Annotated in this window: 53 protein-coding genes and 1 pseudogene (2 of these 54 only partly in view); 17 read left to right on the top strand and 37 right to left on the bottom strand. The window is 66.5% G+C overall.

Going from position 1 to position 57099, the window contains the following annotated elements:
- The 4 genes in view from N825_RS07705 to N825_RS07690 are tightly spaced (each overlapping or abutting the next) and all read right to left on the bottom strand, a layout consistent with a single transcriptional unit that may run on beyond the window.
- Nucleotides 1–5, bottom strand: the start of a protein-coding gene (locus N825_RS07705; protein WP_037449213.1) for a Na+/H+ antiporter subunit D. 1504 nt of this gene lie to the left of the window's left edge; the window shows 5 of its 1509 coding nt (coding positions 1–5); the start codon lies at nt 3–5; its stop codon lies off the left edge, out of view.
- A complete protein-coding gene (locus N825_RS07700) occupies nt 2–472 on the bottom strand; it encodes a Na+/H+ antiporter subunit C (protein WP_063833667.1) in 471 nt (156 codons plus the stop codon). Before N825_RS07700 ends, N825_RS07705 begins: the two co-directional genes overlap by 4 nt.
- Nucleotides 473–892 carry a Na+/H+ antiporter subunit B gene (locus tag N825_RS07695; RefSeq protein WP_037449211.1) on the bottom strand — a complete coding sequence of 140 codons (420 nt, stop codon included), beginning with the start codon at nt 890–892 and terminating at the stop codon, nt 473–475.
- Entirely contained in the window at nt 889–3297 is a 2409-nt protein-coding gene (locus tag N825_RS07690) for a putative monovalent cation/H+ antiporter subunit A (RefSeq protein WP_037449209.1), read from the bottom strand. Before N825_RS07690 ends, N825_RS07695 begins: the two co-directional genes overlap by 4 nt.
- A gap of 234 nt (nt 3298–3531) precedes the next feature.
- On the opposite strand from N825_RS07690, the gene N825_RS07685 reads away from it, so the two are divergent.
- On the top strand, nt 3532–3729 hold the full coding sequence (locus N825_RS07685; RefSeq protein ID WP_037449206.1) for a hypothetical protein: 198 nt from the start codon (nt 3532–3534) through the stop codon (nt 3727–3729).
- A 499-nt stretch (nt 3730–4228) separates the two neighbouring features.
- Entirely contained in the window at nt 4229–4615 is a 387-nt protein-coding gene (locus tag N825_RS07680) for a hypothetical protein (RefSeq protein WP_037449202.1), read from the top strand.
- Between the two features lie 83 nt (nt 4616–4698).
- Here N825_RS07680 and N825_RS39685 read toward each other — a convergent pair whose 3' ends face one another.
- Complete coding sequence (locus N825_RS39685) at nt 4699–4944, bottom strand: hypothetical protein (protein ID WP_198038230.1); 246 nt, start codon at nt 4942–4944, stop codon at nt 4699–4701.
- On the opposite strand from N825_RS39685, the pseudogene N825_RS40965 reads away from it, so the two are divergent.
- Together N825_RS40965 and N825_RS07675 are read left to right on the top strand one after the other, a co-directional pair.
- Nucleotides 4867–5097 (top strand): annotated as a pseudogene (locus N825_RS40965) (HD domain-containing protein); the annotation flags it as partial. The gene N825_RS39685 and the pseudogene N825_RS40965 overlap by 78 nt on opposite strands.
- Nucleotides 5098–5199: 102 nt before the next feature.
- Complete coding sequence (locus N825_RS07675) at nt 5200–7395, top strand: phosphoribosyltransferase-like protein (protein WP_245613044.1); 2196 nt, start codon at nt 5200–5202, stop codon at nt 7393–7395.
- Between the two features lie 34 nt (nt 7396–7429).
- On the opposite strand, the gene N825_RS07670 is transcribed toward N825_RS07675, so the two are convergent.
- The 7 genes from N825_RS07670 to N825_RS36295 all read right to left on the bottom strand — a co-directional run bounded on the left by N825_RS07670 (nt 7430) and on the right by N825_RS36295 (nt 18918).
- A complete protein-coding gene (locus tag N825_RS07670; protein ID WP_084164490.1) occupies nt 7430–12328 on the bottom strand; it encodes an alpha-2-macroglobulin family protein in 4899 nt (1632 codons plus the stop codon).
- A gap of 110 nt (nt 12329–12438) precedes the next feature.
- Complete coding sequence (locus tag N825_RS07665) at nt 12439–13614, bottom strand: aminotransferase (RefSeq protein ID WP_051511701.1); 1176 nt, start codon at nt 13612–13614, stop codon at nt 12439–12441.
- A 90-nt stretch (nt 13615–13704) separates the two neighbouring features.
- The gene (locus N825_RS07660) at nt 13705–14154 is read right to left on the bottom strand and encodes a (deoxy)nucleoside triphosphate pyrophosphohydrolase (RefSeq protein ID WP_051511700.1); all 450 of its coding nucleotides are present in this window, start codon (nt 14152–14154) and stop codon (nt 13705–13707) included.
- Nucleotides 14155–14185: 31 nt separating this feature from the next.
- Entirely contained in the window at nt 14186–15418 is a 1233-nt protein-coding gene (gene argJ, locus N825_RS07655) for a bifunctional glutamate N-acetyltransferase/amino-acid acetyltransferase ArgJ (protein WP_037449193.1), read from the bottom strand.
- Nucleotides 15419–15480: 62 nt separating this feature from the next.
- A complete protein-coding gene (locus N825_RS07650; RefSeq protein ID WP_037449190.1) occupies nt 15481–16419 on the bottom strand; it encodes a peptidylprolyl isomerase in 939 nt (312 codons plus the stop codon).
- A gap of 186 nt (nt 16420–16605) precedes the next feature.
- Entirely contained in the window at nt 16606–17943 is a 1338-nt protein-coding gene (locus N825_RS07645) for an esterase-like activity of phytase family protein (protein WP_037449188.1), read from the bottom strand.
- A 141-nt stretch (nt 17944–18084) separates the two neighbouring features.
- On the bottom strand, nt 18085–18918 hold the full coding sequence (locus N825_RS36295) for a hypothetical protein (protein WP_157619046.1): 834 nt from the start codon (nt 18916–18918) through the stop codon (nt 18085–18087).
- 40 nt (nt 18919–18958) lie between these two features.
- Here N825_RS36295 and N825_RS07635 point away from each other — a divergent pair, with 40 nt between their 5' ends.
- From N825_RS07635 to N825_RS07620, 4 genes are all read left to right on the top strand, one after another.
- Nucleotides 18959–19186 carry a hypothetical protein gene (locus tag N825_RS07635; RefSeq protein WP_037449185.1) on the top strand — a complete coding sequence of 76 codons (228 nt, stop codon included), beginning with the start codon at nt 18959–18961 and terminating at the stop codon, nt 19184–19186.
- 352 nt (nt 19187–19538) lie between these two features.
- Nucleotides 19539–22253, top strand: coding sequence for a preprotein translocase subunit SecA (secA, locus tag N825_RS07630; protein WP_037449183.1), 2715 nt, complete (start codon nt 19539–19541; stop codon nt 22251–22253).
- A gap of 194 nt (nt 22254–22447) precedes the next feature.
- A complete protein-coding gene (locus N825_RS07625; protein WP_037449180.1) occupies nt 22448–22852 on the top strand; it encodes a hypothetical protein in 405 nt (134 codons plus the stop codon).
- A 79-nt stretch (nt 22853–22931) separates the two neighbouring features.
- Nucleotides 22932–23432 carry a pyridoxamine 5'-phosphate oxidase family protein gene (locus tag N825_RS07620; RefSeq protein WP_037449177.1) on the top strand — a complete coding sequence of 167 codons (501 nt, stop codon included), beginning with the start codon at nt 22932–22934 and terminating at the stop codon, nt 23430–23432.
- 137 nt (nt 23433–23569) lie between these two features.
- Here the strand turns inward: N825_RS07620 and N825_RS07615 are convergent, their stop codons facing one another.
- From N825_RS07615 to N825_RS07595, 5 genes are all read right to left on the bottom strand, one after another.
- Nucleotides 23570–24274, bottom strand: a complete 705-nt coding sequence (locus N825_RS07615) for a haloacid dehalogenase type II (protein ID WP_084164488.1) — start codon at nt 24272–24274, stop codon at nt 23570–23572.
- 71 nt (nt 24275–24345) lie between these two features.
- Nucleotides 24346–24855: an OsmC family protein gene (locus N825_RS07610; RefSeq protein ID WP_037449551.1), complete on the bottom strand. Its 510-nt coding sequence runs from the start codon at nt 24853–24855 to the stop codon at nt 24346–24348.
- Between the two features lie 53 nt (nt 24856–24908).
- Entirely contained in the window at nt 24909–25430 is a 522-nt protein-coding gene (locus N825_RS07605) for an MAPEG family protein (protein WP_037449174.1), read from the bottom strand.
- A gap of 4 nt (nt 25431–25434) precedes the next feature.
- Nucleotides 25435–26391 carry an acetyl-CoA carboxylase carboxyltransferase subunit alpha gene (locus N825_RS07600; protein WP_037449171.1) on the bottom strand — a complete coding sequence of 319 codons (957 nt, stop codon included), beginning with the start codon at nt 26389–26391 and terminating at the stop codon, nt 25435–25437.
- A 192-nt stretch (nt 26392–26583) separates the two neighbouring features.
- On the bottom strand, nt 26584–27561 hold the full coding sequence (locus N825_RS07595) for an HpcH/HpaI aldolase/citrate lyase family protein (RefSeq protein ID WP_037449168.1): 978 nt from the start codon (nt 27559–27561) through the stop codon (nt 26584–26586).
- Nucleotides 27562–27696: 135 nt separating this feature from the next.
- Between N825_RS07595 and N825_RS07590 the strand changes: the two genes are divergently transcribed.
- Nucleotides 27697–28221 (top strand): hypothetical protein, encoded by a 525-nt coding sequence (locus N825_RS07590; RefSeq protein ID WP_157619045.1) that lies wholly within the window; start codon nt 27697–27699, stop codon nt 28219–28221.
- Nucleotides 28218–29840, top strand: a complete 1623-nt coding sequence (locus N825_RS07585; RefSeq protein ID WP_051511697.1) for a 5-guanidino-2-oxopentanoate decarboxylase — start codon at nt 28218–28220, stop codon at nt 29838–29840. The genes N825_RS07590 and N825_RS07585 overlap by 4 nt, the downstream gene beginning before the upstream one ends.
- 60 nt (nt 29841–29900) lie before the next feature.
- Here the strand turns inward: N825_RS07585 and N825_RS07580 are convergent, their stop codons facing one another.
- The 8 genes from N825_RS07580 to N825_RS07545 form a co-directional block, all read right to left on the bottom strand.
- Nucleotides 29901–30929 carry a formate dehydrogenase subunit gamma gene (locus tag N825_RS07580; protein ID WP_037449163.1) on the bottom strand — a complete coding sequence of 343 codons (1029 nt, stop codon included), beginning with the start codon at nt 30927–30929 and terminating at the stop codon, nt 29901–29903.
- A gap of 23 nt (nt 30930–30952) precedes the next feature.
- Complete coding sequence (gene fdh3B, locus N825_RS07575) at nt 30953–31549, bottom strand: formate dehydrogenase FDH3 subunit beta (protein ID WP_037449160.1); 597 nt, start codon at nt 31547–31549, stop codon at nt 30953–30955.
- 16 nt (nt 31550–31565) lie between these two features.
- Nucleotides 31566–34460 (bottom strand): formate dehydrogenase subunit alpha, encoded by a 2895-nt coding sequence (locus tag N825_RS07570; RefSeq protein WP_037449156.1) that lies wholly within the window; start codon nt 34458–34460, stop codon nt 31566–31568.
- A 15-nt stretch (nt 34461–34475) separates the two neighbouring features.
- A complete protein-coding gene (locus N825_RS07565) occupies nt 34476–34688 on the bottom strand; it encodes a twin-arginine translocation signal domain-containing protein (RefSeq protein ID WP_037449154.1) in 213 nt (70 codons plus the stop codon).
- A gap of 66 nt (nt 34689–34754) precedes the next feature.
- Nucleotides 34755–35357: a TorD/DmsD family molecular chaperone gene (locus N825_RS07560; RefSeq protein WP_037449152.1), complete on the bottom strand. Its 603-nt coding sequence runs from the start codon at nt 35355–35357 to the stop codon at nt 34755–34757.
- Nucleotides 35358–35527: 170 nt separating this feature from the next.
- Nucleotides 35528–36154: a DUF3306 domain-containing protein gene (locus N825_RS36290; protein ID WP_051511696.1), complete on the bottom strand. Its 627-nt coding sequence runs from the start codon at nt 36152–36154 to the stop codon at nt 35528–35530.
- Complete coding sequence (locus N825_RS07550) at nt 36144–36719, bottom strand: DUF3305 domain-containing protein (protein WP_245613043.1); 576 nt, start codon at nt 36717–36719, stop codon at nt 36144–36146. Before N825_RS07550 ends, N825_RS36290 begins: the two co-directional genes overlap by 11 nt.
- A complete protein-coding gene (locus N825_RS07545) occupies nt 36716–37744 on the bottom strand; it encodes a DUF6352 family protein (protein ID WP_037449149.1) in 1029 nt (342 codons plus the stop codon). Before N825_RS07545 ends, N825_RS07550 begins: the two co-directional genes overlap by 4 nt.
- Nucleotides 37745–37940: 196 nt before the next feature.
- On the opposite strand from N825_RS07545, the gene N825_RS07540 reads away from it, so the two are divergent.
- The gene (locus N825_RS07540) at nt 37941–38240 is read left to right on the top strand and encodes a hypothetical protein (protein WP_037449146.1); all 300 of its coding nucleotides are present in this window, start codon (nt 37941–37943) and stop codon (nt 38238–38240) included.
- Nucleotides 38241–38266: 26 nt separating this feature from the next.
- On the opposite strand, the gene N825_RS07535 is transcribed toward N825_RS07540, so the two are convergent.
- The 7 genes from N825_RS07535 to N825_RS07505 form a co-directional block, all read right to left on the bottom strand.
- On the bottom strand, nt 38267–39460 hold the full coding sequence (locus N825_RS07535; protein WP_037449143.1) for an ABC transporter ATP-binding protein: 1194 nt from the start codon (nt 39458–39460) through the stop codon (nt 38267–38269).
- Between the two features lie 17 nt (nt 39461–39477).
- On the bottom strand, nt 39478–40311 hold the full coding sequence (locus tag N825_RS07530) for a carbohydrate ABC transporter permease (protein WP_037449140.1): 834 nt from the start codon (nt 40309–40311) through the stop codon (nt 39478–39480).
- Complete coding sequence (locus N825_RS07525; RefSeq protein WP_037449137.1) at nt 40308–41225, bottom strand: carbohydrate ABC transporter permease; 918 nt, start codon at nt 41223–41225, stop codon at nt 40308–40310. Before N825_RS07525 ends, N825_RS07530 begins: the two co-directional genes overlap by 4 nt.
- A 58-nt stretch (nt 41226–41283) precedes the next feature.
- Entirely contained in the window at nt 41284–42531 is a 1248-nt protein-coding gene (locus tag N825_RS07520; protein ID WP_051511695.1) for an ABC transporter substrate-binding protein, read from the bottom strand.
- A 118-nt stretch (nt 42532–42649) separates the two neighbouring features.
- Complete coding sequence (locus N825_RS07515) at nt 42650–43681, bottom strand: L-idonate 5-dehydrogenase (protein ID WP_037449134.1); 1032 nt, start codon at nt 43679–43681, stop codon at nt 42650–42652.
- Between the two features lie 41 nt (nt 43682–43722).
- Complete coding sequence (locus N825_RS07510) at nt 43723–44490, bottom strand: SDR family oxidoreductase (protein WP_037449131.1); 768 nt, start codon at nt 44488–44490, stop codon at nt 43723–43725.
- A gap of 10 nt (nt 44491–44500) precedes the next feature.
- Nucleotides 44501–45700 carry a mandelate racemase/muconate lactonizing enzyme family protein gene (locus N825_RS07505; RefSeq protein ID WP_037449128.1) on the bottom strand — a complete coding sequence of 400 codons (1200 nt, stop codon included), beginning with the start codon at nt 45698–45700 and terminating at the stop codon, nt 44501–44503.
- A gap of 261 nt (nt 45701–45961) precedes the next feature.
- Between N825_RS07505 and N825_RS07500 the strand changes: the two genes are divergently transcribed.
- The gene (locus tag N825_RS07500; protein ID WP_037449125.1) at nt 45962–46744 is read left to right on the top strand and encodes a GntR family transcriptional regulator; all 783 of its coding nucleotides are present in this window, start codon (nt 45962–45964) and stop codon (nt 46742–46744) included.
- 2 nt (nt 46745–46746) lie between these two features.
- Nucleotides 46747–47727: a 2-hydroxyacid dehydrogenase gene (locus N825_RS07495; RefSeq protein ID WP_198038219.1), complete on the top strand. Its 981-nt coding sequence runs from the start codon at nt 46747–46749 to the stop codon at nt 47725–47727.
- A gap of 9 nt (nt 47728–47736) precedes the next feature.
- Here the strand turns inward: N825_RS07495 and N825_RS07490 are convergent, their stop codons facing one another.
- On the bottom strand, nt 47737–48234 hold the full coding sequence (locus tag N825_RS07490) for a DUF6505 family protein (protein ID WP_245613042.1): 498 nt from the start codon (nt 48232–48234) through the stop codon (nt 47737–47739).
- Nucleotides 48231–49028: a biotin/lipoate--protein ligase family protein gene (locus tag N825_RS07485; RefSeq protein ID WP_245613041.1), complete on the bottom strand. Its 798-nt coding sequence runs from the start codon at nt 49026–49028 to the stop codon at nt 48231–48233. Before N825_RS07485 ends, N825_RS07490 begins: the two co-directional genes overlap by 4 nt.
- Nucleotides 49029–49132: 104 nt before the next feature.
- On the opposite strand from N825_RS07485, the gene N825_RS07480 reads away from it, so the two are divergent.
- Nucleotides 49133–51133 carry a 4Fe-4S binding protein gene (locus tag N825_RS07480; protein WP_037449120.1) on the top strand — a complete coding sequence of 667 codons (2001 nt, stop codon included), beginning with the start codon at nt 49133–49135 and terminating at the stop codon, nt 51131–51133.
- Nucleotides 51134–51228: 95 nt separating this feature from the next.
- Nucleotides 51229–52443: an NAD(P)/FAD-dependent oxidoreductase gene (locus N825_RS07475; protein WP_084164484.1), complete on the top strand. Its 1215-nt coding sequence runs from the start codon at nt 51229–51231 to the stop codon at nt 52441–52443.
- A 111-nt stretch (nt 52444–52554) separates the two neighbouring features.
- On the opposite strand, the gene N825_RS07470 is transcribed toward N825_RS07475, so the two are convergent.
- The gene (locus N825_RS07470) at nt 52555–52959 is read right to left on the bottom strand and encodes an HIT domain-containing protein (protein ID WP_037449117.1); all 405 of its coding nucleotides are present in this window, start codon (nt 52957–52959) and stop codon (nt 52555–52557) included.
- Nucleotides 52960–53057: 98 nt separating this feature from the next.
- Between N825_RS07470 and N825_RS07465 the strand changes: the two genes are divergently transcribed.
- On the top strand, nt 53058–53939 hold the full coding sequence (locus tag N825_RS07465; RefSeq protein WP_157619044.1) for a glycoside hydrolase family 17 protein: 882 nt from the start codon (nt 53058–53060) through the stop codon (nt 53937–53939).
- Nucleotides 53940–53948: 9 nt separating this feature from the next.
- Here the strand turns inward: N825_RS07465 and rfbD are convergent, their stop codons facing one another.
- Both rfbD and rfbB read right to left on the bottom strand, forming a co-directional pair.
- The gene (gene rfbD / locus N825_RS07460) at nt 53949–54899 is read right to left on the bottom strand and encodes a dTDP-4-dehydrorhamnose reductase (RefSeq protein ID WP_245613040.1); all 951 of its coding nucleotides are present in this window, start codon (nt 54897–54899) and stop codon (nt 53949–53951) included.
- Nucleotides 54896–55981, bottom strand: coding sequence for a dTDP-glucose 4,6-dehydratase (gene rfbB, locus N825_RS07455; RefSeq protein ID WP_051511693.1), 1086 nt, complete (start codon nt 55979–55981; stop codon nt 54896–54898). The genes rfbD and rfbB overlap by 4 nt, the downstream gene beginning before the upstream one ends.
- Before the next feature lie 446 nt (nt 55982–56427).
- Here rfbB and N825_RS07450 point away from each other — a divergent pair, with 446 nt between their 5' ends.
- On the top strand, nt 56428–57099 hold the 5' portion of the coding sequence (locus N825_RS07450) for a glycosyltransferase family 2 protein (RefSeq protein WP_198038218.1). Its footprint extends 396 nt past the window's final position; only the first 672 of its 1068 coding nucleotides appear in the window; its start codon is at nt 56428–56430; its stop codon lies off the right edge, out of view.

Raw genomic sequence — 57099 nt, 5'->3', positions numbered from 1 at the left:
CTCATGCGGGGTCGCTCCCGTTGGCGCTCATCCGGTTGTCGACGCGGTTGCCAACCCGGCGGGCGGCGTCGCGGACGTGGATCCGATGCGGGTTTTCCGGCTCCGGGATGTCCTGGTCGTCATAGGGCGGCTCGGCCAGCCGCATGCGGTCGCTGTCGATCGTTCCCAACTCCTGATATGTCCGGTAGACCAGAACCAGCGCGAAGGCGAGCAGGCCGAAACTGATGACGATCGCCGTCAGGATGAGGGCCTGCGGCAAGGGGTTGGCGTGGACGCCAGCGAGATCCCTGGCGCCCTTGGCGATCAGCGGCGGCGCCCCCTCGACCATGCCGCCCGCCGAGAAGATCACGAAATTGGCGGCGTTGCTGAGCAGGATCAGGCCGAACAGCACCCGGACCAGATTGTGGCTGAGCAGCAGGTAGACGCTGCCCGCCGCCATGGCGCCCACGGTGAAGGCCATCAGGGTTTCCACCTAGACGTCCTCCTCTTCCAGGGCCAGGACGATGGTCAGCACCGCCCCGATCACGACGAGGAAGACGCCGATGTCGAACAGCAGCGGCGTGCCGACGTGGAACGTCGCCTCCCCCTCGCCCCAATGCAACCATTGGGCTCGCATGAAGGCGTCGCCGAACAGGGCGGCCGGGAGGCCCGCCGCCACGGCGCACAGGACTCCGGCGGCGGCGAGCGCCTTGGGGTCGATGACCATCAGCTGGCGGGCCGCCGCCGGTCCGAAGGCGATGGAGTGGAGCGCGAAGGCGCTGGCGGCGATCAGGCCGCCGATGAACCCGCCTCCGGGCTCGTTGTGGCCGCGCAGCAGGATGAAGATCGAGAACAGCAGCATCAGGCTGAGCAGGAGCCGGGTGGCGGTCCGCAGGATCAGGCTTTCCGTCACGGACGGTCTCCATTCTGTTCGATCACGGACGGTTTGCCGTCCTGTTGGGATGAGGTGGCGTCGGCGTCCTCGGGAGACTCGCGGCGCGCGCGTTTGGGCCGCGCCTTCAGCAGGCTGAAGGCGCCGAGCCCGGCGGTCGTCACGACGAGGACCTCGCCCAGCGTGTCGACCGCCCGGAAATCGACCAGGATCACGTTGACCACATTCCGCCCGAATCCTTCGGTGAGGCTGCGGCTGGCGAAGAAATCACTGAGGTCCAGCGGGATCGGCAGGTCGATGACCGACAGCATCAGCGCCGTGACGACCGCGCCGAACGCGATCGAGATGACGGCGTCGCGAAGCGCGCTGCGCCGGTTGGGCCGCGCGAAGGCGGTCAGGCGCGGCAGCCGGGCGAGGACGAGCGCCACGATGATGACGACCAGCGTCTCGACCATGAACTGGGTGATCGCCACGTCGGGAGCGCCGTAGAGCAGGAAGATCAGGGCGATGACGACACCGACCACGCCGAGCGACAGGATCGCAACCAGCCTGGACGTCGCCAGCACCGCCGCCGCCGTCGCCGTCAGCACGATCAAGGCCAGCGCCCAGGCGGTGTATGGGGCGTCCAACTCCATCAGCGAGGGAGCGGTCAAGGCGTCGAAGGCCACCATCGTCGCGGCGATCGCCACCGTGGTGAACGTGATGGTGAACATGACGTAGTGACGGAGATAGCCGGATTGGATCACGCGCGTCTGCGCGGCGGCGAGCTTGACCAGCCCCTTCAGGAAGCCATCCCATCCCCTGTCCGAGTCGTAGCGGAGCGCCGCCGCCACGCCGTCGAACCCGGCCTTGACGCGCGGCCAACCAAGGTAGAGGACGATGCCCAGGGCCACCGTGGCGACGCTGAGCCAGAGCGGCGGCGTCAACCCTCCCCATAGGTAGATGTGGACCTCCATCGGCCGCCCGGCCAGCGAGGCCGCGACCGGCGCCACCAGCAGGCGCTCCAGCTCGCCATGGAACACGCCCAGACCAAGACCGGCGGCGGCGAGGACGATGGGTCCGAGCCACAGGCCGATGGGCGCCTCGTGGGCCGCTTTGGGAGTTTCGGTCCGCGCGCCCAGGAAGGGCTTGATGAAGACCAGACCGGCGGTGACCATCATCAACGCGTTGGAGACGACCATCGCGGCGGTGACGACCCAACCGAGCGCCGGCATGCCGCCATCCTCCGCCAGACCCAGCGTGCTGGAGTACATGAACTCCTTGCCGATGAAGCCCAGGAAGGGTGGCAGGCCGGCGTTGGACAGGGCCGCCAAGCCTATCGCGGCGGCGGTCACCGGCATCAGCCGGAGCAGACCGCCCAACTCGCCGACCTGCCGCGTGCCGGTCTCGTGATCGACCGCGCCGACACCCATGAACAGCGCGCCCTTGTAGCAGGCGTGGGCCAGCAGATAGACGGTGAAGGTCTCCAGCGCGTAGGTCCCGCCGATTCCGATCAGCATGGTCAGCTGGCCCAGGGCGGTGATCGTGGTGTAGGCGAGGATGCGCTTGAGGTCCGTCTGTCGGACCGCCAGCACGGCGCCCAGCACCGCCGTGATGGAGCCGACCGTCACGAGGGTGAGCGTCCAGGCTTCCGTCCCGCCCAGCGTCGGGGCGAGCCTCGCCATCAGGTAGATGCCCGCCTTGACCATGGTGGCGGAATGCAGGTACGCGCTGACCGGGGTCGGCGCGTCCATCGCGTTGGGCAACCAGAAGTGGAAGGGGAACTGCGCCGACTTGGTGAAGGCACCGGCCAGGATCAGGAAGAGGATCGCGGTATAGTATGGATGTTCCCGCAGGAACCCGCCGCGGTCGGCCAGTTCGGACAGTTCGAAACCGCCTCCGACGATCCCCAGCAGGATCAGCCCGGCCATCATGATCAGACCGCCCAGCGAGGTCACCAGCAGGGCCTGCAAGGCGGAGCGGCGCGACTGGGGACTGTCGTGCAGGTAGCCGATCAGCAGGAACGAGGTGACGCTGGTCAGCTCCCAGAACACGATCAGGGCGATGACGTTGTCCGCCAGCACCACTCCCAGCATCGAGCCCATGAAGGCCAGGATGAACAGGAAGAAGCGCGGCAGCATGGCGTCGCCACGCAGGTAGCCGCCGGAATAGACGACGATCAGGGCGCCGATGCCGCAGATCATCAGCGCGAAGGTGACGCTCAGCCCATCAAGGTAAAAGGACAGGTTGACGCCGAGCCCTGGTATCCAGGGCGTCACCTCGCGCACGGCCTCGCCCGCCGCGATCCCCGGGACGAAGGAGGCGAACCAGACCGTCAGGAATGCTGGCGGGATCGCGAGGACCCATCCGGCGTGACGAGGCCATCGGCGTGCGACAATTGGTGCGATCACCGCCCACGCGAAGATGCCGAGAATGGCACTCAGCATCGGCGAAACTTCGCCGTGAGTTCCATGGTTCCCCCTGCCGACTGGTCGACTGTTGATTTTGCTCGAAAAGACGGGGGCTATATGGGGAACGACCGACCTGTTTCAACATGAATGGTTTTATTTGAATTTTATTATATTCGCTCGGGAAAGCTGGCAGCGACAGCTTGCCGCGCGTGTCTTGGTTGGCGCGCGCTTATAGTCGAGGCAAGGGAGACAAAGTTGCAGGGGTGTTAGATGTCCGACCGCGCTATCGTGGCGCTGGGAGTGTGGCTCCTATTGCTCGTGCTCATGGGCACCGCCACGATCGGGATCGCCATAGCGTTCTACATCGCCCTGGGACTGGTGATGCTGCTGCTGGCCGCGATCCTTTTCGTCACGTCCCGCCGACGGACCAGCGCCCGCCAAGCGGGAACCGGCGCCGGGAGAGCGTGAGAGCGGCCGGCGGCGGTCGCCATCGCTCGCGGATTTGGGCCGGGCGGATTGCCGACGTCCAGGTATCGCGTGCCGAGATCGCGAGGCGCTCCTTGAAAGACGCCGAGTCGACCCACTGAAGATCGAGGAGCTTTCGTCTCCTGCCGTGGCATGGCCCTCGGACGAGGCCCCGCTCAAGCGAAGCCGCCACTCATGGCGCGATGATCACGCGTGAGCGGGCGAACCGTTCGATCTAACCATAAAAGGCGGATATGCCGCCGCGTGTTCCGCCCAAACAGGACCCCGCCACGGGTGCCTTGATGTAAGTTATTGATCCGGTGAGGATCATGGCGTGTGGGACAGCGCCAAACCGTCGCGGGTAATGTCACTTGGATGGCTCTGGACGACAAGCCGCGGCACCAGCCTCTCAAGCCATCGCGATAGATCGTGTACCATGCCCCGCACTTCGCTATACCTTGTACGCAAGGACCATGAAACACCAAAAGGTTGAAGATAGTTCATGCTTCAGATCCTTACTTCCGATCAGTTCGTCGCCGGAGTCATCTCGGTTCTCGCGCTGCAAAATCGCAGGAACTTCGTGCTGACCGATACTGAACTGGATGAACGGTTCCAAAGGGCTTTCGAAGATTTGGTCACCCACGAGCAAGACCTGGAGGTGACACCCAATTTCACCTTCTACGTCGATAAGTTCCACGGAGACTCGGTTTGCCTTCGCGACACCCTGCTCGCCGCGAAGGAAAAGGAGTTGATCGCGCTCAACAACCCGACCTTCAGAACATTCGAAATCAAACTTGATCAGCCCAGAGCCGAACGCTACCTCGGAAAAATACCTCTTCCTCGCGCGTTTTTGGAAAAAATAGTTGAAAAACACTTTGCCGACCTATAGCAGAAGGAGAGATTTCTTTCTGTTTTTTGGCAGGCCGAATGTTTTCCTTGAAGGAAGTCGAAGCGCTCGCCGGACGTTTCGCGTCATCGCTGTTGGACGATTATGTCGCCGAGATCAGGGACGCGGATCAAACCTTCACCCGGAAAGAGATCAATGACGCCGTTTGAGGAACGATCAGCCTGACACCTGTCGAGGTGGCGATCCTCGACTCGCCGCTTCTTCAAAGACTCCGTTCGATACGACAACTGGGCGTGGTACATTGGGTTTATCCACGAGCCATTCACACGCGCTTCGAGCACACGCTGGGAGTGCTCTTTCAAGTCCAGCATCTTACCTCCGCGATCAATACTCTCGGAACTCAAAATAAGATCTCCTGCCTGATCGGCAAGGACCAAGTAAACCTGCTTCGGTTATGCGCGCTGTTCCATGACGTCGGGCATGCCGCTTTTTCCCACGTATCCGAAATGGCACTTGAAAGCCTGCCCGACGTCAAGCCACTCAGCGCTGAGTTCTCAAGACTACATCGGATCGAAGGCAGGCAGTTATCGGAGATATTCGCCTTTTACGTGATGCACTCGAAGGCCGTGAGCTCGCTCCTGGAGGTCTTGCTCGATGACAATCACGACTTCATCTGTTTCGACGACAATCGGAGGAGAAACGTCAAGCTGATCGTCGACAAGATAGCGCTGGCCATAGTTGGCCAAACGATCGACGACCGATTGCCGCTCTTGCACGAAATCATCTCCGGACCCTTCGACGCCGACAAGCTGGACTACTTCGTGCGTGACGCGCGCATGGCGGGAACGCCGTCGGTGCTCGACATCTCGCGCCTTGTCCAGAAGATCTCGATCCGGAGACTTGAAAGCTCCAAACTGCCGGAGGAGATTGCCCGCAAGGTTGGCCGGAGCGACGAACATCATTACCTGTTCGGCATGAAATGGTCGGGCGTGCCGGTTCTCGATGAACTGCACCTCGCCCGCGTCCTGCTCTACGCCAAGATCTACCGGCATCCCAAGGTCGTCGCGATCGAGCAGATGCTGAGAGCGGCCATCCTCGCGATGGCGAAGGTCGTGCCGGTCGAGCGCGTGCTCGAACTGGTTTACACATACGATGATGACGCCCTGCTCTCCATGACGGTCGGATCCCTCCACGAGGCCCTGCGAGTGGCTCCGGACGGGCTGGATGCCGAAGCGCGCGAGCGGCTCGAACAGGCCATCGGAACGCTGAAAGCGATCAAGGCCCGGAAACTGACCGTGCTGGCGTTCCAGATCCAACGCCGCTATCCGGCGGACCCTTTGGAAAAGAACGATATCCAGAAGTCCGGCTTGACCAGCTTTCTCGAGGATGTCGAGCATCCGCAGAGCCGGGAGAGCTTCCGCACCCTTCTCATCGACGAGGTGCGGGCGATCCTGGGAGTGACCTTGGGTGCCGCCGCTCCATCGCGGATCGATCTGGAAACCTCTATCATGATCCACACGCTGGGACAAACGCCCGGTGGATCGCAGATCGCCAGGGCCTTCCTGCTGCCCGTATCGGGCTCCCCGCTGCCGTTCCGCGAATATACCGTCAACCGCACGGCCTGGGCCGATGCCTATATGTCCAACCAGCCCACTGGCTACGTCTTCGCGAAACCCGCGATCGCGGACGCGGTGTATCTCGCGGTCGAGAAGCTGCTGCGCATCCGGCACATGGTGCGTCTGCCGCCCTCGGCGCTGGAAGGCAGCAAACGCGGCGCTGACAGGATAGAGGCGCTGAAGCGTCGGTTATGGGTGGCGGGATACTACGACGACGCTCCCTACGACATCAGGCCGAAGCCGGAGCGGCTGGCGAAGGCGGATGTCATCCCGATAGTCGAACGCTTCGCCGAACTCCTCGCCAAGTATCAGGAACCGTGCGCCGATGCCCGCCCAGGCCCCGGGGAGGGCTCCCTCCGGGATCGCGTTCTCAACTGGCTCCGGCAGTTCGATCATGACGGGCATGTCGACTGCGCCTTGAGCCTGCTGAAGCGGTTCAGGATGATCGACCGGTCGGATACCGTCGGCGCCATTAAGGGTTTCATCGCCCGTCACCCCTCGTTCTCGGGTGCCGTCGTGGTCCCTTTCGGCAGCGCCAGGGACAGCGGCGCCATCCAGACCTACTACTCCGCCGATCTGATCGGATCTGGGATTTCGTCCTGCATGACGATCGAGGAGGCGGCCAAAAAGGGCGGCGAGACACCGATCATCGTCGTCGACGACTTCGTGGCGTCGGGAGGGCAAGGCCAGGACATACTGGCGGCTGGCTTCGGATTGACCGAATGGCGCAAAAGCCTGGGCGAACAGCGGGAGTTGTTCGACGATGAGGTCCAGGCTCATCTTCGAAAGATTAAGATCGGCTTCGTCTTCACGGCGGCCTGGGACGAGGGCATCGAGACGATCGAGAGAATGGCGCGCGAAGCCGGCATGGATGCCATCGTCCACCGCCACATCGATGAATCCGGCATTCCCTTCGCCTTCGACGGCCGGGACGATCCGGATCCCGCGGCGTGGAGTTCCTTCAAGGCTCGCTGCGAGGAAATCGGCGGCTCGCTTCTGGGTGGTGGCCACAATGGCGTCGATGCCCACAAAGCCGCGGAAATGGCGGATAGGGTCGCCAAGAGACGCCTGGGTTACGGCAACAGGGCCATGTTGCTGGGATCACCCTTCAACATCCCGGCCCAGACGCTGACCCTCTTTTGGGAAGCCGGCAAGGTCGATGGCGTGGACTGGACCCCGTTGATGGCCCGTCGCAAGAAAACCTGATTTGTGACAGGGTCGTCCGGCCTCCTCGCCCCGCCTATTCCTCCCCCACCACCAGACGCCCGGCCGGTCCGCGCGCGAACAGGTTGGGGCTGTGGCTGTCCTCGACATAGGCGCCCGGCATGGCGTAGTCGCCCGGCACCACCGCCCGCACCAGATAGACCAGCCGGAACGAGGGCTGCTCGGGCGTCAGGTCAAGCGCCGCCACGAAGCGGTCTTCCCGGAACTCCACGTGGTTGGCGGCGCTCAGGGTTCCCAGCCAGGACAGGTCGCCCAACTGCCCGCTGTCGGCCAGCCGCACGGTCTCGATCTCCAATCCCGCCGGCAGCATGTCCACGACCAGGGCTTGCTGCCGCTCGCGGCGCAGGCTCTCGCCCTCCAGGATCACCACGAGCAGGCGGTTTCTCGCCACCTTGGCGGGATCGACCGGGCTGCCGTCCATCCCCAGGATGGTGCGCTGGATGCGGAAGTCCTCGGCTGCCGCCGGGGCTGGATCCACCGGCAGGCCGGCCAGAGTGATCGAGCGGTAAAGCGGCGCCGATCCCGTGTTCTCGACCGGGAGCGCCGGACCGCCAGGCTGGAGCCGGCGGTACAGGGGCGTGGACGACGTTATCGGCTGGCCATCCAGCGTCAGCTTGATCTCGCCGGTCCTCGCGGCCAGCGCCGACGCCGCGTTCAACACCCAGGCGCGCTCCTGCGCGCTCAGCGCCTCCGCGTCGGCCAGCATGGTCGCGAGTTGCCGGGCAAGTTCCATCAGCCGGTCGCGCGGGACGTTCGCCTCGGCCGCCAGGGCGATGACGGCGGCCTGATCGCGCAGGTCGGAGCCGAAATCGCGCATGCCGTCGGGCTCGACCCTGGGGCGGTCGATCTTGCCGAACGCCTCGCCGGCGCGGTCGGCGTCGCCAAGGCGGGCCAAGCCCGCCGCGACCTGGGCGCGGGCCAGCCGGGTCGGCAACTCCTCCCAATAGCTTTCCTGGAAGTAGCGGATGTCCGACACGTCGATCGTCTTGGCGCCGGCCAGCGCGTAAAGCGCGTAGGCCCGCGCCGTCAACTCCGCCTCGTCGAACCAGGCATTGTCGAGCACGGCCTTCAGCCACTCCAGGCCCTTCCGCCACGGCGCCTCGGGCACCCGGTAGCCGGCCTCCCGCGCGCGTCCGAGAAAATCCATCACATAGGCGGTCAGCCATAGCTCGGCGGGCCCCTGCGAGGACCATAGGGCGAAGGCGCCGTCGGTGCGCTGCACCGACATCAGCCGGTCGATCGCGCGCTGGACGCGCGGGCGGACCTCGTCCTCCGGCGCGATGTCGAGCGCCGCCATCACCGGGCCGAGTCTCAGCAGCGGCATGGCGCGGCTGGTCATCTGCTCGGCTCCGCCATGGGCGTGGCGGTCGATCGACAGCAGCAGCCCCGGCAGGTCGAGATCGGGTGCGGCACCGATCGACAGCGCCACGCTGACCGTCTCGCGCCGCAGCGCGGTCGGTTCCGGGACCATGGCGGGATCGATGCCGGCCTTGCGGCCCGGCTCGATCAACTCGACCTGCCGGCGCGACACGAGGGGCTGGGTCCGGCGGACGCCCACCGCCCACTCGCGCGAGGTCTCGGCGCCGTCCGGCCCGGTGATCGCGGCGCGGATGGTTCCGCCGCCGACTCCGGTGGCGACGATCGTCAGCGGGACCACCGCCGGCTTGCCGGGCTTGACGCCGGGAACCGCGATGTCGCCGGAAACCTGGGGAGACTCCGGGTCGGCATCACGGAGCGCCACCATGCCGTCGGCGCCGAACCGCACCTTGAGATCGCCCCCCTTCTGGCTCCTGTCGGTCAGGCTCAAGGTGACCTGGGCGACATCGCCGGGGGCCAGGAAGCGCGGCAGGGACATTTCGGCCAACAAGGGGTCCCGGACATTGGCGAACGCCGTGGCGCTGCCGACCTTGCCGGCGGTCCACGCGACCGCCATCAGCCGCAGCCGGCCATCGAAGTCGGGAATGTCGAGCGGGACCTCGGCCGTACCGCCGGGACCGACCGTCACGATGCCGGAATAAAGCGCCGTCATCTCCTTGCGGCGGAGCGGCGGCGGATCGCCCGGACGCCGCCGCGACGGCGGAACCATCACCGGCCGAACGCGCGCCGCCGCCGAAGCGTCATCCCGGTTGATCAGCCGGCCGCGCACATCGCGCAGGTCGACCTCCAACTGGCGCCGTCCGAGAAAATGCGCGGCGGGATCGGGGGTGCCGAAATCGGTGAGCCGGAGCATGGCGTCGTCCACCGCCGACAGGGTCAGGCGGATCTCGGCGCCCTCCTCCGCTCCCTCGACCTTGACGGGAATCCGGACTTGGCCGCGCGGAACCAGGTCGGCGGGAGCCGCGACCGTCACGCTCAGGCGGCGCGGCGCCGGTTCGACCGCGAGCCAGGCGCTGCCCACCGCGCGGCGCGACCCCGCCTGGTGGATCGGCTCGGCCGGCGCGAAGGCGGTCGCGATGACATGGACGCCCGCCGTCCAGGACGGGTCGACCGGAACGTCCAGGAACGCTCCCTCCGGCCCGATCCGGCGCAACTCGGTCTGGCGGACGACCCGATCCGCCACGGTCACCAGCACCTGGGCGGGATAGGGCGGCTTGACGAAGACCTTGGCCGTTTCGCCCCCGGAATATTTTGGCAACATGACGGCGACGTCGACTTGGTCGGGCCGATCGCCGGCGGTCGGCGTGACCCACCAGCCGGCGGAGAAACGGACGCTGGTGGCGACACCCGTTTCGCCATCGAAAACCTCCAACCGGAACCGGCCGGAACCGACCGGCTGTTCGATCGCGGCGCGGTTGTCGGGGCGGGGTCCGGTACCGGCGGCGACCGAGCCGCCGGTCAGCCGCTTTTCCTGGCCCCGCGCCTTGTACTCCCAACGGCCATCCGTCTCGAACCAAGCGTAATCGTAGTCCTCCTCGACCAGCTCGTAGGACAGCGCCGGCTTTTCGACCGGGTTGCCGTCTGGATCGAGCGCCACCACGTCGAAGGCGGCGGTGGCACCCTCCGGTACGGCGTCACCGTCGAAGCGGGGCTTGACGCCGATGGCGAAGGGCTGGTGGTGGATCGGCAAGGCTATCTCGCGGACCACGGGACGTCCCCCGATGTCGTAGATCTTGCCCTGGATGACCGCTTCGAGGGCTTGGCTGGTGTCGGGCAACTCGGGCAGGTGGAAATCGACCTTGGCCGTCCCATCGGCACCCGTCGTGAAACCCGGCGCGTCGGCCCGTCGCGGCTCGAACGGCTCCTGGACGAGGCCGAAGCGATAGCCCGGAAACTTGGGGTGGGGATCGGCGGCGCGCCGTAGGGTCACCGCCAATTCGCCCGGCAGCTTGGCCGCCGGACCGGCGCGGCGGAACCGGCCCTCGACCCTCAACGCCACGCTGCCGCCGGCTTCGATCGAGTCGCGATCCGCCGACAGGTCGACATCCACGCGGGGCGGCGCGAAGTCCTCGACCAGGAAATCGACGCGGCCGATCGGGGCGCCGTCCGGCTCCAGATGGGCGGTCACCGACCACTGGCCGGTGATGGCGGGGCGCGGGATCTCCAGGTCGAGCCGGTAGCCTCCCGTCCCCATGTCGGTGACCTGCCGCCGGTCGACCTCGAAACCGTCGGGGCGCTGGATCCTCAGGGTCAGCGAGCGTCCCTCGACGGCGACCGCGTCGGCGTCGCGCAGCAGCCCGCCGAAGAACACCGTCTCGCCCGGCTGATAGCCGCCGCGGTCGGTGTAGAGCCAAGCGTCCAGCGGCCCGGCGACCTCGGCCGGGGCGCCCGCGCGCTCGGAGGGATCGGTCGCGGCGGCCACGTCGAGGAAGGCCATGTCGCCCGACGGGCTGGCGGCGAACACCGCCTGCGGCGCGTTGCCGCCGGTGCCGCGCATGGTGTCCGGGCCGAAGCGCGCGATGCCGTCGGGACCGGTGGCGAGTTTACCCAGTTCGGCGTTGCTGCGCGCCAGCAGGCGAAGCTCGATGCCCGCGACCGGCTCGGCGGTGGTCAGGCTGCGGGCGAAGACCAGCAAGCCATCCTCGCCGGCGAAGGTCGTCAGCCCCAGGTCGGAGATGACGAACCACTGCGTCGCCTTGGCTTCCCAGTTCTCGCCCTCGCGGTCGGCGTTGCTGGCGACCGCGATGTAGACGCCCGGCTTCAGCGTGCCGATCGCGGCGTCGATCGGGAACGGCGTGACGATCGCCTGATTGGGCTGGTCGCCGATCGCCATCTCTCCCTGCCAGACCTGCGCCCCGCTGCGCTCGACGATCCCGCCGACGTCCAGTTCGGTAAGGGCTTGGCTGATCCGGCCGTAATAAATCTGCTCGACCAGGGAGCGGTCGCTGATCCTGATCACCTGCAGGCGCGCGCGACGAACGTTGATGGTGCGGAGCGGCAAGCCCTCGGCGCCGACATGGGGCAGGATGTAGCCGGCGCCGCGGAACGCCAGGGCGGGCTTGCGGTCCGGCACGTCCAGCTCGTGAGGGACGTCCTGGGTCAGCACCGCGTCCTGGGCGCCGGGCAAGCCCTGCTTGAGGGTGACGCCATAGTGGGCGCCGTGGCTGAGCCCCTCGACGCACAGGGTATCCTTGCGGACGGTGACGGTGACCCGTGTGGCGGGCTGGACCTCCACCAGTGTCGAGTAGTCGATCAGCCGCGACTTCTCCAGCGGATGGGTGAAGGTGAAGCAGGCTTGCGGCGAATCCCGCTCGGCCAGAACCTCGACCCCGGCCACGCCGAACGCGGCCTGGTCGGGAGCCGGCGCCTCCCCGGGGGCCGTGGTGGCGGTGGGGGTCGTGACGGTGGGCACAATGACGGGAGCGGGCGACTGTTCCTGATCGGTCCTTGGCTCCTGCGCCGAAACCGCCACCGAAATTGCCGTCGAACACCCGAGAGCCACGAGGAGAGCGAGCCAGAACGGACGCGGAAGTCCCATGAAACCAAAAATCCCGATGCCAGCAACGAATAACCGGCGAACCCCGCTCCGTGGTACGGGGCCCGCTGGGACCTCAAGCCAAATTATGGCGCAATTCCAATATATTTGCCTTAGAAATAGCGCTTCAGGCGGGCGATCGCCTCGTCGAGCAACCCATCCCCCTTGCAGAAGCAGAACCGGACATAGTTGCGTGGCGGGGTCCCCGCGAAGAAGGCGCTGACCGGGATCGCGGTCACGCCGGCGGCTTCCGTCAGCTTGAGGCAGAACGCCACGTCGTCGCCCTCGAATCCGACCGAGGAGATGTCGGCGATCAGGAAATACGAGCCGCCGCTGTGCAGGACGGAGAGCCCGGCCTCGCGAAGCCCCGCCGCCAGCCGGTCGCGCTTGGCCTGCATCGACGCCGACAGCCCGGTGAAATAGCTGGTGTCCTTGGACAGCCCGTAGGCCACCCCCGCCTGGAGGTTGGGCGCGGTCGTGAAGGTCATGAACTGGTGGGCCTTGGCGACGGGCTGGAGCAGGTCCGGCGCTCCCGTCACGTAGCCGATCTTCCACCCGGTCAGCGAGAAGGTCTTGCCGGCCGACCCGACCCGCAGGCAGCGGTCGCGCAGGCCCGGCAGCGTCATCAGCGGGATGTGGCGGGCGCCGTCGAACACCAGATGCTCGTAGACCTCGTCGCAGACGGCGTAGGCATCGAACCGGGTCAGGAACTCGCCGATCATCTCCAGCTCGGCGCGGTCATAGACCTTGCCGACGGGGTTCAATGGGTTGTTGATCACCAGCGCCTTGGTGCGCGGGCTGAACACCCGTTCCAGGTCCTCGCGGGTGAAGCTCCAGTCGGGAGCCTTGAGCGTCACGATGCGGGGAATGCCGCCAGCCAGCCGGATGATCGGCAGGTAGCTGTCGTACATCGGCTCGAACAGCACGACCTCGTCGCCCGGCTCGATCAATCCTAGCAGGCAGGCGCCCAGAGCCTCGGTGGCGCCCGACGTCACCATGACCTCGCGCGACCAGTCGACGTCCAGGTCGTAGAAGCGCTTGGCGTGGGCGGCCACGGCTTGGCGCAGCTCCGGCGTTCCCATCATGGACGGATACTGGTTGTAGCCGTCGAGCAGCGCGTCGGCGGCGGCCCGCAGCACGTCGGCGGGCCCCCGGTCGTCGGGGAAACCCTGCCCCAGGTTGATCGCCTGATGCTTGAGCGCCAGCTGCGACATCACCTCGAACACGGTGGTGGGCATGTCGCGGAACAGGGGATTGCCGACTTTGGGGGTGACGACGGGGGCGGTCATGATGGAGCCGGGTGCTGTTTTCGTGGACGCGGGAGCCGGGAACTTAGCGGATCCATGCCCGCCGGTCAGCAAGAAGGTTGCCGAACCGGTTCACAGAAGATCCCGCAGCATCGCCACCAGGGGCTTGTCGGCGGGGGGCATGGGGTATTTTCCCATGTCGTTGGGGCGGACCCAGGCCAGGGCCTGACCTTCCAGCGGAGTCGCGGTGCCTTGCCAGACGCGGCAGACGTACAGCGGCATCAGCAGGTGGAAGGTCTCGTAGCGGTGCGAGGCGAAGGTGAGGGGAGCGAGGCAGCTGCCCGCCGTCTCGATCCCCAGTTCCTCCCGCAGCTCGCGGACCAGGGCGTATTCCGGGCTCTCGCCCTCGTTGACCTTGCCGCCGGGGAACTCCCACAGACCGGCCAGCGACTTGCCTTCGGGCCGCTGGGCCAGCAGGACGCGGCCATCGGGATCGACCAGCGCCACCGCGACCACCAGCAGGATCGGCTTGACCGGCCCATCCCCCGGTTCGGGCGTCGAGTTGGGATCGAAGCAGTTCATGCGGAGGAACCGGGAGGGCTCGGCACCGGCATCAGCTCCGGTAGCTGCCGTTGATGTCGATGTAGCCGTGGGTCAGGTCGCAGGTCCAAACCGTCGCGGCCCCTTCGCCGATGCCAAGCTCGACCAGGAAGTCGATGTACTGGCCCTTCATGTGGGCGACCACAGGCGTCTCGTCGTAGCCCGGCACCTCCATGCCGTCGGCCGCGATCAGCACGCCACCGGCGGAGATCCGCAGCTTGTCGCGGTCGGCCTTCTCGCCGGCCTTGCCGACCGCCATGACGATGCGGCCCCAATTGGCGTCCTCGCCGGCGACGGCGGTCTTGACCAGGGGGGAGTTGGCGATGGTCAGGGCGATCCGCTTGGCCGCCTTGTCGCTGGCGGCCCCCTCGACGCGGATGGTGACGAACTTGGTGGCGCCCTCGCCATCCTGGACGATCTGGCGGGCGAGGTCGATCAGGACCTCCTCCAGCGCCGTCCTGAAGTCGGCCAAGTGCTTGTCGCCAGCCTTGGTGATGGGCTTGTTGCCGGCCTTGCCGGTGGCGCAGACCAGTACCGTGTCGCTGGTCGAGGTGTCGCCATCGACCGTGATGCGGTTGAACGACTTCTCGCTGGCGTCGCTCAGCAGCTTCTGGAGCACCGGCGCCGCGATGGCGGCGTCGGTGAAGACGAAGCCCAGCATGGTCGCCATGTCAGGGGCGATCATGCCCGAGCCTTTGGCGAAGCCGTTGATCGTCACCGTGGTGTCGCCGATCCTCGCCGTGCGGGTCGAGCCCTTGGCGAAGGTGTCGGTGGTCATGATCGCCTTGGCCGCCGGGAACCAGCCATCGGCGTCGAACGCGTTCGACAGGCCCGGCAGGTTCGAGGCGATGGCGTCGGTCGGGATCGGCTGGCCGATCACGCCGGTCGAGGCCACGAAGACCTCGCCCGCCTCGCAGCCGGCCAGCTTGGCGGCGGCCTCGACCGTGGCCTGGACGAAAGCCTCGCCGGCCTTGCCGGTGAAGGCGTTGGAGTTGCCCGAATTGACCACGATCGCCCGGGCGGAGCCGCCCGGCAGGTGCTTCTTGCACCAATGGACCGGCGCCGAGGCGGTCAGCGACCGCGTCACCACCCCAGCCACCGTGGTGCCGGGATCGAGCAGCGCCACCATCAGATCGTCGCGGCCCTTGTAGCGGATGCCGCAGTTGGTCGTCGCCAGACGGACACCGGGGATCGCCGGCATCCAGGGGAAGTCGCCGGGTGCCAGCGGGGAGATCTTCGGTGCCATGGTGATCGCGGCCTTGAGATGGTGGCGGATGGTGGTGGCGGGTGGTGATCGACCGGGGTTGCTTACGGCTTGGTGGCGGGAGCCGGAGCGGGTGCGGCGCCGGGAGCCGGGGCGGCACCGGGGGTGGCGGCGGGCTGTTCCGGCATCGGCGAGCCATCCATCTGGAAGCGCTCGACCTTGGCCTTGCCGCGCAGGTCCTCGACCAGTTCGCCGATCACCTGCTCGGAAACCTGGCTGCGAAGCTGCTCCTGGACCTCCTCGAAGGTCGGCGGCGTGCTCTGGCGGCGGTCGACGACCTTGATGACGTGCCAGCCGAACTGGGTCTGGACGGGGGTCTGGCTGACCTCGCCCGGCTTCATGGCGAAGGCCGCGGTGGAGAACTGCTCGACCATCTGGTCCTTGGTGAAGTAGCCGAGATCGCCACCCTGCTGGGCGGCGGCCTTGTCGCTGGACTTCTCGCCGGCGATCTTGGCGAAGTCGCCGCCGTTCTTGAGATCGGCGATGATCGCCTTGGCGGCGTCCTCGCTATCGACCAGGATATGGCTGGCCTTGACCTCATCCTGCGGCGGGTTCTCCTGCTTGAACTGGTTGTACGCCTCCTGGAGCCGCTCGGCCGTGATCCGCTTCTGGACCTCCTTGGTCAGGTAGAGCTCCTGGACGATGCGCTCCTCCGCCCGCTTCATCCGCTCGGCCACTTCCGGATCGTTCTGGACATTGGCCTTGTAGCCGGCCTCGGCGACCAGCTTGCCATTGACGATCTGGTCGATCACGGCCGGGAAGATCATCTGGACCGGCATCTGCTGAACCTGCGGCGGCAGCGACGCGATGGTGCGCATCACCTCGGAGCGCTTGATCTCCGATCCATTGACCTTGGCCACCACCGGATCCTCACCGGCGCCGGCACCCGCCGGCGCGGCGGGGGTCGTCTGGGCCACGGCGGCGAAACCGACACCGCCAAGCGCCAGCGATACTGCGGCGACGCGGAGGACTCGTGCGATCATGGAAAGTTCCTTTTCAGCGGATTGAGGCATGCGGAAACAAGCGCCACCAATCGGCGTCCGTCCGCATATATTCTCTTTCGCTGCGATTAAGCACGGCGCGAAGCGGCTTGCAAGGTGGGACTGGCGGGGTCCGGCAAATGCCCGAAGCCCGCCACACCGCCGCCATGGAAGGCTGGCCCCAGTGCCTCAATTGCCTCGATTCGGCGCCTCCAGCGCCAAGCCGGTGACCTTGACGATGGTCGTCCGCTTGCCGTCGATGCCGAAATCGTCGTCGTTGATCAGCATCAGCGCGCCATCGCCGAACCGGGCCATGCCCTCGACCTTGACCGGGATCTCCGGGTGGTCGGCGGTGTCGAGCACGAGGGTCTTGGCGACTGGCTTGACGCCGGCCTCGTCCAGCTTGACCTGTTCCAGCGACGGCTTGGTCGCCGCGTCGTCCCATTGGCCACCCGCGATGTCTGTGGCCCCGGCCAAGTCGATCCGAAAGATCTTGGTGGTCTGTTCTGTGCGTTCGAGGATGAGCAGCGTGTCACCGGACAGGTACGTCAGCTCGCTGATCCGGACGGTGTTCTGCTTCTTCTTCTCCTCGCCCCGATAGGCTGTGGTCGGCTCCATCAGATAGACGTACTCGCCGGCGATCTCGCCCGCCTCGCGGTCGAATTTGAACAGCCGCGCGGCGTTGGCCGCGACATAGGTGTCGTTGTCGGGGTTGGCGAGCGGGTTCTGCAGGACGAACCACAGGAACCTCTCGTCGTCGGACAGGGCCATGGACTCGATGCCGCGATTGAGCGCCCGCGTCGCCAGCAGCGCCGGCAGCGTGCCCTCTACCTTGTAAACCGCCTTGGCGTAGTCCTTTTCGGTGCCCGCGGGGACATGGCGGACCAGGATACGGCCATCGGGCGCCGCGTGGAGGATCGACGGTCCATTCTCGTCCCCGATCCAGTAACCGCCGTCGGACAGCCTCACGATGCCCTCCGCGTCGACCGAGTTCGGGTTGCGGTCGAGCTTCCGGCCCTGGGCATCGAGCGGCTGCTCGGTCGAGGCGACGGTGAGGGGGTTCAGCAAGCCATCCACCGGGTTCCCGTGCGAATCCTTCAACGAGATGCTGTCCAGCACTCGGAAGGTGCCGTTCTCCAGCACCTGGACGCGGTAGATCGAGGGGTTGTATTCCGGCACCGGATAAATCCGGCCCCGCTTGATGTCGCCGCAGATCTTGTCGCCCTTGACGCCGATGATGTCCTCGGCGTCGCCGCAGGTGAAGTTCGGTCCCCGGTCGCTGATGGTCAGGAACACGTTGTCCGGGTCGCCCTTGGCGCGGAAGGCGCCGCTGCCGATGCCGACCGACAGGTCGAGCGTTTTGCCACCCTCGAACGAGACTTTCCGCAGGTTCAGGATGGAATCGGCGCTGGTGTATGTCGTCACCGTGACGGTTGGCGGCTTGGCCGGGGATTGTGCCGAGGCCGGGGCGGCGGTGGCCCCGATGGACAGGGTGGCGATCAAGGCGCCCATCATCACTACGCGCATACCCGTGGATCCTCGGTTCATTGAAGTTCCGGGACCCTATGCGCGGCGCGTTGCGGATGCGTGACGCTTCGATGACATATTGGCGTCAGGGGTCGCGGCGGCCCCCGACGCCCCAGTCTGGAACCTGAGATGTGTCGAACCTCAGATCCTGACGTCAAGCAGCACGTCGGCCAGCTTGCCCTGCGAACCGTCGGCCCGGCTGAAAGCGCTTTCCGCGACCACGTCGCCGCCGGCCAAGCGCTGGTTGACCGGAACCACGGCGTCCAGCCGGATCTCGGTGATGCCTTCGTCACCGAGCGTGGAGGTGCCGCCGTTGGCGCGCACCAGGATCAGCGAGTTGAACACGGTGTCCCGGGCGTTGATCAAGCCATTGCCATCGTCGTCGAACCGGCCGAGTTCCGCGAAGCCGTCCGAGGCACCGTTCTGGTCGCCGAACAGTTCGCGGCCGTCGTCGATCCTGCCATTGCCGTTCCGGTCGAGCGCCAGCAACGCGTCCCCACCCGTTACCCACGCGGTCTTGTCTGGCCTGCCTTGGCCGCTGATATCGAACAGGACGCCGCTCTCCGCCTTGGTCAGATCGACCCCATTGCCGTCCAGGTCGAACACCAGCGGATCGACCTGCTGGCCACCGCCTCCCGAACCCTGGCCCTGTCCGCCTTGGCCCATGCCGGGCAGCCCGACGGCGAGCGCGGCACCCGTCGTCATATTGGCCTCCATCCGGACGAGTTCGATCGAGGCCTCCATCTTGCCCGACGAACTGGAGATCTTGAGGCTGATGGACTGGAAGACCACGGACACGTTGGTCGTCGCCTGACCCTGGCTGGCCGGATCGACCGCACGATCGGCGGCAACCCCGCCGCGGTCGGTCGACTCCCGCGCCTTGCCGGTGATCGCCTCCGCCGCCGCGCGGCTTTCCTTGTCCGACTTGCCGAACATGCGGAAGACCTTGACCAGGTCGTCGCGCAGCTTGTTCATCAGGTCTTCCATCGAATTATCACGGCGGCGCGGCCGGCTGATGGAACGCAAGGTCTCGGTGGCGGCGGTGTTGTCGGCCTGCGTCTGCGTCAGCCGCATGGCTGCCGCCGAAATTTCGACGCTCACGGCCTTGGTGTCGCGCGAGGCGGGTGCGGTGTCCCGCTCCTTCGCTGGCGCCGACGCGGCCGGCAGCGCCGCGGCCTTGCTGGCTGGCTTCTCGGGAGCCGGCGCGGACTTCGGAACCTGGGTGGTGGCGACGGCGCGTTGAGCGGCCGCCGTTGGACCGGGAGTCAGTATCTCAAGTACGCCAACCATCGGCTGCCTCCTTCTAAGGGCCAATCATGACAAGGGACAAGCGGTGCGCGACGCCTACTGCGCCGTTGGAAAATCCGCCTGGGTGGCTTATCTTTGTCACATACGGCTTAATGATTGCTTAATGTTCCTGCCGCACCCGTTGCGGTCGGGTGTCGTGGTACGCCGGCCGCAGGCTTGTTGACAGGCATTGCGCGCACTCTTATGTCAAGGCCGTGCCACTGCCCGGACCTTGCCGAGCGGGCGCCCAGGATCGCGCGCCAGCCGTTTCTTGCCGTAACCGTTTTTTGCTCTTACCCGAGGTCTCCATGTTCGGTGCTATCGCCCGTAAAATTTTCGGCACCGCGAATGATCGCACCGTCAAGGCGCTGCTGCGGCAGGTCGAGGTCATCAACGCGCTGGAGCCAAGCGTGGCCGGCCTGTCGGACGACGAGTTGCGCGCGCGCACGGACTGGCTGCGCGAGCGCCTGGAGAAGGGTGAGACGCTGGACGACATCCTGCCCGACGCCTTCGCCACGGTGCGCGAAGCGGCCAAGCGGGTGCTGGGACAGCGGCATTTCGATGTGCAGTTGATGGGCGGTATCGTCCTGCACCAGGGCAAGATCGCGGAGATGCGGACCGGCGAGGGCAAGACCCTGGTGGCGACGCTGCCGGTCTATCTGAACGCGGTCGGCCGCAAGGGCGTCCACGTCGTCACGGTCAACGACTACCTGGCCAAGCGCGACAGCGGCTGGATGGGCAAGGTCTACAATTTCCTGGGATTGTCGGTCGGCTGCATCGTCCACGGGTTGGACGATTTCGAGCGCAAGATGGCCTATCAGGCAGACATCACCTATGGCACCAACAACGAATACGGCTTCGACTATCTCCGCGACAACATGAAGTTCCGGTTGGACGACATGGTCCAGCGGCCGTTCAACTTCGCGATCGTCGACGAGGTCGACAGCATCCTGATCGACGAGGCGCGCACGCCGCTGATCATCTCCGGCCCGTCGACCGACGGTTCCGAGCTGTACATCGCGGTGAACCGGGTAATCCCGCGGCTGGAGCCGGAGGATTACGATAAGGACGAGAAGGTCCGCGCGGTCAGCCTGACCGAGGTCGGGACCGAGAAGGTCGAGCAGATCCTCCGCGACATGGGCCTGCTGACGGAGGGCAACCTCTATGACATCCAGAACGTCAGCCTGGTCCACCACGCCAATCAGGCCCTGCGGGCCCACACGCTGTTCCAGCGCGACAAGGACTACATCGTCAAGGATGACAAGGTCATCATCATCGACGAGTTCACCGGCCGCATGATGGAGGGCCGGCGTTATTCGGAGGGCCTGCACCAAGCCTTGGAAGCCAAGGAAGGCGTTACGATCCAGCGCGAGAACCAGACGCTGGCCTCGATCACCTTCCAGAATTATTTCCGCCTCTACCCGCGCCTGTCCGGCATGACCGGCACCGCCATGACCGAGGCGAACGAGTTCTCCGAGATCTATGGCCTGGACGTGGTCGAGATGCCGACCAACGTCGGTGTCCAGCGCAAGGACTTCGACGACGAGGTCTATCGCACCGGCAAGGAGAAATACGAGGCGATCGCGGTCCTGGTCGAGGAATGCCGGGCGCGTGGGCAACCGATCCTGGTCGGCACCGTGTCGATCGAGAAGTCGGAGGTGCTGTCCGAACTGCTGAAGCGGAAAAACATTCCGCACGCGGTCCTGAACGCCCGCTACCACGAGCAGGAAGCGCAGATCATCTCCCAGGCCGGTCGTCCCGGCGCCGTGACGATCGCCACCAACATGGCGGGCCGCGGCACCGACATCCAGCTGGGCGGCAATCTCGACATGCGTCTGGCCGTCGAACTGGCCGATGTCCAGGACCCGGCGGAGCGCGAGCGCCTGACCGCTGGGATCCAGGCGGAGATCGCGCGCGACAAGGAAGTCGTCAAGCAGGCCGGCGGACTGTTCGTGATCGGCACCGAGCGCCACGAGAGCCGGCGCATCGACAACCAGTTGCGCGGCCGGTCGGGCCGCCAGGGCGACCCCGGCGCCTCGAAGTTCTTCCTGAGCCTGGACGACGACCTGATGCGGATCTTCGGGTCCGAGCGGATGGACGGCATGCTCCAGCGGCTCGGCCTGAAGGAAGGCGAGGCCATTGTCCACAGCTGGATCAACAAGGCGTTGGAGAAGGCCCAGCAGAAGGTCGAGGCGCACAACTTCGAGATCCGCAAGAACCTGCTGAAATACGACAACGTGATGAACGACCAGCGGAAGGTCGTCTACGAGCAGCGCCGCGAGATCATGGACGCGCCGGAGATCGCCGGCACGATCGAGGACATGCGCCACGAGGTGATCGAGGAGATGGTCAAGAAGGCCATCCCGGCGAACGCCTATGCCGAGCAATGGAACATCGACAGCCTGCACGAGGAGATCCGCCGCGTCCTGAACCTCGACCTGCCGGTCCACGAATGGGCCAAGGAGGACGGCATCGCCGAGGCCGAGATCGAGGAGCGGGTGCGCCGCGCCGCCGACGAGAAGATGGCCGGCAAGGCCGCCAACTATGGCCCGGACCTGATGCGGGCGGCCGAGAAGAGCCTGCTGCTCCAGTTGCTGGACCAAGCCTGGAAGGATCACCTGCTCCATCTCGACCATCTGCGCCAAGGCATCAACCTGCGGGCCTATGCCCAGCGCGATCCGCTGAACGAGTACAAGCGCGAAGCCTTCGAGATGTTCGAGGGGATGCTGTCGCACCTGCGCGAGACGGTCACGACCGTGCTGTCCTATGTCGAGATGCGGATGGACCATCCGGAGGATATCGAGCCCCAGCCGGTCCAGGGCATCGAGACACGCCAGGACCCGGCCCTGGCCACCGCCGACGCCTTGGCCGACGATGCGCCGCTGCCCGACGGCATGGTCCGCCGCGTCGCTCCCGCGACGGTCGGGTCGGCTGACGAGATCGACCCGCGTACGCCACGCAACGCGCTGTGCCCCTGTGGATCGGGCAAGAAGTACAAGCATTGCCACGGGCGCGTCGCCTGAGGATCCATTCGGACGTCCGGAGCGCATGGGCGTCGCGCTCCGGAATGATCCCTGGGATTGGACATACAGTCTAAATGTAACTGAATTGAAGCCCGACGAATTTCCGAAAACTTGACATGGATCAAAGTCGCGCGCGTCATCGCGCCGCACAATCTCCGCCATAAGTCATATGCACTCAAGCGGAGGTCAGGTCGATGCGCGCGTTCATCCCGTGTGTTCCCGGAATTTCCCGCCAGTCGGAAGACGGCGTCGGCAAGCTCCTCTCCCACCGGATCGGCGATTCCAGCGTCAGCCATCAGCCGATCACCCTGAGGTCCGCCCTCGAGGCTTGTGGCAGGGAGCCGGTGTCGACCGCGCACCGCCTCATGGCCCTGCCGGCGGAAGTGGCGGTCCAGGACCTCTCGGACATGCTGGTCAACTTCCGCATCGATGGCGTACGGTGTCCGGAACCCGAGAAGTACGCCCGCAAGGCCCTGAAGCGCGCCGGCCTGGAATTCGGCCTCAACCCTTTCGCCACGGATTATGGCCACAGCGCCACCGCCCTCCTCGGCATCGCCGTTCTCGGCATCCTGCTGGCGTTCCCCACCTGGATGCTTTGACAGCCATCCCCCCGGCTTGGGAACGCCCTGGCCCTCTCCCTGTTGAACTTGTGTATTCAATAGGAACGGAGAGCGCCACATAGCCACCAGCACCCAGGATTCGGGCGATATCAAGAAGCTCTGGGGGATGATCAAGGACATCCAGGTCGCGATGATGACGACCATCGATGACGATGGCACCTTGCGGAGCCGTCCCATGGTCGGCCAGCGGTCGGAAACCGATGGTGATCTCTGGTTCTTCACCGCCGCCGATTCGCACAAGGTCGACGAGGTGAACCAACACCATCAGGTCAATCTCAGCTATTCCGAACCCGACGACCAGAATTACGTCTCGATCTCGGGTACCGCCCAGCTTGTCCGTGACAAGGCCAAGATCCACGAGTTGTGGAGCGAGTATCTGGCGACATGGTTCCCCAAGGGCAAGGACGATCCCAACATCGCCCTTCTTCGGGTCCACATCGAAAAGGCTGAATACTGGGACAGCCCGTCCAGCGCCATGGTCCACGCCTATGGCTATGTCAAAGCCAAGCTGACCGGCGAACCGCCCCATCCAGGCGACAACAAGAAAATCACCATGTGAATTGGACAGCGGGGCCGGTTCCCGATCGGCCCCCTGACCTGGACTTGGGCTGGACCCAGGGTCCGGACCCTACCAGCCGAGCGGCAAGGTTCCGCTTCGAGACCTGAGCGGAACCAGCGCCTCGTCAGGTCCCAGCTTCATGGTGGCAAGAGCAACTCGGCCGCTCCATTCAAGTCCGACACTTCCGCGTATGGCAGCCAGTCCGGATTGCCGGTCTCATTCCGCCGATTCACCCAGATGCCACGTAGACCCAGTTCATGACGGGCCTTCATGTCCCAGTACATGCCCATCGCCACGTGCACCGTCTCGTTCGGCGTCACGCCCATCACGCCGTAAGCGTACTCGAACAGTTGCCGCGATGGCTTGTAGGCTCGCGCCTGTTCGGCGGTGATGACGTGGTCGAAAGGCACGCCGATGCGCGCCACCGTCGGCGCGATCAGATCATCGTCGGAGTTCGTGAAGATCGCGAGCTTGTAACGTTCGCGCAGTCGCCGCAGAACATCCGGCACCTCTGGATGTGGACCCATCGTCATGGGTGACGACGCGATGCCCTCGATCTCTTCCGCGCTCGGGTTCAAGCCGTATTCGCCGAACGCGGCTGAAAAGCCGGTGCGCAGGATGTCCTTGTAGAGGCGGTGCGGCTTCTCCGCCGTCAAGCGTCGCCCTTGGGCGGAAAAGCTCTCGATGATCGCGGATGCGCTCACGTCGCCCGCGCCGTGCTTGGCCAGCGTCGCGCCGACTTCGCTCAGAAGCACCTCGTACCAACGCACGAGTGTGCCGTAGCAGTCGAAGGTGATGACCTTCGGCGCGGGATCGAGCTTGAACATCGAGGTTTCGGACATCGAGTGAGCCTGCGGTCGGTGGACGTGGGAACGGCTTCGCCAAACGCCGCTGGCGCGAGCCCGCCAAGCCTCTACGCGCGAACGATCCTGGCTTCTGTGGCGGGAGGATTGCGAAGCGTCTGGTAGATAACGCAGTACCGTTCCGTCAGTTTGAGCAAGCTTGCCAGCTGTTCCTCGCTGGCGTCGGTATCCAGGTCGAAGATCATGCGGATGGCGCGGAAGCCGACCGGCGCCTCCTTGGATACGCCCAAGGTGCCGCGCATATCCAGATCACCTTCCGCCCGCACCGAGCCGCCCCGCAGATCGATGTTCAATGCCGTGGCGACGGCGCGGAGCGTGACGCCGGCGCAGGCGACCAGCGCCTCCAGCAGCATATCGCCGGAACAAGCCGCGATCCCATCGCCACCTGCGGCGGGGTGTAGCCCGGCCTCGATCAGCGCGCGGCCCGTGTCGACCTTGCAGGTGACGCCTTCGGCACCGACAGTGCCTTCGGCCTTCAACGTGATGACGGCGCTGTCCGGCGTATCCCGGTATTGTTGTTTCAAAGGCGCCTGGACGGCCTTGAGTGTTTCGGCATCCATGGACATCTCCTCCAGTTTTCTTGTTTGGCGGCTTTTGTCTTCACGGCTTGGCGTCAGCCGATCGCCCTCACGAGGGCGTAGGCGACGATAGCGGCATTCACGTTGAGCGTCATGATCATTCCTGGCGCCCGAAGGTAGGGATGGATCAGGTAGCCCAGCCAGAACAACAGGCGGGCGACGCAGAACAGTCCGGTCATAACGCCAGCGAAACGAATATCGGGAGGGGCGGCCAGTGCAGCGGCGGCGAGCATCGCGGGGATGAGGATAACTGTCTGCTCGACACTGTTCGACAAGGCACGTTGGGCTCGCCGCTGAAACGGGCTTTCAGGGTCATCCAAGGGGTTGAAGGCGGCTGTGAAGAAGCGGGTCAGCGCGACGGCGAGGACCATCAGCAGCAGGAGCAGCGCCGGCCACACCATGAACCCCGCCGCCATGGCGAGCCGGTCGGCGGCGGTACCGATGGGAACGCCGGGAGCCGGCCAGAACACCAGCAGACCACCCCAAGCCAGCGCCGTGCCCAGCAGGACGCCGGCGACCGAAATCAGGTGGCGGCGATCGAACGCGACCGACGCCATGGCGTCAGGATAGGCCCTTCTGGCCCATCTCCAGGAACTTGTCGCGTCGCTTCATCCGCAGGGCGCCGCCGTCCAGCCCGCGCAACTCGTCGAACGAGTCCTCGATGGCGTTGCCGACGGCGGTCATGATCTCGCTCCGGTCGCGATGGGCACCGCCGATCGGTTCGGCCACGACACGATCGATCACCCCCAGGTCCTTGAGGTCCTGGGCGGTCAGCCGCAACGCCGCCGCGGCCTCGGCCGCCGCCGTGTTGGTCCGCCACAGGATCGAGGCGCATCCCTCGGGCGAGATCACGGAATAGATCGCGTGTTCCAGCATCAGCACCCGGTCGGCGGCCGCCAGTGCTATGGCGCCACCCGAGCCCCCCTCGCCGATGACGGTGGCGACCAGCGGCACCCTGAGCTTCAGGCAGGTGTCGATCGAGCGGGCGATGGCTTCCGCCTGGCCACGCTCCTCGGCGCCGACGCCGGGATAGGCACCCGCCGTGTCGACCAGGGTGATCACCGGCAGCTTGAACCGTTCGGCCAGTTCCATCAGGCGGATCGCCTTGCGGTAGCCCTCCGGCTTCGCCATGCCGAAATTGTGCCGCACGCGGCTTTCGGTGTCATGGCCCTTCTCCTGGCCGATGATCATCGCGGAGCGGCCCCGGAACCTGCCGATGCCGCCGATGATCGCGTGATCCTCGGCGAAGCCGCGATCGCCGGCGAGCGGCGTGAAATCCTCGACCAGACCCTCGATGTAGTCCATGCAGTGCGGCCGGTTGGGATGGCGCGCGACCTGGACCTTCTGGGCGGGAGCGAGCTTGGCGTAGGTCTGGCGCAGCAGCCGGTCGACCTTGGCCTGAAGCTTGGACACCTCTTCGGCGATGTTGATATCGCCTGTGTCCGTCAGATGCCGCAGTTCCTCGATCTTGCCCTCGAGTTCGGCGATCGGCTTTTCAAATTCGAGAAAGGTCTGCATGAATCGACTTCACGGCGGGCTGAAAAAGACCGGGTTCCCTACCACACGCCCCAAAGGGTAGCCAGCGCAAATCGGTCGCGGATTGGTTAGTTCGCTACGAAGGCGTTTATGCGAATACACGGATATGTGGCTTGGACGGCGCTCCGCGGAACGCCGTCCAATCTCCAGTTCTCGGATCAGGCGGCTCTCGGATCAGGAACCGGCGATCTGCACGGCCTTCTGGACCATCACCTCTGCTTGGCGGATCGACGCGATGTCGATCAGGCGGCCGTCGAGCGCGACGGCGCCGCGACCTTCCTTCTGGGCCTGGGCCATGGCTTCCAGGATGCGCTTGGCCTTGGTGATCTCGGCCTCGGACGGGCTGAACACCTCGTTGGCCGGCGCGATCTGCGACGGATGGATCGCCCACTTGCCCTCGCAGCCAAGCACGGCGGAGCGGCGGCCCTGCGCCTTGTAGCCATCGACGTCGGAGAAGTCGCCGAAGGGGCCGTCGACCGGACGCAACCCGGCGGCGCGCGCCGCGACCACCATGCGGGCGGTCGCGTAGTGCCACATGTCGCCCCAGTGATAGTCGCGCGGCTTATCGCCATCCTTGTCGGTCAGGACGCCGTAGGACGGGTTGGGGCCGCCGATGCCCGTCGTCTGCGCCTTGGTCGAGGCGGCGTAGTCGGCGACGCCGAAGTGCAGGCTCTCGTTGCGGCGGGACGCGGTCGCGATCTCGTCGATATTCGCCATGCCGAGCGCGGTCTCGATGATCAGTTCGAAGCCGATCCGCTTCTTGCGGCCCTTGGCGGCCTCGATCTGGGTCACCAGCATGTCGACGGCGTAGACGTCGGCGGCGGTGCCGACCTTGGGGATCATGATCAGGTCGAGCCGGTCGCCGCACGCCTCCAGCACCTCGACCACGTCGCGGTACATGTAGTGGGTGTCGAGGCCGTTGATCCGGACCGACAGGGTCTTGGTTCCCCATTCGATGTCGTTGATCGCCTCGATGATGTTCTTCCGGGCCTGCGGCTTGTCGTCGGGAGCGACGGCGTCCTCCAGGTCCAGGAAGATGACGTCGGCGGCCGACTTGGCGGCCTTCTCGAACAGCTTTGGGCTGCTGCCCGGAACCGCCAGTTCGCTGCGGTTGAGCCTGGCCGGAGCCTGTTCGACGATCTTGAAGCTCATTGCTGTTCCCCCATCACGGTTTCGCCGCGCCGTCGCGCGGTTTGGAGTGGCGCCGAAGGCGTCAATATTTCACCAAGGACGCCGCCCGATGATATTACGTGTCTTCGCACCCGCACCATAATGGCGGAAAGTATCATGACCAGCGAAATCGACGCCGCTTTGATCGCGCGCGTCATGCCGCACCTGACGACGCTGGAGGAGGCCCGGCGCCACCACTGGCTTCGCTTGCGCCGCCGCGCCGCCGCCTTCGGCGCGCTGGCGCTGGCTTGGCTGGCGGCGGCGGCATGGATTGGCCATCCGCTGCTTTGGGCGGCGGCTCCCGCGCTGGCCGCGGTCGGGGTCTTCATCGGGCTTCAGCTTCGCGGAAGGCCTGGACGCGACTACGCGGAGGCGTTGCGCGCCATCGTCCTGCCGCCGCTCTGCGACTTGGCCGGCGGCTGGCGGCATGAGCGGGTCGCGGGCCGCGACGTCTTCTCCAGGGGGGATGCGCGACTCGAACCGTCCTGGCCGCTGTTCGCCCTGCCGGACTGGCGCACCCCCATCCCACCGCTGGCGCTGGCCGACATCGACCGCTTGCGGGCATCGCTTGCCACGGCGGCGACCCCCACCTACCCTGCTCCGACCAGGGAACCGGAACGAGAAGCGCGGGTGATATCGTGACCACCAAAGCGACGAGCGACCCAGCGAAGAGTGACGGCGCGACATGCGGCGAGGCGGCGATCCGCCTGCTGGAGGCCTACGGCATCGACACGGTGTTCGGCATACCGGGAGTCCATACGCTGGAGTTGTACCGGGGATTGCCCAACAGCCGCATCCGCCACGTCACCCCGCGCCACGAGCAGGGCGCCAGCTTCATGGCCGACGGCTACGCGCGGGTCTCCGGCCGGCCCGCCGCCTGCCTGCTGACGACGGGTCCCGGCCTGACCAACGCCGCGACCGGCATCGCGCAGGCCTATTCCGACAGCAGCCCGATGCTGGTGCTCAGCAGCGTCAACGAGCGCCGCCACCTGGGCATGGGCCGGGGACGGCTGCACGAGTTGCGGAGCCAAAGCTCAGTCCTGGCGCCACTCTGCGCCTTCAGCCATACCGTGATGGAACCGGCCGAGTTGCCGGAGGTGATGGCGCGGGCCTTCGGCGTCTTCCAGTCGTCCAGGCCCCGCCCGGTCCATATCGAGATCCCGCTGGACGTGCTGGCGGCGCCAGCCGGCTTCCCGACCACGGCCGCCCGCGCCAGGATCGGCCGTCCGTCCGCCTGCGACGCGTCGCTGGTGCGGGCGGCGGATTTGATCGCCGTCGCCGAGCGGCCGGTCCTGATCGTCGGCGGCGGGGCTCGCGACTGTCCGGGCGCGGTCCGGCAGTTCGCGGAGGGCATCGGGGCCGCCGTGCTGATGACGGGTGCCGCCAAGGGCACGCTGCCGGTCGATCATCCGCTTTGCCTGGGCTCGTCCACCGACCAGCCGGCCATGGTGGAATTCATCGAGCGGGCCGACGTGGTGATCGTCGCCGGCTCGGAATTGGCCGAGACCGACTTCTGGAGTGGCGTGCCCCGGTTCGGCGGCTCCCTGATCCGGATCGACATCGACCCCGCCACGCTGACCCGCGACAGCGCGCCGGATGTCGCCCTGCTGGGCGATGCCGGCGCCATCCTGTGCGATCTGGTGGAGCGCTTGGCGACGCCCGATCCCGCCCGCCAGCATTTGGCCATCCAAGCCGCCAAGGCCGCCGTGCTCGCCAACCTGCCGCCGCCGCGCCAGCGGCACGCCGAGGTGCTGGCGGCGATCAGGGCCGGCTTGCCGCCGGATGGCATCGTCATGTCGGACATGACGCAGATCGCCTATGCCGGCAACAGCCTGTGGCCGACCGACCGGCCGCGCACGTGGCACCACCCCCATGGCTTCGGCACGCTGGGATTCGCCCTGCCGGCCGCGATCGGCGCCAAGCTGGCGCTGCCCGACCGCGATGTCGTCTGTCTGATCGGCGACGGCGGGCTGATGTTCACGGTGCAGGACCTGATGACCGCCGTCGAGCTGGACATGCCGCTCGCGGTCGTGATGTGGAACAACGACGGCTATGGCCAGATCCGCGACGGCATGATCCAGCGCGGCATCCCCGAGATCGGCGTCACCCTTAGGAACCCCGACCACCTCGCTCTGGCGCGGGCAATGGGCTGCCACGCCACCCGCGCCGACGACGCGGCGGCCCTGACGGCGGCCTTGGGGGAGGCGTTCCAGCGATCCGGCCCCACCTTGATCGAGGTGCGGCAGGACCGATTCGCCTGAACGCCAGCGAGTTGGTGTCGGGTGCCGCTTCGCTCTACCCGACCTACGGATGTTCGCGTTTTATTCAGCGGGCGCGCGGAAACCGACCGGTTTCACTTGGGCCACCTTGCCCTTCCGCATCTCCTCCTCCAGCCATAGGCTGTGGTGCTCGCGCGCCCAGTTGACGTCGACCTGACCGCTGCCCATGGCGTCAAAGGCGCCTTCCATGCCGACCGAGCCGATATAGATGTGCCCGATGATGCCGACGATCAGCAGGACCGACAGGGCGGCGTGGACCAGTTGGGCCAGTTGCATGCCGCCGACATCGGTCAGGTAGAACGGGAACAGCAGGACATAGCCGCTGGCCGCGACCACGGCGCCTCCGGCCACCACCATCCAGAAGATCAGCTTCTGCCCGGCGTTGAACTTCTTGGCGGCCGGGTGCCTGCCCTTGGAGAACAACCCGCCCGCCGCCTTGACCCAGGCGATGTCGGTCTTGTCCGGGATGTTGTGGCGGACCCAGATCAGCAGCATCAGTGCGATCCCCAGCACGAAGGGAAAGCTGAGATAGTTGTGGGCCAGCTTGCCGTAGCCGCTGAGCGTGGTGAACGCCTCCGGACCGAGCAGCGGGATCAGCAGGGTCCGGCCGAACACGAGGTTGAGGCCGGTCAGCGCCAGCACCATGAAGCTGATCGCCGTGATCCAGTGGGCGAACCGCTCGACCCCGTTGAAGCGCTGGACACGCTGGCGCGACGGGCCGGCGTCGATCCTGATCTTGCCACGCGTGGCGTAGAAGATCAGAAGCGCCGCGACGATGCCGATCAGCGAGGCGGCCGAGACCGTCTTCAGCGTCCCGTTGCGGAACTCCCGCCACTCCTGGCCTTCCGGCTGGATCAGCGTGGCCGACCTCTGGTCCGGAATGCTGACGCGGCCGTGGACATCGCCCTGCAATTGCTGGAACAGCAACTGCTCGTTGGTGATATTCGGCCCAGTCAGCGCGTTCGGTCCTGGCGGGACCGGCGTCTGGGCCAAAGCTCCCCCGAAGGTCAAGGCCAGCAGGGTGAACACGAGCGCCACGAGACGCGGCGCGCGCCCGATGATGTTGGACATGATGCTTTCTCCCCCTACGGCTGTCACGCGCCGGCTCTGTCCCTGTAAGCGGTCGACCAACCCCAGGCGCCGGAGCCATAGCCGCGCCGGACCACCCGTTCCCGGTAGATGTCGGCGATGATGTCGCCGTCGCCCGCCAGCAGGGCCTTGGTCGAGCACATCTCGGCGCACAGCGGCAGCTTGCCCTCGGCCAAGCGGTTGGCGCCGTACTTCTCGTACTCGATCGGCGTCATGTCGTCCTCCGGGCCCCCGGCGCAGAAGGTGCACTTGTCCATCTTGCCGCGGCTGCCGAAATTGCCGACCTGCGGATACTGCGGCGCCCCGAAGGGACAGGCGTAGAAGCAGTAGCCGCAGCCGATGCACAGGTCCTTGGAGTGAAGGACGACGCCCTCCGCCGTCTTGTAGAAGCAGTCGACCGGGCACACCGCCATGCAGGGCGCGTCGGTGCAGTGCATGCAGGCCATCGAGATCGACCGCTCGCCCGGCTTGCCGTCGTTGATCGTGACGACGCGCCGGCGGTTGATGCCCCAGGGCACCTCATGCTCGTTCTTGCAGGCCGTGACGCAGGCGTTGCACTCGATGCAGCGTTCGGCGTCGCACAGGAATTTCATTCTCGCCATGGTTAAATCCCCCGCCTCAAGCCGCGACGATCCGACACAGGGTACACTTGGTCTCCTGCATGTAGGTCACGGGATCAAAACCATAGGTTGTTAGCGCGTTGACCGAGTGGCCGAGCACGATCGGGTCGGTCCCCGGCGGATAGGCCGCGCGCTGGCTCTCGCCGTCCCAGAAGCCAGCGAAATGGAACGGCATGAAGGCGACCCCCGTCCCGACGCGGTCGGTGACCAGCGCCTTGACCTTGGCCTTGCCATCGCCCTCCGGTCCGTGGACCCAGACCATGGCGCCGTCCTTGACGCCCAGCCGGGCCGCGTCCTGGGTGTTGACCTCGATGAACATTTCCTGCTGAAGCTCGGCCAGCCACTTGTTGGACCGGGTCTCCTCGCCGCCGCCCTCGTACTCGACCAAGCGGCCGGAGGTTAGGATGATCGGAAAGTCCTTGGTGACGTCGCGGGCCTGGATCGATTTGCCCAGATGCGCCAGCCGGAAGTCGCGGCGGTCGTCCAGGGTCGGGTACTTCTCCACCAGATCGCGGCGCGAGGTGTAGATCGGCTCGCGGTGGACCGGCACGGGATCGGGCAGGTTCCAGGCGACCGCGCGGGCCTTGGCGTTGCCGAACGGCGAGCAGCCATGCTTGAGTGCCACGCGGATGACGCCACAGGACAGGTCGGTCGCCCAACTGACGCCATCGGGATTGGCGCCACCAATTTTCTGGATCGTCGCCAGCTCGGCTTCGGTCAGGTCGGTGTCCCAGCCCAGCTTCCGCAGCATGCCATAGGTGAACTCGGGATAGCCGTCCTCGATCTCGGACCCCTTGGACCAGGAGCCCTCGGCCAGCAGGGTGGCGCCGTCCTTCTCGACCCCGAAGCGGGCACGGAAGGTGCCGCCACCCTCCATCACATGCTTCGACGTGTCGTAGAGGATGTGCGTGCCGGGGTGTTTCATCTCCGGCGTGCCCCAGCATGGCCAGGGCAGACCGTAATATTCGCCGGCGCAGGGGCCGCTCGACGCCTGCAAGGTCGTTCGGTCGAAGTCGGCCTGACGCTCCATGTGGAGCCGCAGCCGTTCCGGCGACTGGCCGGAATAGCCGGTCGAGAGCGAGCCGCGATTGATCTCGCGCAGGATGTCCTCGGCGTCGGGCTGGCCGTCGACCACCTTGATCCGCTTGAACATCCGGTCGGCGAAGCCCAGCCGCTCGGCCAGCGCGTACATCACGTCATAGTCGTTCTTCGATTCGAAGATCGGCTCCACCACCCTGTCGCCCCACTGGATCGAGCGGTTGGACGCCGTCCGCGAGCCATCCGCCTCGAACTGGGTGCAGATCGGCAACAGGTAGGTGCCATTCTTGCGGCCGCTGACCGACGCGAAGGTGGTCGGATGGGGGTCGGCGACGACCAGCAGGTCCAGCGCCTCCAATCCCTTCCGCATCTCGGGCATCCGGGTGACGGTGTTGCCGCCGTGGCCGAACACCACCATCGCCTTGACGGGGGCCGGCTGCTCGATCTCGTCCGGCTTGGCCAGGACGGCGTCGAACCAGCGGGTGGTCGGGATGCCCTTGGCCTCCATGAACTTCTGGGAGACGAAGCGCCCCTTCATCCACTCGTAATCGACGTCCCAGGCGCGGCACCAGTGCTTCCAGGCGCCTTCGGTCAGGCCGTAGTAGGCCGGCAGCGAGGTGACGTCGAGGCCGAAATCGGTGGCGCCCTGGACGTTGCAGTGACCGCGGAAGATGTTGGCCCCACCGCCCGGAACGCCGATGTTGCCCAGCGCCAGTTGCAGGATGCTGAGCGCCCGGACATTGGCGGTGCCGACGGTGTGCTGGGTGACGCCCATGCACCAGATCAGCGTCGAGGGCCGGTTCTTCGCCATGATCTCGGCGACCTTGCGGACTTGCGCGCCGGGAACCCCGGTGACCCGCTCGACCTCGTCCGGCGTCCACTTGGCGACCTCGGCGCGGATCTTGTCCATGCCGTGGACGCGCTGGCCGATATAGGTCTTGTCCTCCCAGCCGTTCTCGAAGATGTGCCAGAGCATGCCCCAGACCAGCGGGATGTCGGTGCCGGGCCGCAGCCTGACATATTCGGTCGCGTGGGCCGCCGTGCGGGTGAAGCGCGGATCGACCACGATCATGTGGGCCTGATTGATCTCCTTGCCGCGCAGCACGTGCTGGAGCGACACGGGATGGGCCTCGGCGGGGTTGCCGCCGATGATCAGGATCGCCTTGGCGTTATGGATGTCGTTGTAGCTGTTGGTCATGGCGCCGTAGCCCCATGTGTTCGCGACACCGGCCACGGTCGTGGAATGGCAGATGCGGGCCTGATGGTCGACCGTGTTGGTGCCCCAGAACGCCGCCATCTTACGGTACAGATAGGCGCCCTCGTTGGAGAACTTGGCGGAGCCCAGCCAGAACACCGCCTCGGGCGACGACTTCTCGCGGATCTCCAGCAATTTGGCGCCGATCTCGTCGATCGCGGTCTTCCAGGACACCCGCTTCCACTCGCCGTTCTCCAGCTTCATCGGGTATTTCAGGCGGCGGTCGCCGTGGACCAGTTCCCGCACCGAGGCGCCCTTGGCGCAGTGGGTGCCGTTGTTGATCGGGCTGTCCCAGCTAGGTTCCTGTCCCGTCCAGACGCCGTTCTGGACCTCGGCGGTGACGGTGCAGCCGACCGAGCAGTGGGTGCAGATGCTGAGCTTGCGGACGATCTCGACACCGGGCGTGGTCGGCCCGGCCTCGGCCTTCCGCACCGTGCCGAACGACAGCGCGCCGGCCGCGGCCAATCCGCCCGCCGCGAGGCCGGAGCGCTTGAGGAACGCGCGCCGGTCGACCGGCGCCTGGACGCCGGAAAGCCCGGACATCACGGTTCCCGAAAGGCGGGCGCGCGCCGCCGCCGCTGAACTTCTCTTGACCAGCATGATGCGACGCTCCCGTTAGAACCGATTGGTTTGATAGTATTTCTTGACGTGATCGGTCTCGCGGTAGCGCTGCTTGACGCGCTGGTCCGGCGTCTCCGCCGCCTCGGCCGGCCCCGACACGAGCAGGGGAGCGGCGGCGGCACCCGCCGCACCGGCGCCCATCACTCGGAGGAACCGCCGGCGCTCCATGCCGGGCTCATCGACCTTGGGGTCAACCCTGGCGCTCATCCCCGTGCTCCTTTTCTTGTTATCACCGAGAAGTTCTTGTGATCTCGTCTAGTTAGGCGCTCTTGTTCAACTTGCGGGAGGTCCCGTCATGGCGAAGGCCTCCGCCTCGATCGCGAGGAACAGGCGGCCGATCTCGCCGACCGGCCGGTAGAGATTGGCGGCCGCCGCCTTCTCCAGGTCCTCGAAGAAGCGCGTCGCCCAGGGTTCCAGGTGCCGGTCATGGAACCGGCGCTGGGTGGCGAGATCCGCCGGGGTTCCGAAGGCGCCCAGGATCAGACCCGCCATCATCTCGCAGATCGAGGCGATGTGATCCTCGGGCTCGGACACATTGTCCTGGCGCGCGATGCCCAAGCCCTGCATCTCGGCGCGCAGCCGCGCCAGCGGCTTCTCGTTGAGGAAACCCGTCAGGTAATAGGACGCGTAGGGCACCAGCTCGCCCCGCGCCACGCCGATGAACAATGCGAAATGCTCGCGCTCCGCGGCGGTCACGCTGGTCTCCGACGCCACCTCCGCCAGCCGCGACAGGGCCTTGCCGAACGGCGTGTCATCGCCCTTCAACCCGGCCACCCGCGTCAGGACATCCCTTGACGGCGGCGCCACCAACAGTTGGGCTAGCAGGCCGTAGCACTGCGCCCGAAGCAAGTCGCTCTCGTCGATTGGTGTACTCAACTCTTCACCCGGTCAGTTGCTTTTGAGAATAAAGCGCGAAGATCAACGATTCCTCGACGCTCTCCCGAAGAACATGACGCGATGCAATATGTGTCACGGCAAGTCAATCGCGCGACAGCGAGCTAAATGTACGCAAATTGTCCAGCTTCGGCAAGCGCGTCGGCGGACCGTCACGGGACGGTCGGCATCGCTCTGCCATGGCGCCGGCGCTTGGCCGGCTGGGGTTCGGCCACCACCGGCTCATCCTGGATCACCGGCTCCATCCCGAGAGCGGGTTCCGGAAGCGCTTCGGCGATGGCGGGCCGGATCTCGGGATCACCCGCGGCATCGGGATCCGGCACCGGCGCCTCGGGCTCCGCGTCCGCCTCGGCGGCGGGCTTCTCCTCCGGCTCGATCATGCCGAAGACGCGCTTCGCCAGATCGACCACGTCGTCCGTCACCCTCAAGGCGCCATAGCCCGGCGCGTTGAAGTCCCAGTCGTAGTCCGCCAGCGTCTTGTAGCTGGTGATCGCGGGATCGGTCACCCAGGCTCGCCGCAGCGCCAAGGTCTTCAGTTCGCGCGGGACGTTCGGCTTCAGGAAGGCGGTGTAGTCGCTGGCGGCGTGCAGGGTGTCCAGATCGGGCAGACTGGCCGGGTCGAACGGCTCCAGTTCGGCGGTGGCCCCGCCCTCCCCGGCTTGGCCGGCTTCGATGGTCTGATCCGGGGCCTGATCCGGCTGTGCCGTCTCCTCGACCGCGCCACGCCGCTTCAGCCGCGCCCAGCGGCCCAGGAAGCCTTCCTCGCGGTCACTCGTCATCGCCATCCTCGCCGTGGTGCTCGCCATCGCCCTCGTAATGGCCCGGCCCCTGCCCCGGCACGCGGATCGCCATCGCTTCCGGATCGGCGCGGTCGCGCTTCCGTTTCCATTTGGTGCGGGGCACGTGGTGGGCCTCGACGAAGGCCGCCAGCCAGTCGCGGACGGCTCCGGGCAGCGGCAGCGCCTCGACCAGATCGTCGCCGGTGTCGGCGTGGGCGTGGGCCTCGCCGGGATCGACCGTGGCGCCGAGCAGCCGGATGCCCCTGATGTCGTCGCTCTTCCGCAGGATGACGTAGATCGCGGGTTCCGGGCTTTCCAGGTTATAGGCGTAGGTCTCGGTCTCGCCGGGATAGAGCGTCAGTTCCGCCGTCCCCGCCAGATAGCGGACCCAGTCGCCGCCCTGTTCGCCCCCTTGCCCCAGAACCGTCCAGGCGGGAGCCGCGGGCTCGCCGGGCAGCACGGCGACCGGCTGCCAGCGGTGCGACTGCCAGGGATGGTCGATCCTGCGGTGCTCGACGACGACGCCGACCACCATCCGCTCCTCCCGCCGTGTCGTGGTGGTCAATTCCAGCTCCCCCCAGCGTTCGAAAGGGGGAGATTGACCAGCAGGTTCTGCGGTTTCAAGCGGAGTTTGCCGTCGGGCGTCATCGCCATCGCCATGTACACGGGACGGCCGGCGACGCGTGGCAGCATGACGGCGGGGTCGTCGAATTCCAGCCGGAACAGCGCCAGCACCCTCGCCATGCGGGCCGTGTCAACCTCCTCGCCGTGATAGAGGGCGTTGAGGATGGCGGTCGCCTCGCCGTCCAGACCGACATGCCAGACCCAGCGCTCGTCGCTGATTTGCTGGACCGGATGGATGCGGACGCCGACATCCAGCAGATGGCGCACCCATTGTTCCAGCACCCGGCACAGCGCGTCGAGTCCGGGCTTCGGGAAGCCGACCTCCAGCACCATGTCGAAGCGGTCGCTGCGCTCCCAATAGGCGTCGGCGTTGTCCTTGGTCATGACGTCCAGATCGACGCCGCGCGGCGCCGTGCCGGCCTCAGCCAGGAGGCGCCCGAGCGAGCCGAAGCCGCCGTCGCGTGACCGCTGCTCCACCGTCTCCTCGTCGGCGACCAGGACGCCGCCGTCCTGGAGGTTGACGCGCTGCGGCCGGAACAGCAGTTCGGCGGCGCGAAGCCGCAGCGGATCGTCGCAGCCGTCGAGCATGCCGCGCAGGATCAGGTGGACCAGCTGTTCGATGAACAGCGGTGGCACGTGGCCCGTCCCGCCGCGGATCAGCGCCAGATAGCCCTCCTCCAGCGTCGGGCGCGCCACCAGGATGTCGCGGAAGCCGAGCCAGATCCCGTAGTTCTCGCGGGCGTCGGGATCGGCCAGCCCGGCAAGCCGCTCGGGCGTCACATCCGCCCTGGGATTGGCGAGCAGGGCGCGGTGCAGCGCCAATTCCGCGGCGCAGGATTCCTCGACCGGGTGGATTTCCGGCCGGGCGAGAAACGCGCGCAGGAAATCGTCGGTGATCTCCAGCCGTCCCTCGGGCGTGCGGTCGAGCAGGTGATGGCCGGAACTCAGCCAGAAATCGGCGCTCAAGTCAGTCGTCCTCCAGGTCACACCCTCCCAATATGGTGCTTTCCCGAACAACGCCATGGCCAAACAACATCAGGGGATGCGGCGTGACCCAGCCGTGGGATCGCCGTTTCGCGAACGAAACATGGCGTTCATCCGCAATTAACATAATACTCGGACTATCCGATTATTCTCATCGTCATATCATCAGGAGTTCCCGATGGCGAAGGTCACCCTGACCGTCACCCATGCCGACAACGAGATCGCGGCGTTCATCAATGGGCTGGTGGTCTACGCCGCCAAGCAGGAAAAAGACACGACGCTGAACGATGTCACGGAGTTGGACGACTACCTGATTTCCGGACTCAACATCCTGACCCTGGTCGGCGTCAACTGGAACGAGGACGCCCATTACGAGGGCACCCTGTTCATCGGCAATGTCGGCCAGCCGTTCTCCTACACCAGCAAGAACGCCCCGGTCGGCATCTCCTGGATCCAGACCTTCACCATTCCCCATTGAGGCGTCTTTGACTGGCCGGCGCGTCTTCAGCGGACCGTTTCCAGCTGGGGAACCTTGGCGGTCAGCCGCTCACCGGTCCGCGTGGAGAAGAACACCGCGTCGGACAGGTTGACGCCAACGGCGATCCGGTCGCCGACCTTGAGTTCGCTGTAGCCGGGAGTGGTCGCCATCACGCCGCTTTGCTCCTGCTCCTCCTCCTCATGGGCGGTCTCGGCGTGGGCCAGCTTGACCGAGACGAGGGATTCGGCGCCGATATGCTCGACCAAGCCGACCTCGCCGGCCAGCGTGCCGGCGCCGCCCACCGGCGAGATGGTCAGGGATTCGGGCCGCAAGCCGAGCAGCACCTCCGCCCGACCCTCGTCGGAGATGCCGGATAGGTGCGCCGGCAGCGCGAACGCCGCCTCGCCGACTTTCAGCTGTCCCTCCTCGATCCGGGCCTTGATCAGGTTCATCGGCGGGGTGCCGATGAAGCGGGCGACATAGGTGTTGGCCGGGTTGGTGTAGATATCGCGCGGACGGCCGAACTGCTGCACCACGCCCTTCCGCATCAGCGCGATCATGGTGCCCATGGTCATCGCCTCGACCTGGTCGTGCGTGACGTAGACGAAGGTGCCGCCGACCTCGCGGTGCAGCTTGGTGATCTCGGCCCGCATGGATGTCCTGAGCTTGGCGTCGAGGTTGGACAAGGGCTCGTCCATCAGGAAGACCTCGGGCTGGCGCACCATGGCGCGGCCAAGGGCGACGCGCTGGCGCTGGCCACCGGAGAGGGTGCGCGGATGCCGGTCGAGCATTTCCGTCAGCGCCAGGACCTTCGCCGTCCGATCGACCAGATCCTTGACCTCCGGCGACCGTTCGATCGCCCGCTTGGCGAGATGGCCGACGATCGGGATGTGGAACCACCAACGATGCCGCCGCATGATCAGCGGAAAGGTGATGTTCCGCCGCACGGTCATGTGCGGATAGAGCGCGTAGGACTGGAACACGAAAGCCATGTCGCGGGCGCTGGGCGGCAGCCCGTCCACCCTCCGGTCGTCGAGATGGATCTCGCCGTTCGAGACGGTCTCCAGGCCGGCCAGCATCCGGAGCAGCGTGGATTTGCCGCAGCCCGACGGGCCAAGCAGGACGAGGAACTCGCCGTCGGGAACATCGAGGTTGATGTCGCTGACGGCCGACACGTGTCCCCAGGTCTTGGTGACGTTCTTGAGAGTGATCGCGGCCATTGGGCAAATTCCTGCTGTCAGCCTTTGACACTGCCGGCGGTCATTCCGGCGACGACGTAGCGTTGGGCAACGAGGTAGAGGGCGACGGCCGGCAGCGTGTAGATCAGGCCGACCGCCATCACGGAATGCACGGGCGTGCTCAGCTCGCCGACGAACCCGGCCAAGCCGACCGATGCCGTTTGCAAGCTCTGGCTGCTGACCAGGGTTTGGGCGAAGACGTACTCGTTCCAGCCATGGAAGAAGGCGATGACGCCGGCCGCCGCGAGGGTGGGCGCCACGAGCGGGATCACCACGGACAGGACGATGTCGATCCGCGAGCAGCCGTCGATCCGCGCCGCCTCCTCGACATCGATCGGCACGCCGTCGATGGCGCCTTTCAGGATCCAGGTGATCACCGGCACGGTGAACGCCGTGTTGGCGAGGATCAGGCCGGTCAGGGTGTCGAGCAGCGCCAGCTGGCCGAAGATCGCGTAGAGCGGCACCACCAGCATGGCTTCGGGCAGCATCTGGGTCACGAACAGGGTGAAGCCCAGCGCACCCTTGCCCCGGAACCGGAAGCGGGAAAGGGTATAGGCCGGCAGGATCGCCAGCGCGATGCTCAGCACCATGGTGCCGGTGGCGACGATCGCGCTGTTGGCCAGCCAGGTCGCGACCGGGATCTCGCGGAAGACCTCCTCGAAGACCTCGATCCGGCTGAAGTCCGGCAGCATGTGCGGAGTGTCGGCGAACAGATCGGCCGACGGCGTCAGCGACGTCACCAGCATCCAATAGATCGGGAACGCCGCCGCGGCGAGCAGCGAGACGATGGCGAGGAGGCGCAGGCCGTGCCCCCAGTTGAAGGTGGATCTCATCGCCGTCCTCCCGCCCGCTCGGCGCGCGCCGAGATGTGGAAATAGACCAGTGTAACGACCAAGGCGATGGTCAGCCCGATCATGCCGACGGCTGCCGCGAAACCAAGCTCGCGGTAGACGAAGCCCTGCCGATACAGTTCGATCACCAGCGTGTTGGTGGCACCGATCGGGCCACCTTGGGTCATCAGCCAGATCAAGTCGAACCGGCGAAGCGACCAGATGGTGATGAACAGCGAGAGCAGCGCCACGGACGGCTGGATCGTCGGCCAGACGACCGCCTTGAACACGCTCAGCCGGTCGGCGCCATCGATCACCGCCGCCTCGCGCAGTTCGGAGGAAACACCCTGGAGGGCGGCGAGCAGGACGACGGAGGCGAAGGGAAATATCTGCCAGACGGTGGTGAGGAGGATCGCCGGCAGGGCCAGCGCCGGATGGTCGAGCCAGTTCTCATGGCCGGAGGCGAACCCCAGCGCCCGCAGCGCGTGATTGAAGATGCCGTACTGCGCGTTGAACATCCACGTGAAGATCAGCGCCACCGCGACCGACGGGGCGGCCCACGGGATCGTCACCGCCGCCCGGGCCACGCCGCGTCCCAGGAAGGGCCGGTCGAGCAGCAGCGCCGCCGCCAGCCCCAGGCCGATGGAGAGGACGACGCAGGCGATGGTGTAGACGACCGTGACCACGATGGTGGCGTGGAAGTCGCTGGCGTCGATCAGGTCCTGGTAATTGCGGATCCCGACATACTCGCTGTCCTGGGGGGAAAGCAGCGAGGTCGAGGTGAAGCTCAGCATGAGTTCCTGGATCAGGGGATAACCCTGGAACAGCAGGAGATAGAGCGAAATGGGCGCTATGTAGATGTATGGCGTCCAACGGCTGCCCTCCAGCCGCCCATTCCGGGGCGCCGATTCTGTCATGACTCCTGATCCTTGTGCCGGGCGGAGAACGAAGGAGGTGGGGACGGAAGGCTCCGGATTATTTCCGGAGCACCCGCGACTGGACCATCTTCTGCGCGTCGTCCATGGCCTTCTGGGGATCGGCGCCGCCCTGCAGCACCTTGAGCACCTGCTCGAGGATGACCTGCTGGATTTCCGGCGTCTTGATCTCGAAGCCCGCGACCAGCTGGGGCACGCTGTTTGGCGTCTGGGCGTCGTAGGCCGTCAGCCAGGGCTGCTTGGCGACAATCTCGGGGGACCGCTCGACGGCGGTCGCGACGTTGCTCGCCCCCAGCAGGTCCTGCAGGTCCTTCTGGTTCTCCGGCTGGAGCGCCCATTTGACGAAGGTGAAGGCCGCGTCCTTGTGCTTGGTGTTGGCGTTGACCGTCAGCGGCGCCAGGATCAGGCCCTGCGCCGGAGTGGGGAACGGTGACGGCGCCGCGGCGAAGGGAAGGTCGGGCGCCTGCTGGTGGAAGATCCCGGCGACGCCGCCATTGTCGATCTCCATCGCGAGCTTGTTCTCCCAGAACATCCGGCGATAGGTCGACGCGTCGGTTCCCTTGGGGATGACGCCCAGATCGTACACCTTCTTATAGGCGGCGACGCCCTCCACGACCTTCGGGCTGTTGATCGTGAGATTGCCCGCGTCGTCGCTCCAGCGACCACCGAAGCCGTAGACGAAGTTGCACAGGTCCTGCCAGAAGCCCGGACGCTCGGCCATCGTCGCGCGATAGGCGTAGCCATAGATCCCATTGCCGGTGGCGGCCTTGGCGGCGGTCAGGAACTCGTCGAAGGTCGCGGGCGGCTTGCCGCCCTTGAGCAGGGTCTTGTTGTAGAGCAGCACGTAGTTGCTGATCTCGAAGGCGATGCCATACCGCTTGCCCCCGACATGCATGTATTTGTCGGGAGCCGTGAACTTGTATTCGCCCTCGTCGATCTCGCCATCGAAGGGCAGGATCCGGTTGGCCGCGACGGCGGCGTGGAAATCGATCTGGTCGAACCGGACGAGATCCGGCCCGCCTCCGCCGCCCATCTGGGTGAAGACGGTGTTGGCGAGCGTCGCGAAAGGAAGGGCCACCGGCTGGACTTCGATCTTGTCCTGGCTCTTGTTGAACTTCTCGACCCAGGCCTTGAGCCTGTCGCCGCGGCCGGCCTCGGAGAACGTGACCCCCGCGAAGGTCAAGGTCTCCTTCGACTGCGCGAACGCGGCGGAGAAACCGGCCGAAGCGGTCAATGCCGTTGCCACGATGGTGGAAATCGACAGCAGGTGACGGAAATGGTGGTTCATACGGACCCTCCCATGGCGACTTGGTTATGCGGACGAACCGCTGTTGATTGGGGTTTGGTATATTGTAATATTTTACCAGTGTCAAACATCGCGCTGGCGCTCCGCCGGACGGCGCCGGTCAGAACGAGAGTTGCACCTTCATGGCGCGCGACCGGTCGGAGGCCAGTTCGAAAGCCTCCACGGCCCGCTGGAACGGGATCGTCTGGCTGACCAGCGGCTTGACGTCGATCAGGCCGCTTCCCATCAGATCGACGGCCAATTGGAACTCTCCGTCGAAACGGAAGGTGCCGCGCAGCTGGATCTCCTTCGCCACGATCAGGTTGATGGGGAGCTTCATGTCGCCGCCAAGCCCAAGCTGGACGACGATCCCGCCGGGCCTGACAGCCTCCAGGGCGCCTAGGAGGGCGGCCTCGTTGCCCGAAGCCTCGAACAGCACGTCGAAGCCGCCCTTGTCCTGGCCGTAGGGCGCCAGAGCCTTCGGGTCCTCGGCGATGTTTATCGCGTGGGTGGCTCCGACGCTCCTGGCGAGCGACAGCGGATAGGCGCTGACATCGGTCACGACGATCTCGGCGGCACCGCCGAAGCGCGCCGCCACGACCGCCAGCGCGCCGATCGGGCCGCAGCCCGTCACCAGCACCCTGGCGCCCATCAGCGATCCGGCGCGGCTGGCGGCGTGCAGGCAGACGGCCAGCGGTTCCGCCATCGCGGCTTCCGCCATGGTCATGCCCGGCGCGATCGGAATGGCCTGCCTCTCGTCGACCGCGAGGGCTTGGCGGAAGCCGCCCTGGACATGGGGAAAGCGCATGGCGCTACCGATGAAACGCATGTCCAGGCACTGGTTTCGCTGTCCGGCCCGGCAATACCGGCAGTCGTCGCAGGGTCGGCTGGGATTGACGGCGACCCGCTGCCCGACCGTCACCCGCGACACCTCGGCGCCGACCTTCTCGACCGTTCCGGCGATCTCGTGACCGAGCGCCATCGGCTCCCGTATCCGGACCACGCCGAAGCCGCCATGGTGATAGTAATGCAGGTCGGAACCGCAGATCCCGCCGGAGGCGATCCGGACCTGGACGTCGCGCGGTCCCAAGGGAGTGGCTGGGATCTCCTCCACCCTAAGGTCTTTCGGAGCGTGGATGACAACGCCGAGCATCGAATTTCCTCCTGTCGCCGAACTTGGGTCCGGTTCGCGTTTCAAAGCACCGCCAGCATGCCACCATCGACGTAGATGATCTGGCCGTTGACGTAGTCGGATGCCGGCGACGCCAGGAAGACCACGGTCCCGATCAGTTCCTCGGGCTTGCCCCAGCGCCGGGACGGGGTGCGGCCCTTGACCCAGGCGTCGAAGGTCGGGTTGTCGACAAGGGCCTGGTTCATGTCGGTCAGCATGTAGCCCGGGCCGATGGCGTTCGCCTGGATTCCCTTCTCGGCCCATTCCGCCGTCATGGCGCGCGTCAGCATCTTGATGCCGCCCTTGGCGACGGTGTAGGGGGCGACGGTGGCGCGGGCGAGTTCGCTGGTCAGCGAACCGATGTTGATCACCTTGCCGCGGCGCCGCGGGATCATCCGCTTCGCCGCCTCCCGGCCGATCACGAAGGCGCTGGTCAGGTTCGCCTCGATCACCGTCCGCCATTCGGCCGTCGCCAGCTCGACCATCGGCTTCCGCAGCTGGATGCCGGCGTTGTTCACCAGGATGTCGATTTCGACGCCCTCGGCGTCGAACCGTTCGAACGCCGCGACCACGGCCGCCTCGTCGGTGACGTCGAAGCGGGCCTCGTGGACCGTGTGACCGGCGGCCCTCATCGCCTCGGCGGCGGCGGACAGGCGGCCCTGATCCGACCCGTTCAGCACGACGGTGGCGCCGGCCGCGGCCAAGCCTTCCGCCATGGCGCGGCCCAGGCCGCGCGAGGAGCCGGTGACGAGCGCGGTGCGCCCCGCGAGCGAGAACAACTTCGTGGACATCATCGATACCTCAAGCGGCGGAGCGGCGGACGGTGAGATCGGAGCGTTCGAACACCGCCGGCAGCAGTTCGGTGCCGAGCCCTGGGCCTTCCATCGGATGGACGTAGCCGTTTTCGATGACCGGAACCTCCGTGACGAGTTCCTTGTACCAACCCGTGTAGAAGGCCCGGACCGATTCCTGGATCAGCGTGTTCGGCTGGCTGAAGGACGCGTGGACGGCGGCGGCGAAGCCGACCGGGCCGATGCAGTCGTGCGGGGCGAAGGGGCGGTGGTACGTCTCCGCCATCGCGGCGATCTTGCGTCCCTCGGTCAGGCCGCCGGTCCAGCACAGGTCGACCATGACGACATGCATGGCGTCGCGGTCCAGCATCTCCTTGTACGGATAGCGCGACCCCAAGGTTTCGCTGGCGCAGACCCAGACATCGGTCGAGCGGGCGTATTCCGCCAGCGCCTGGGGCGAGTTCATCCGGATCGGGTCCTCGAACCAGGTCGGGGAGTAGGGCTCCAGGGCCTTGGCGATCTTCTTGGCGGTGGGCAGGTTCCACAGCGAGTGGAACTCGACCATGATCTCGATCTTGTCGCCGACCGCCTTGCGGATCTTCTCGAACGGCGTGATGGCCGTCTTCATCTGTTCGGCGGTGATGAAGAGACCGTGGTTCTCGATCGCGGCGGGATCGAACGGCCAGATCTTCATCGCCGTGATGCCGCTCTCCAGCAGGTTCTCGGCCAGCGCGTCGGCCCGGTTCATGAAACCGTCGAGATCCTCGAACGGCCCGCCGGCCTCGCCCAGGTTCCAGTTGGACACCGGCTTGATGTTGGTGGAGCGCACGTATTTGTAGCCGGCGCAGGTGTTGTAGATCCGTGTCCGGTCGCGGCATAGGCCGCCCAGCATCTGGTGGACCGGCTGGCCACAGACTTTTCCGAAGAGGTCCCACAGCGCGATGTCGATGGCGGAGGCCGCCCTGTACTCGGCACCCGTCGATGATTGGGCCATCGGCAAGTTGAGCATGTCGCGGTGGATCGCCTCGATCGCCAGCGGGTCGCGGCCCAGGAGGCGGCCGGCGAGCGTGTCGTGGATGTGCGCCTCGACCGCGCCGGCGCCATAGAACGTCTCTCCCAGACCGATGATGCCGGCGTCGGTGTGGACGCGAACCCAGAGGACGTTGGAGAACTCCTCGGTCCTGAGGGTTTCGATGGATGTGATCTTCATCTGTTGCCTGTCTTTCCCAAGAACCGGATCCGAGCCCAAGAACCGGACCAAAGCCCAAGAGCCGGAACCAAGGTCGGCAGGAGCCTCGCGGGCATGACCGCGCTCGAATGGACCGACCATAGACACGCTTGTAAAATATCACAACATGTTTTAAGATCACCACCGAATGGGCTATGACCCGCGGGTGGCTCGCGAAGTCCGTCCGATGCATGATCGGTGCGGCGGTCGGAATTGGGGCCAGCGGTGGAAAAGGAAACAGGCATGGCTGAACGCGAACGGACGCGTCCGACACTGATCGAGGCCGATGACGGTTCGGCGACGCCTCCCCGCCGCCAGAACCGCGTGAACCTGTTCGAACTCGCCTATGAGCGGATCGAGGACCTGATCATCAATTGCGAGCTGAAGCCGGGGCGGTTCCTGGCCATCCAGGACTTGCAGGAGATCACGGGGTTCAGCCGCACGCCGGTCCATCAGGCGGTCAGCCGGTTGGCCGACGACACGCTCATCGTGGTGCGCCCCCGCCACGGCGTCCAGATCGCCCCGATCGACCTCGCCCGCGAACGCGTGCTGCTGCAATTGCGGCGCGACCTGGAACGCTTCGTGATCCGATTGGCGGCGGAGCGGTCGAGCCCGACCCATCGCAATCAGCTGCTGCACGTCTCCCGCGTCCTGCGGGAGCGGCGCGAGGACATGACCGCCAGCGAGTTCAACGCGCTGGACCGCAGGATCGACAAGCTGATCCTGACCGCCGCCGGCGAGCCCTTCCTCGAACACACGATGCGTCCGCTCCACACCATCTTCCGCCGCATCGGGTGGATCCACCACAACCACATCCCAGGCCATGAAAACGTCCACACGACGATCGATTGCCATCTCGCGATCCTGGACGCGGTCGCCAACCGTCACGTCAACCAAGCAATGGCCGCGTCCGACGCGCTGATCGACTTCGTCGACAGCATGTTCGGCACAATGGAGCGCGAGGTCGACCCTTCGCTTCTGGATTGCAGCCTGGAACCCCTCATCGTTAGGCCACGCAAGGATTGACAATGCTGATCGTCTTTCACGGCGAGAACGCCGGCTCCTTCAGCCAAGGCTTTTCCGACCTGCTCGCCCTTGGGGCGGATGTCGTCACGCTGCCCGACGCGCTGTCGAGCGAGGCCGACCGCGAGACCTACGCGGCGGCGGACGTGATCGTCGGGACCCGCTACGACGCGACCCTGCCCCGCCCGTCGGCGCTGAGCCTGTTCCATGTTCCGGGCGCCGGATACGACGCCGTCGATCTTTCGGCGCTGCCCGCATCCGCCGTGGTCTGCAACTGCTTCGGACACGAACAGGCGATCGCCGAATACGTCATGGCGGCCCTCCTGGCGCGGCATGTCCCGCTCACCGACGCGGACCAGCGGCTGAGGGCGGGAGACTGGAAATACTGGGCGGGAGCGCTGGACCGCACGCATGAGGAGTTGGCGGGGAAGACGATCGGCCTGCTGGGGTTCGGCCATATCGGAAAGGCCATCGCGGCGCGCGCCAAAGCCTTCGAGATGACGGTCCATGTCGCCAACCGAAGCTCGGTGGCGCCATCCGCCCTGGTCGATCGATCCTTCACCCTGGACAACCTCGACGGCTTCTGGGGCACCGTGGACTTCATCGTCGTATCCGTGCCGCTGACGGCGGAGACGACGGGCATCGTCGGCGCCGACGCCTTCGCGGCCATGAGGCGATCCGCGGTCGTGTTCAATGTCGGGCGCGGTCCGACGATCGACGAGGCGGCGCTCCATGACGCCCTGGCGTCGAAGCGCATCGCCGGTGCGGTCATCGACACTTGGTATCGTTATCCGAAGCCGGGGGAGACGGATGTCCAGCCCTCGCGCCTGCCCTTCAACGACCTACCGAACGTGGTCATGACGCCCCACATGTCGGGCTGGACGAATGGCACGATCAGCCGCCGCCAGAGAACGATCGCCGCGAACGTGGCCCGCCGCGCCAAGGGCGAGCCTTGCGTCAATATCGTGGGCACCGGCGGAAGCTGAAGGGTCGACTCACGCGTCGCCGTCGGGAACGATCGACCAGACTGGCGCGTGGAGTTTCTCCGATTTCGGCTGGATCACCCGGAAGCCCTCGCGGATGGCGCCATCGGCCTCTTCCCGGCTGACCGCCAGCAGCGTGTTGACCGGGTGGTCGCACAGGCTGGCGGCGAACCCGACCTCCTCCCGCGCGACCTCCATCGCGGCGTCCAAATCGGGGGCGCCCAGTTCGGCGAGGAAGTAATCAGCCAAGGCGATCGTCATATCGTCCACCTCGCCCGTATTGGCCTCCCCGACCACCACCAGCGTCGACCACCCGAAGCTGGCCGTGCCCAGGAACCCGTTGGCGAAGGCCTGACGCCGCTTGCCCGTCAGGCCCTCCAGATCCCAATTGATGAACATGAAGGAGCCGGACACCGCCCACTCTCCCGGTTCGGCCGCCCTTTCGAAGATCGCCGGGTCGGAGGCGTCCAGACGGATCGTCCGCGGCAGCTTGGTCATGAGCCCGGTCACGACGCGCCGCCCACGGGCCAGGTCGGATCACGCAAGGCGTCCGATAGCGGGATGTGGTGGATGCCATCCTCGCGCCCGAGCAGCAACCCGCCATCGGCGTCGATCCCGGTGAAGACGCCGGACAGGCGCTCGCCGCGCAGATCCAGCGTCACCACGTCATCCAGGCCAGTGGCGCGGGTCAGCCAAGCCTGCCGCACTTGATCGAAGCCGTCCTCCTGCCATGTATTCATCCAGGCGAGGAAGTGCCGGCTGAAGCTCTCGAGCAGCGGCACCACCTCGACCTCGCCGAAGCCCTCCTCGTGAAGGGCCGTCCGGTCCGGGCGCAAACCGGGATCGTCATCATCGGGATAACCATGGACCTGGATCGTGATCCCCAGAACCATCCAATCTGGAATGGCCTCGGCGCACCGCGTCTCCGCCACGGTCAGGCGGACGCCGCCGACCGTGGCGCCGTTGACCTCGACGCGGTCGGGCCAGCCGAAGGTGACGGGGATGTTCGGCGGCCCCAGGGCGCCCAGCGCGTCGACCAGACCCAGCGACGCGACATGGCAGACCGGCAACGACTGGACGAGTGGCTCGTTTGGTTCCAGGACCACGGCGGCGTCGAGCCGGTCGACTCGCCGGGTCCAGACGAGGGTGCCGGCTTCCGCTCCCGCGGCGGCGAGGGACGAGGCGTGGGCGAAGGCGCCTCCGCGATCATTCCCCACCAGCGGCCCGGGCTCGATCGCGACGGCGCGATAGATCGGCGGAAGCTCGGGATCGGGAGCGTGATTTGAGATAATATCCAACGCCAAGGCGGCACTCTCATGAAGATGGCAAGCTACCATAGATATCGGGGTCTTCCCCTAGGATCGCAATGAAACCTCTCTCCTCAGATCGTGTCCAAGGCCCCCTGGAAATGAATGGCCACACCGTCCTCGTCTGCGACTGCGAGGGCACCATGCCGCTGGACGGCGCCAAACTGGCGGCGGCTTGCGGCTCGGCCGGCACCGATGTCACCGTCGCCACCCAGCTTTGCCGCGCGCAAATCGACCGGTTCACCGCCGCGCTGGATCGGGCGCCGGGGCCGGTGCTGGTCGCCTGCACCCAGGAAGCTCCCCTGTTCGAGGAAACGCGCGAGGACAGCCATCCGGATGCCAAGGTCGGCTTCCTCAACATCAGGGAGCGGGCCGGCTGGTCGGACGAGGCCGCCGACGCGCATCCCAAGATCGCGGCGCTGATCGCGGAGGCGGCGCTCGACCTGCCCTCCGCCAGTTCGATCGAGCTGAAGTCGGAAGGTGTCGCTCTGATCTATGGCCGCGACGAGTTGGCGATCGAGGTCGGACGCCAATTGATGGACCGGCTGGACATCACGGTGCTGCTGACCCGGCCCGATGGCGTGATCCCGCCGCGCACCGCCGAGTTTCCGATCCTCAAGGGCACCATCGCCAAGGCCTCGGGCCATCTCGGCGCCTTCGAGATCGAGGTGGACGACTACGCCCTGCCCTTGCCATCGTCGCGCCGGGCCCTGGAGTTCGGCCCGCCGCGCCGGGGAGCCAAGTCAAACTGCGACATCATCCTGGACCTGACGGGGGGAACGCCGCTGTTCCCGGCGCACGGCAAGCGCGATGGCTACCTGCGGCCCGATCCCGGCAGTCCGGGCGAGGTCCAGAAGGCGGTGTTCAAGGCCTCCGATCTGGTCGGCGAGTTCGACAAGCCGCGCTACATCGACTTCCGGGCGGATCTGTGCGCGCATTCGCGCTCCCGCAAGACCGGCTGCACCCGCTGCCTGGAGGTCTGCCCGACCGGGGCGATCACGCCCGCCGGTGACCATGTCGCGATCGACCCCTTCGTCTGCGCCGGGTGCGGATCCTGCGCCGCCGTCTGCCCGACCGGCGCCGCGACCTACACGCTGCCGACTCCGGAGCCGCTGCTGGAACGGCTGCGCACGCTGCTGATGACCCATCACGGAGCCGGAGGCCGCGACGCCGTGCTGCTGATCCATGACGGCGACCATGGCGATCCGCTGATCGATTCGGCGGCGCGGTTCGGCGCCGGGCTGCCGGCCCGGGTGATCCCCTTCGCCGTCAACTCGGTCACCCAACTGGGCATCGAGACTCTGACGGCGGCCTTCGCCTATGGCGTGGCCGACCTGAGGGTGCTGGTGTCCGCCCGCCCGCGTGAGGACATGCTGCCGCTCGCCCGCAACCTGGGGCTGGCGGAGACGGTGCTGTCCGGCCTGGGCTTCGGGACGGGGCGTGTCGGCTTGATCGAGGCCGACGATCCCGACCTGCTGACGTCCGAGCTGTACGGCATGCCGCGCCGGCCCGGGGTAAAGCCAACGAACTTCCTGGCGCTGGGCGACAAGAAGGGCCTGTCGCGGCTGGTGCTGCGGAAGCTCCACGGCGTGGCGCCCGAACCGGTCCCGGTCCTGCCGCTGGCTTTGGGCGCGCCGTTCGGAACACTGGATATCGACGCGGAGGGCTGCACGCTCTGCCTGTCCTGCGTCTCGGTCTGCCCGACCGGGGCCCTGTCGGACAACCCGGACCGGCCGGTGCTGAACTTCACCGAGGATGCCTGCGTCCAGTGCGGGCTGTGCCAGAACACCTGCCCGGAGAAGGTGATCCGGCTGCGGCCCCAGCTGGACTTCACCGACGCCGCCCGCTCGCCCATCATGGTCAAGGAGGAGGAGCCCTGCCACTGCATCCGCTGCGGCAAGGCGTTCGGCACCAAGGCCTCGATCGACCGGATCGTCGCCAAGCTGGCCGGCAAGCACTGGATGTTCGAGGACAAGTCGATCATCGACCGCATCCACATGTGTGGTGACTGCCGCGTGATCGCCCAGTCGCAGGCGGTGCTGGACCCCTATGCCGGACCACAGCGTCCGCCGACGGTGACGACCGACGACTACAAGTCCTGAGGGCACAAGTCCTGAGGGTTGAGCGGCCAGGGAACCCTTGGCGGGTCGGGGGCATTCTCCGACCAGGGTTCCCAACCGCCGCGAGGACGCAAGCCATGACCGCTTCCCCGACCCCCGACAGGGCAGGACGCCATCGTGTCGTGATCATCGGCGCGGGTTTCGCCGGGCTGGCCGCCGCCAACGAGCTGGGCGGGACGGAGGTCGCCGTCACGCTGATCGACCGGCGCAACTACCACCTGTTCGTTCCGCTGCTCTATCAGGTCGCCAGCGCCGCGCTATCGCCCGCCGACATCGCCGAGCCGATCCGGCGGATCGTCAGCCGCCATCCCAACATCGAGGTGGTGCTGGGCGAGGTCGTGGCGATCGATCGGCGCGGCAGGACGGTGGCGCTGGCCGACGGCCCCGCCATCGCCTATGACCGGCTGATCGTCGCGACCGGCTCGACCCACAGCTATTTCGGCCACGACGAATGGGGACGCCACGCCACCGGCCTGAAGACGATCGAGGACGCCCGGCAAATCCGCGGCCGCGTGCTGATGGCGTTCGAGCAAGCGGAGATCTGCGACGATCCCGCCCGGCAGGAAAGCCTGATGACGACGGTGGTGGTCGGTGCCGGCCCGACCGGCGTCGAGATGTCGGGCGCCATCGCCGAACTGTCGCGCCACACGCTGGCCCGCGACTTCCGCAACATCCGGCCGCAAACCGCGCGGGTCATCCTGGTGGAGGCCGGGCCGCGCGTGCTTCCCGCGTTTCCGCCCGACCTGTCCGACTACGCCCGGCGGGCGCTGGAGCGGCTGGGCGTCACCGTGATGGTCGATACTCCGGTTGAGGACGTGACGGCCGAGGGCGTCACCGTCGGCGGGCGGTTCATCGCCGCCGGGACGATCGTCTGGGGTGCCGGCGTCAAGGCGTCGCCGGCGGGACAATGGCTCGGGGTCGAGACCGACCGGGCCGGCCGGGTCAAGGTCGGGCCGGACCTGAGCGTTCCGGACCAACCGGACATCTTCGTCTTGGGCGACACCGCCCTGGCCCTGAGCGACGACGGCTCCCCCCTGCCGGGGCTGGCGCAGGTCGCCAAGCAACAGGGCGAGCATGTCGGCGGCCACCTGCACGCCCACCTGACCCGGGGCGAGCCGATGCCGCCGTTCAAGTTCAACAACCGCGGCAATCTGGCGACCATCGGCCGCAACTCGGCGGTCGCCGATTTCGGCAAGACCCACCTGAAGGGCTTCGTCGCCTGGGTGCTGTGGGGCATCGTCCACGTCTATCTGCTGATCGGCTTCAGCAACCGGTTCCTGGTCACCGTATAGTGGCTTTTCGCCTACCTGACCTATCAGCGCGGCGCCCGCTTGATCACGGGAGAGCGCAAGGCGGCGGTGCGTGAGACCGAGGACCAGCCCCGCGCGGCGGAATAGCCGCAGTCACACCCCAAGGGTCTGGCGCAGCCGATCGACCAGGGCATCGAGGTCGGCTGGCGCGTAGGGTTCCGCGATGCCGCTGCCCCAGACGGGGTTGGGCCATGCCGGATCGTCGCGGCGACGGGCCACGACGTGGATATGCAGTTGCGGCACGATGTTGCCGATGGCGGCGACGTTCAGCTTGTCCGGATTGAACACGCGCTCGAGGGTGGAGGAGACCAGTGCCACCTCCTCGATCAGCACGGCGCGATCCCCGGTCGACAGGTGGTGGAGTTCCGTCACGTCGAGCCGGGCCGGGACGAGGATCAGCCAAGGCCAGACCCTGTTGTTCATGCAGAGCACCTGACAGAGCGTCAGCGGGCGCACCAGGACCGTGTCGGCCGCCAGCCTTTCATGTAGTTTGAACATCTCGGGGTCTCTCCTTCGCCGCACCTCACAGTCCCTGGACTAACGCCAAAATCCCCCTGTTTGTCGCGTGGTTTCCGTCGATGGAAGGTCGAAACGACATGCGCGTCGTGGCTCTGCTAGCTTTTCTGCTTGTATCGGCTGGCATGCCGTTGGAGGCGGGGGCATCCGAGTTGATGGACGGCGTCGCTCTCAGCCCGTACCAAGCCGATCAAAGCCCACTCCAGGGCCGGCACCCCAGCGCCGAGGACATCGACCGCGACATGGCGGTGCTGGAGGGGCGGGTCGGGAGCCTGCGCGGCTATGGGTCGCTGAATGGCACGGAGCTGATCCCGGCCGCGGCGGCGCGCCAGGGCATGACGGTCACGCAGGGCGCTTGGATAATGGGTTCCTTGCCCGAGGACGAGGCGGAGATCGCCAGTCTGGTGAGGGTCACCCGGCAAAATGCCAACGTGCTCCGCGTGCTGGTCGGCAACGAGGCGATCCTGCGCGGCGACGTGACCGTGGCGCGGCTGATCGAGGCCATCGAGCGGGTCAGGCCGCAGGTCGCGGTGCCGGTGTCGACCGCCGAACCGTGGCATGTCTGGCTGGCCCATCCCGAACTGGCGGCGGCGGTCGATTTCATCACCGCGCATATCCTGCCCTATTGGGATGGCGTGCCGGTTGGTGACGCCGTCGATTACACGGTGATGCGCCACGCGGAGTTGCGGCGGGCATTTCCCGGCAAACCCATCCTGATCGGCGAGGTCGGCTGGCCGAGCGCCGGTCCCAGGCGCGGCGGCGCGGAGGCGTCGCCGGTCAACCAAGCCAGGTTCCTGACCGGCTTCCTCGCCGTGGCGGCCCGCGAAAGGTTGGACTACTACGTCATGGAGGCGTTCGATCAACCCTGGAAAAGTGCCGTCGAGGGAACCGCCGGCGCCTATTGGGGCGTGTGGGACGCCGCGCGCCGGCTGAAGTTCCCGCTACCGGAAAGGGCCGAGTGACCAAAGCCCTCAGGCCGCGACCTCCATCTTCGCCTCGCACAGGCGATCGATGCAGAGTTCCAGGCTGTGGCGCCAAGGTGGGCTGGCGATGCCGTAGACCGACAGCAGGCGCGAGCAGTCGAGGACGGAGTTGAGCGGCCGGACGGCAGGCGTCGGGTAGTCCAGCGATGCGATCGGCCGCAAGCCGGGCGTTCCGCGACCATGCCGGGCCGCCAGGGAGAAGACGGCGCTGGCGAGGCCATACCACGTCATCCGGGTCGATCCGGTGAAGTGGAAGGTCCCGAACAGCCCAGCCTCCGCCGGTGCCGGTTCGGTCAGGATCCGGAGCGCCATGGTGACGAGCGCGTCGGCGATGTCGGCGGCCGAGGTCGGGCAGCCGGTCTGATCGTCGACGATGCCCATTTCCGGCCGCTCCTCGCCGACCGACAGCATGGTCCGCACGAAGTTGTGACCGTGGGGTCCATAGACCCAGGAGGTTCTGACGATGGCGTGATGGTCGGTCGCCGCCCGTACCGCCTGCTCGCCGGCGGCCTTGCTGACGCCGTAGCAGCTCAGCGGATTGATCGGGTCCGTCTCGCGGTAGGCATGGCCGGCGGACTTGCCATCGAACACATAGTCGGTCGACAGGTGGATCAGCGGCACGCCGGCGGCGGCGCAGGCTTCCGCGACATGGGCGGCGCCGTCGCGGTTGACGGCGAAGGCCAGATCCGGCTCGCTCTCGGCGCGGTCGACGGCGGTGTAGGCCGCCGCGTTGATCACCAGGGTGGCGCCGCTTTCCCGGACCATCGCCGCGACGGCGGCGCGGTCGACGATGTCGACGTGGTCGCGCCCTACCGTCCGAACGGTCCAGCCGGCGGGAACGACCGCCTCGCGCAGCGCCGTGGCGACCTGGCCACGATGGCCGAACACCAGCAGCGTCTGGCTGGCGGCGCGGTTTTCAATTGTCTCGATCTTCGTCACGAGGCCACAACCTCCAGCCTGCGAGGGGTTTCGGGAGCGCCAAGGCCGAGACGCTGTCCGCCATAGACGGAGGAGCGCAGCGGCTGCCACCAAGTTTGATTGTGCAAGTACCATTCGATGGTCCGGCGCAGGCCGGCTTCGAAGGTCACCGAGGGGGTCCAGCCCAGTTCGTCCCGGATCCGCGTCGCGTCGATCGCGTAGCGGTGGTCGTGGCCGGGACGGTCGGCCACATGGGTGATCAGGTCGCGGCGCGGGCGCTTGCCCGGCAGCATCCCGTCCAGCGCGTCGCAGATCGCGTGGACGACCTCGAGGTTGCTCCGCTCGGCGTCGCCGCCGACATTGTATTTGCGGCCGACCACGCCGGCGGTCAGGATGCGGACCAGGGCGGTCGCGTGATCCTCGACATAGAGCCAATCGCGGACATTGGCGCCCGCGCCGTAGACCGGCAGCGGCTTGCCTTCCAGCGCGTTGATGATCATCAGCGGGATCAGTTTCTCGGGAAACTGGTAGGGGCCGTAGTTGTTCGAGCAATTGCTGATGACGACCGGCAGGCCATGGGTGTGGAACCAGGCGCCGACGAGGTGATCGGCCGAAGCCTTGCTGGCCGAATAGGGCGAACTGGGCGCGTAGGGCGTCTCCTCGGTGAACTTGCCGGTGGCACCCAGCGAGCCATAGACCTCGTCGGTCGAGACGTGGTGGAAGCGGAATTGATCGCGCCGCCCGCCGGTCAGCCCGGCCCAGTACAGGCGCGACGCCTCCAGCATCACGTAGGTCCCGACCACGTTGGTCTCGATGAAGACGCCGGGGATCTCGATCGAGCGGTCGACATGGCTTTCCGCCGCCAGATGCATGACCGCGTCGGGCTGGTGCTCGCGGAAGACGCGCTCGACCTCCGCCCGGTCGCAGATGTCGATCGGCTCGAACACGGCGCGGTCGCCATCGATCAGGGGAGCCAGGGTGTCGGGATGGGCCGCGTAGGTCATCTTGTCCAGACATACGATCGAGGCGCCGGTATCCCGCAGCAGGTGTCTGCAGACGGCGGAACCGATGAATCCCGCGGCTCCGGTGATGATGATCTTCATCGCGACGTTCCCAGCTCTGGTTGGTACAGGTTTCCCATGATTGTCACGATGGGATTAAGAACAGGTCACGCGACTCGGAGAAAACGCCGTCGTCATTGCTGGTATCCACATCCATTCGAGGGTCCGGATGGCGGCCCGGCCACCGCGTGGGCCGTTTTTCCGCCGGAAGGCATAGAAGATCTACCACCTATGTGTGAATCGTATCTTAACTACGATTCACCATTCCAGGGATCCTGGCGCAATTTAAAGTTGATCAAAGCATCACATATCGATCCCTGATGATCATACCGGAGCGTTGGGAACACGCCTGATCCTCCCCCGCTGCGAGATGTCTCACCAATATGCGGATTTCGGTGTTGTTGGCGGTCATATTACCCCCTTAGAATACCTCTTCAGTTGTACTACTTCCCGCGACAAAGAGCGCGGCTGAGGCGAGGCACTCCATCGTGACGTCCGAAGCTCCCGTCTGCGTGATCGTCGTCAACCACAACGGTGGGGAGTTGCTGCGCCGTTGCCTGGATGCCTTGGCCACCCAAACCACGCTCCCGAAGGAGATCGCGGTGGTCGACAACCTGTCGACCGACGGTTCCACCGTCTTCCTGGAGACCTTGTCCGAGCCGCTGGCGTCGCGGGTCCGGCTGATCTCGCCGGGACTGAACCTGGGTTTCGCCGCCGCCAACAATCTGGCGGCCGGACGGACCTCGCAGCCCTGGATCGCGACGCTCAATCCCGACGCCTTTCCCGAACCGGACTGGATGGCCTCGCTGATTGACGCGACGCGGCGGCATCCCGGTGTCGCGATGTTCGGTTCGACCCAATTGGACGCGGGGAACCCGCTGCTGCTCGACGGCGCCGGTGATGTCCTCCACGCCAGCGGCTTGGTTTGGCGCGGCCATCATGGCGCGGCGCTGGCGGAGCTTCCGGCCGAGGGGGAGGTCTTCTCGCCCTGCGCGGCCGCCGCTCTCTACCGGCGCGACGCCTTCGAGGCCGCCGGTGGGTTCGACCCGTCGTTCTTCTGCTATTGCGAGGATGTCGATCTGGGCTTCCGCCTGCGCTTGGCCGGCGAGCGTTGCGTGCAGGTGACGGCGGCTCGGGTCCACCATGTCGGCTCCGCGATC

Origin of the sequence: Skermanella stibiiresistens SB22 (assembly GCF_000576635.1) — a bacterium.
Lineage (GTDB): Bacteria > Pseudomonadota > Alphaproteobacteria > Azospirillales > Azospirillaceae > Skermanella > Skermanella stibiiresistens.
Note: the sequence above shows the minus strand (reverse complement) of the source record. Positions and strands in the feature narration are given on the sequence as shown.

Excerpts from the sequence above, each read along its gene's own strand:
- N825_RS07495 (WP_198038219.1), top strand. The coding sequence starts at position 46,747 with ATGCTGATCGTCTTTCACGGCGAGAACGCCGGCTCCTTCAGCCAAGGC.
- N825_RS07465 (WP_157619044.1), top strand. The coding sequence starts at position 53,058 with ATGCGCGTCGTGGCTCTGCTAGCTTTTCTGCTTGTATCGGCTGGCATG.
- N825_RS07570 (WP_037449156.1), bottom strand. The coding sequence starts at position 34,460 with ATGCTGGTCAAGAGAAGTTCAGCGGCGGCGGCGCGCGCCCGCCTTTCG.
- N825_RS07580 (WP_037449163.1), bottom strand. The coding sequence starts at position 30,929 with ATGTCCAACATCATCGGGCGCGCGCCGCGTCTCGTGGCGCTCGTGTTC.
- N825_RS07690 (WP_037449209.1), bottom strand. The coding sequence starts at position 3,297 with ATGCTGAGTGCCATTCTCGGCATCTTCGCGTGGGCGGTGATCGCACCA.
- argJ (WP_037449193.1), bottom strand. The coding sequence starts at position 15,418 with ATGGCACCGAAGATCTCCCCGCTGGCACCCGGCGACTTCCCCTGGATG.
- N825_RS07600 (WP_037449171.1), bottom strand. The coding sequence starts at position 26,391 with ATGCAGACCTTTCTCGAATTTGAAAAGCCGATCGCCGAACTCGAGGGC.
- N825_RS07565 (WP_037449154.1), bottom strand. The coding sequence starts at position 34,688 with ATGAGCGCCAGGGTTGACCCCAAGGTCGATGAGCCCGGCATGGAGCGC.
- N825_RS07665 (WP_051511701.1), bottom strand. The coding sequence starts at position 13,614 with ATGACCGCCCCCGTCGTCACCCCCAAAGTCGGCAATCCCCTGTTCCGC.
- N825_RS36290 (WP_051511696.1), bottom strand. The coding sequence starts at position 36,154 with ATGACGAGTGACCGCGAGGAAGGCTTCCTGGGCCGCTGGGCGCGGCTG.
- N825_RS07525 (WP_037449137.1), bottom strand. The coding sequence starts at position 41,225 with ATGACAGAATCGGCGCCCCGGAATGGGCGGCTGGAGGGCAGCCGTTGG.
- N825_RS07625 (WP_037449180.1), top strand. The coding sequence starts at position 22,448 with ATGCGCGCGTTCATCCCGTGTGTTCCCGGAATTTCCCGCCAGTCGGAA.
- N825_RS07480 (WP_037449120.1), top strand. The coding sequence starts at position 49,133 with ATGAATGGCCACACCGTCCTCGTCTGCGACTGCGAGGGCACCATGCCG.
- N825_RS07590 (WP_157619045.1), top strand. The coding sequence starts at position 27,697 with ATGACCAGCGAAATCGACGCCGCTTTGATCGCGCGCGTCATGCCGCAC.
- N825_RS07605 (WP_037449174.1), bottom strand. The coding sequence starts at position 25,430 with ATGGCGTCGGTCGCGTTCGATCGCCGCCACCTGATTTCGGTCGCCGGC.
- N825_RS07670 (WP_084164490.1), bottom strand. The coding sequence starts at position 12,328 with ATGGGACTTCCGCGTCCGTTCTGGCTCGCTCTCCTCGTGGCTCTCGGG.
- N825_RS07615 (WP_084164488.1), bottom strand. The coding sequence starts at position 24,274 with ATGTCCGAAACCTCGATGTTCAAGCTCGATCCCGCGCCGAAGGTCATC.
- N825_RS07470 (WP_037449117.1), bottom strand. The coding sequence starts at position 52,959 with ATGTTCAAACTACATGAAAGGCTGGCGGCCGACACGGTCCTGGTGCGC.
- N825_RS07635 (WP_037449185.1), top strand. The coding sequence starts at position 18,959 with ATGGAACGCAAGGTCTCGGTGGCGGCGGTGTTGTCGGCCTGCGTCTGC.
- N825_RS07540 (WP_037449146.1), top strand. The coding sequence starts at position 37,941 with ATGGCGAAGGTCACCCTGACCGTCACCCATGCCGACAACGAGATCGCG.
- N825_RS07530 (WP_037449140.1), bottom strand. The coding sequence starts at position 40,311 with ATGAGATCCACCTTCAACTGGGGGCACGGCCTGCGCCTCCTCGCCATC.
- N825_RS07520 (WP_051511695.1), bottom strand. The coding sequence starts at position 42,531 with ATGAACCACCATTTCCGTCACCTGCTGTCGATTTCCACCATCGTGGCA.
- N825_RS07500 (WP_037449125.1), top strand. The coding sequence starts at position 45,962 with ATGGCTGAACGCGAACGGACGCGTCCGACACTGATCGAGGCCGATGAC.
- N825_RS36295 (WP_157619046.1), bottom strand. The coding sequence starts at position 18,918 with ATGAACAAGCTGCGCGACGACCTGGTCAAGGTCTTCCGCATGTTCGGC.
- N825_RS07660 (WP_051511700.1), bottom strand. The coding sequence starts at position 14,154 with ATGAACTGCTTCGATCCCAACTCGACGCCCGAACCGGGGGATGGGCCG.
- N825_RS07610 (WP_037449551.1), bottom strand. The coding sequence starts at position 24,855 with ATGGATGCCGAAACACTCAAGGCCGTCCAGGCGCCTTTGAAACAACAA.
- fdh3B (WP_037449160.1), bottom strand. The coding sequence starts at position 31,549 with ATGGCGAGAATGAAATTCCTGTGCGACGCCGAACGCTGCATCGAGTGC.
- N825_RS07475 (WP_084164484.1), top strand. The coding sequence starts at position 51,229 with ATGACCGCTTCCCCGACCCCCGACAGGGCAGGACGCCATCGTGTCGTG.
- secA (WP_037449183.1), top strand. The coding sequence starts at position 19,539 with ATGTTCGGTGCTATCGCCCGTAAAATTTTCGGCACCGCGAATGATCGC.
- N825_RS07685 (WP_037449206.1), top strand. The coding sequence starts at position 3,532 with ATGTCCGACCGCGCTATCGTGGCGCTGGGAGTGTGGCTCCTATTGCTC.
- N825_RS07595 (WP_037449168.1), bottom strand. The coding sequence starts at position 27,561 with ATGAGCTTCAAGATCGTCGAACAGGCTCCGGCCAGGCTCAACCGCAGC.
- N825_RS07680 (WP_037449202.1), top strand. The coding sequence starts at position 4,229 with ATGCTTCAGATCCTTACTTCCGATCAGTTCGTCGCCGGAGTCATCTCG.
- N825_RS07535 (WP_037449143.1), bottom strand. The coding sequence starts at position 39,460 with ATGGCCGCGATCACTCTCAAGAACGTCACCAAGACCTGGGGACACGTG.
- N825_RS07650 (WP_037449190.1), bottom strand. The coding sequence starts at position 16,419 with ATGATCGCACGAGTCCTCCGCGTCGCCGCAGTATCGCTGGCGCTTGGC.
- rfbB (WP_051511693.1), bottom strand. The coding sequence starts at position 55,981 with ATGAAGATCATCATCACCGGAGCCGCGGGATTCATCGGTTCCGCCGTC.
- N825_RS07505 (WP_037449128.1), bottom strand. The coding sequence starts at position 45,700 with ATGAAGATCACATCCATCGAAACCCTCAGGACCGAGGAGTTCTCCAAC.
- N825_RS07510 (WP_037449131.1), bottom strand. The coding sequence starts at position 44,490 with ATGTCCACGAAGTTGTTCTCGCTCGCGGGGCGCACCGCGCTCGTCACC.
- N825_RS07645 (WP_037449188.1), bottom strand. The coding sequence starts at position 17,943 with ATGCGCGTAGTGATGATGGGCGCCTTGATCGCCACCCTGTCCATCGGG.
- N825_RS07515 (WP_037449134.1), bottom strand. The coding sequence starts at position 43,681 with ATGCTCGGCGTTGTCATCCACGCTCCGAAAGACCTTAGGGTGGAGGAG.
- N825_RS39685 (WP_198038230.1), bottom strand. The coding sequence starts at position 4,944 with ATGCTGGACTTGAAAGAGCACTCCCAGCGTGTGCTCGAAGCGCGTGTG.